Origin of the sequence: Streptomyces sp. NPDC059092, from assembly GCF_042756365.1 — a bacterium.
Classification (GTDB): Bacteria; Actinomycetota; Actinomycetes; order Streptomycetales; family Streptomycetaceae; genus Streptomyces.
The window spans coordinates 1-56771 of record NZ_JBHZEJ010000005.1; the positions used below are offsets into that span (position 1 = coordinate 1).

At 69.5% G+C, this 56771-nt stretch carries 49 protein-coding genes and 4 pseudogenes (1 of these 53 running past the window's edge); 32 read left to right on the forward strand and 21 right to left on the reverse strand.

Features of this window, described 5'->3' with window-relative positions; genetic code table 11:
- Window positions 1-138 precede the first annotated feature (138 nt).
- A complete protein-coding gene (locus ACFXPL_RS04670) occupies window positions 139-342 on the reverse strand; it encodes a helix-turn-helix domain-containing protein (protein ID WP_359461316.1) in 204 nt (67 codons plus the stop codon).
- A gap of 206 nt (window positions 343-548) precedes the next feature.
- Here ACFXPL_RS04670 and ACFXPL_RS04675 point away from each other — a divergent pair, with 206 nt between their 5' ends.
- Entirely contained in the window at window positions 549-806 is a 258-nt protein-coding gene (locus ACFXPL_RS04675; RefSeq protein ID WP_384912450.1) for a hypothetical protein, read from the forward strand.
- Window positions 807-816: 10 nt separating this feature from the next.
- On the opposite strand, the gene ACFXPL_RS04680 is transcribed toward ACFXPL_RS04675, so the two are convergent.
- The 13 genes from ACFXPL_RS04680 to ACFXPL_RS04740 form a co-directional block, all read right to left on the reverse strand.
- Window positions 817-2292, reverse strand: a complete 1476-nt coding sequence (locus tag ACFXPL_RS04680) for an ATP-binding protein (RefSeq protein ID WP_384912453.1) — start codon at window positions 2290-2292, stop codon at window positions 817-819.
- Window position 2293: 1 nt separating this feature from the next.
- Complete coding sequence (locus ACFXPL_RS04685) at window positions 2294-3133, reverse strand: DNA primase (RefSeq protein WP_384912456.1); 840 nt, start codon at window positions 3131-3133, stop codon at window positions 2294-2296.
- A complete protein-coding gene (locus ACFXPL_RS04690) occupies window positions 3130-4413 on the reverse strand; it encodes a DNA cytosine methyltransferase (RefSeq protein ID WP_384912457.1) in 1284 nt (427 codons plus the stop codon). Before ACFXPL_RS04690 ends, ACFXPL_RS04685 begins: the two co-directional genes overlap by 4 nt.
- An 86-nt stretch (window positions 4414-4499) precedes the next feature.
- On the reverse strand, window positions 4500-4670 hold the full coding sequence (locus tag ACFXPL_RS04695) for a hypothetical protein (protein WP_384912459.1): 171 nt from the start codon (window positions 4668-4670) through the stop codon (window positions 4500-4502).
- A 211-nt stretch (window positions 4671-4881) separates the two neighbouring features.
- Entirely contained in the window at window positions 4882-7041 is a 2160-nt protein-coding gene (locus ACFXPL_RS04700) for a cell division protein FtsK (protein ID WP_384912461.1), read from the reverse strand.
- A 53-nt stretch (window positions 7042-7094) separates the two neighbouring features.
- A complete protein-coding gene (locus tag ACFXPL_RS04705; RefSeq protein ID WP_328895247.1) occupies window positions 7095-7415 on the reverse strand; it encodes a hypothetical protein in 321 nt (106 codons plus the stop codon).
- An 80-nt stretch (window positions 7416-7495) separates the two neighbouring features.
- Window positions 7496-7879 carry a DUF6251 family protein gene (locus ACFXPL_RS04710; protein ID WP_384912464.1) on the reverse strand — a complete coding sequence of 128 codons (384 nt, stop codon included), beginning with the start codon at window positions 7877-7879 and terminating at the stop codon, window positions 7496-7498.
- 17 nt (window positions 7880-7896) lie between these two features.
- Window positions 7897-8292 (reverse strand): DUF3307 domain-containing protein, encoded by a 396-nt coding sequence (locus ACFXPL_RS04715; protein ID WP_384912467.1) that lies wholly within the window; start codon window positions 8290-8292, stop codon window positions 7897-7899.
- 19 nt (window positions 8293-8311) lie between these two features.
- Window positions 8312-8641 (reverse strand): RRQRL motif-containing zinc-binding protein, encoded by a 330-nt coding sequence (locus tag ACFXPL_RS04720; protein ID WP_384912469.1) that lies wholly within the window; start codon window positions 8639-8641, stop codon window positions 8312-8314.
- Window positions 8641-9504, reverse strand: coding sequence for a protein spdB (locus tag ACFXPL_RS04725; RefSeq protein WP_384912471.1), 864 nt, complete (start codon window positions 9502-9504; stop codon window positions 8641-8643). The genes ACFXPL_RS04720 and ACFXPL_RS04725 overlap by 1 nt, the downstream gene beginning before the upstream one ends.
- Complete coding sequence (locus ACFXPL_RS04730; protein ID WP_384912474.1) at window positions 9501-9785, reverse strand: DUF6303 family protein; 285 nt, start codon at window positions 9783-9785, stop codon at window positions 9501-9503. The genes ACFXPL_RS04725 and ACFXPL_RS04730 overlap by 4 nt, the downstream gene beginning before the upstream one ends.
- Window positions 9785-9982: a hypothetical protein gene (locus ACFXPL_RS04735; RefSeq protein WP_384912477.1), complete on the reverse strand. Its 198-nt coding sequence runs from the start codon at window positions 9980-9982 to the stop codon at window positions 9785-9787. Before ACFXPL_RS04735 ends, ACFXPL_RS04730 begins: the two co-directional genes overlap by 1 nt.
- On the reverse strand, window positions 9979-10245 hold the full coding sequence (locus ACFXPL_RS04740) for a DUF6284 family protein (protein ID WP_384912480.1): 267 nt from the start codon (window positions 10243-10245) through the stop codon (window positions 9979-9981). The genes ACFXPL_RS04735 and ACFXPL_RS04740 overlap by 4 nt, the downstream gene beginning before the upstream one ends.
- A gap of 514 nt (window positions 10246-10759) precedes the next feature.
- Between ACFXPL_RS04740 and ACFXPL_RS04745 the strand changes: the two genes are divergently transcribed.
- From ACFXPL_RS04745 to ACFXPL_RS04755, 3 genes are all read left to right on the forward strand, one after another.
- Window positions 10760-11533 (forward strand): GntR family transcriptional regulator, encoded by a 774-nt coding sequence (locus tag ACFXPL_RS04745; protein ID WP_384912482.1) that lies wholly within the window; start codon window positions 10760-10762, stop codon window positions 11531-11533.
- The gene (locus tag ACFXPL_RS04750) at window positions 11530-12057 is read left to right on the forward strand and encodes a GNAT family N-acetyltransferase (protein ID WP_384912484.1); all 528 of its coding nucleotides are present in this window, start codon (window positions 11530-11532) and stop codon (window positions 12055-12057) included. Before ACFXPL_RS04745 ends, ACFXPL_RS04750 begins: the two co-directional genes overlap by 4 nt.
- A gap of 159 nt (window positions 12058-12216) precedes the next feature.
- On the forward strand, window positions 12217-14241 hold the full coding sequence (locus ACFXPL_RS04755; RefSeq protein WP_384912487.1) for an ATP-binding protein: 2025 nt from the start codon (window positions 12217-12219) through the stop codon (window positions 14239-14241).
- A 697-nt stretch (window positions 14242-14938) separates the two neighbouring features.
- Here the strand turns inward: ACFXPL_RS04755 and ACFXPL_RS04760 are convergent.
- Together ACFXPL_RS04760 and ACFXPL_RS04765 are read right to left on the reverse strand one after the other, a co-directional pair.
- Window positions 14939-16093: pseudogene (locus ACFXPL_RS04760) on the reverse strand (IS3 family transposase).
- A 293-nt stretch (window positions 16094-16386) separates the two neighbouring features.
- Window positions 16387-16884, reverse strand: coding sequence for a transposase (locus ACFXPL_RS04765; RefSeq protein ID WP_384912490.1), 498 nt, complete (start codon window positions 16882-16884; stop codon window positions 16387-16389).
- Between the two features lie 215 nt (window positions 16885-17099).
- On the opposite strand from ACFXPL_RS04765, the gene ACFXPL_RS04770 reads away from it, so the two are divergent.
- Window positions 17100-17942, forward strand: coding sequence for an alpha/beta hydrolase (locus tag ACFXPL_RS04770; protein ID WP_384912493.1), 843 nt, complete (start codon window positions 17100-17102; stop codon window positions 17940-17942).
- A 460-nt stretch (window positions 17943-18402) separates the two neighbouring features.
- Entirely contained in the window at window positions 18403-19047 is a 645-nt protein-coding gene (locus ACFXPL_RS04775; protein ID WP_384912888.1) for a DUF3159 domain-containing protein, read from the forward strand.
- A 52-nt stretch (window positions 19048-19099) separates the two neighbouring features.
- On the opposite strand, the gene ACFXPL_RS04780 is transcribed toward ACFXPL_RS04775, so the two are convergent.
- The gene (locus ACFXPL_RS04780) at window positions 19100-19774 is read right to left on the reverse strand and encodes a TetR/AcrR family transcriptional regulator (protein WP_384912496.1); all 675 of its coding nucleotides are present in this window, start codon (window positions 19772-19774) and stop codon (window positions 19100-19102) included.
- Window positions 19775-19934: 160 nt separating this feature from the next.
- Between ACFXPL_RS04780 and ACFXPL_RS04785 the strand changes: the two genes are divergently transcribed.
- The 3 genes and pseudogenes from ACFXPL_RS04785 to ACFXPL_RS04795 all read left to right on the forward strand — a co-directional run.
- A complete protein-coding gene (locus tag ACFXPL_RS04785; protein ID WP_384912499.1) occupies window positions 19935-20588 on the forward strand; it encodes a TetR/AcrR family transcriptional regulator in 654 nt (217 codons plus the stop codon).
- Between the two features lie 104 nt (window positions 20589-20692).
- Window positions 20693-22594 (forward strand): alpha/beta fold hydrolase, encoded by a 1902-nt coding sequence (locus ACFXPL_RS04790; RefSeq protein ID WP_384912501.1) that lies wholly within the window; start codon window positions 20693-20695, stop codon window positions 22592-22594.
- Between the two features lie 209 nt (window positions 22595-22803).
- Window positions 22804-22984 (forward strand): annotated as a pseudogene (locus ACFXPL_RS04795) (transposase); the annotation flags it as partial.
- Window positions 22985-23134: 150 nt separating this feature from the next.
- Here ACFXPL_RS04795 and ACFXPL_RS04800 read toward each other — a convergent pair.
- Window positions 23135-23323: pseudogene (locus ACFXPL_RS04800) on the reverse strand (hypothetical protein); the annotation flags it as partial.
- Between the two features lie 470 nt (window positions 23324-23793).
- On the opposite strand from ACFXPL_RS04800, the pseudogene ACFXPL_RS04805 reads away from it, so the two are divergent.
- From ACFXPL_RS04805 to ACFXPL_RS04815, 3 genes and pseudogenes are all read left to right on the forward strand, one after another.
- Window positions 23794-24338, forward strand: a pseudogene (locus tag ACFXPL_RS04805) (transposase); the annotation flags it as partial.
- A 280-nt stretch (window positions 24339-24618) separates the two neighbouring features.
- Complete coding sequence (locus ACFXPL_RS04810; protein ID WP_384912504.1) at window positions 24619-25494, forward strand: class I SAM-dependent methyltransferase; 876 nt, start codon at window positions 24619-24621, stop codon at window positions 25492-25494.
- Between the two features lie 67 nt (window positions 25495-25561).
- The gene (locus ACFXPL_RS04815) at window positions 25562-28114 is read left to right on the forward strand and encodes a LuxR C-terminal-related transcriptional regulator (RefSeq protein ID WP_384912507.1); all 2553 of its coding nucleotides are present in this window, start codon (window positions 25562-25564) and stop codon (window positions 28112-28114) included.
- 65 nt (window positions 28115-28179) lie between these two features.
- Here the strand turns inward: ACFXPL_RS04815 and ACFXPL_RS04820 are convergent, their stop codons facing one another.
- Together ACFXPL_RS04820 and ACFXPL_RS04825 are read right to left on the reverse strand one after the other, a co-directional pair.
- On the reverse strand, window positions 28180-28494 hold the full coding sequence (locus ACFXPL_RS04820; protein WP_384912510.1) for a phosphopantetheine-binding protein: 315 nt from the start codon (window positions 28492-28494) through the stop codon (window positions 28180-28182).
- A gap of 31 nt (window positions 28495-28525) precedes the next feature.
- Entirely contained in the window at window positions 28526-29557 is a 1032-nt protein-coding gene (locus ACFXPL_RS04825; protein WP_384912513.1) for a ketoacyl-ACP synthase III family protein, read from the reverse strand.
- A gap of 618 nt (window positions 29558-30175) precedes the next feature.
- On the opposite strand from ACFXPL_RS04825, the gene ACFXPL_RS04830 reads away from it, so the two are divergent.
- The 9 genes from ACFXPL_RS04830 (at window position 30176) to ACFXPL_RS04870 (ending at window position 40264) form a co-directional block, all read left to right on the forward strand.
- Window positions 30176-30814 (forward strand): response regulator transcription factor, encoded by a 639-nt coding sequence (locus ACFXPL_RS04830; RefSeq protein ID WP_384912516.1) that lies wholly within the window; start codon window positions 30176-30178, stop codon window positions 30812-30814.
- A 425-nt stretch (window positions 30815-31239) separates the two neighbouring features.
- Window positions 31240-31728, forward strand: a complete 489-nt coding sequence (locus ACFXPL_RS04835; protein WP_384912519.1) for a PhzA/PhzB family protein — start codon at window positions 31240-31242, stop codon at window positions 31726-31728.
- Window positions 31729-31761: 33 nt separating this feature from the next.
- On the forward strand, window positions 31762-32937 hold the full coding sequence (locus tag ACFXPL_RS04840; protein ID WP_384912522.1) for a 3-deoxy-7-phosphoheptulonate synthase: 1176 nt from the start codon (window positions 31762-31764) through the stop codon (window positions 32935-32937).
- A 49-nt stretch (window positions 32938-32986) separates the two neighbouring features.
- Window positions 32987-33610, forward strand: coding sequence for an isochorismatase family protein (locus ACFXPL_RS04845; RefSeq protein WP_384912525.1), 624 nt, complete (start codon window positions 32987-32989; stop codon window positions 33608-33610).
- Window positions 33607-35490: a chorismate-binding protein gene (locus ACFXPL_RS04850; protein ID WP_384912528.1), complete on the forward strand. Its 1884-nt coding sequence runs from the start codon at window positions 33607-33609 to the stop codon at window positions 35488-35490. The genes ACFXPL_RS04845 and ACFXPL_RS04850 overlap by 4 nt, the downstream gene beginning before the upstream one ends.
- On the forward strand, window positions 35487-36350 hold the full coding sequence (locus ACFXPL_RS04855) for a PhzF family phenazine biosynthesis protein (RefSeq protein ID WP_384912531.1): 864 nt from the start codon (window positions 35487-35489) through the stop codon (window positions 36348-36350). The genes ACFXPL_RS04850 and ACFXPL_RS04855 overlap by 4 nt, the downstream gene beginning before the upstream one ends.
- A 116-nt stretch (window positions 36351-36466) precedes the next feature.
- Window positions 36467-37114 carry a phenazine biosynthesis FMN-dependent oxidase PhzG gene (gene phzG / locus ACFXPL_RS04860; protein ID WP_384912534.1) on the forward strand — a complete coding sequence of 216 codons (648 nt, stop codon included), beginning with the start codon at window positions 36467-36469 and terminating at the stop codon, window positions 37112-37114.
- A gap of 100 nt (window positions 37115-37214) precedes the next feature.
- Window positions 37215-38825, forward strand: a complete 1611-nt coding sequence (locus tag ACFXPL_RS04865) for an amino acid adenylation domain-containing protein (protein WP_384912537.1) — start codon at window positions 37215-37217, stop codon at window positions 38823-38825.
- 53 nt (window positions 38826-38878) lie between these two features.
- A complete protein-coding gene (locus ACFXPL_RS04870) occupies window positions 38879-40264 on the forward strand; it encodes an FAD-binding oxidoreductase (RefSeq protein WP_384912540.1) in 1386 nt (461 codons plus the stop codon).
- A 75-nt stretch (window positions 40265-40339) separates the two neighbouring features.
- Here the strand turns inward: ACFXPL_RS04870 and ACFXPL_RS04875 are convergent, their stop codons facing one another.
- On the reverse strand, window positions 40340-40663 hold the full coding sequence (locus tag ACFXPL_RS04875; protein WP_384912543.1) for a hypothetical protein: 324 nt from the start codon (window positions 40661-40663) through the stop codon (window positions 40340-40342).
- A 184-nt stretch (window positions 40664-40847) separates the two neighbouring features.
- Here ACFXPL_RS04875 and ACFXPL_RS04880 point away from each other — a divergent pair, with 184 nt between their 5' ends.
- The 11 genes from ACFXPL_RS04880 to ACFXPL_RS04930 all read left to right on the forward strand — a co-directional run.
- Window positions 40848-41975, forward strand: a complete 1128-nt coding sequence (locus ACFXPL_RS04880) for a phenazine antibiotic biosynthesis protein (protein WP_384912547.1) — start codon at window positions 40848-40850, stop codon at window positions 41973-41975.
- Window positions 41975-43375 (forward strand): aldehyde dehydrogenase family protein, encoded by a 1401-nt coding sequence (locus tag ACFXPL_RS04885; RefSeq protein WP_384912550.1) that lies wholly within the window; start codon window positions 41975-41977, stop codon window positions 43373-43375. The genes ACFXPL_RS04880 and ACFXPL_RS04885 overlap by 1 nt, the downstream gene beginning before the upstream one ends.
- Before the next feature lie 241 nt (window positions 43376-43616).
- Entirely contained in the window at window positions 43617-43982 is a 366-nt protein-coding gene (locus tag ACFXPL_RS04890) for a phosphopantetheine-binding protein (protein WP_384912553.1), read from the forward strand.
- On the forward strand, window positions 43979-46741 hold the full coding sequence (locus tag ACFXPL_RS04895) for a type I polyketide synthase (RefSeq protein ID WP_384912556.1): 2763 nt from the start codon (window positions 43979-43981) through the stop codon (window positions 46739-46741). The genes ACFXPL_RS04890 and ACFXPL_RS04895 overlap by 4 nt, the downstream gene beginning before the upstream one ends.
- Window positions 46738-47532 carry a thioesterase II family protein gene (locus tag ACFXPL_RS04900; RefSeq protein ID WP_384912559.1) on the forward strand — a complete coding sequence of 265 codons (795 nt, stop codon included), beginning with the start codon at window positions 46738-46740 and terminating at the stop codon, window positions 47530-47532. The genes ACFXPL_RS04895 and ACFXPL_RS04900 overlap by 4 nt, the downstream gene beginning before the upstream one ends.
- A 9-nt stretch (window positions 47533-47541) precedes the next feature.
- On the forward strand, window positions 47542-48597 hold the full coding sequence (locus ACFXPL_RS04905) for an aldo/keto reductase (RefSeq protein ID WP_384912561.1): 1056 nt from the start codon (window positions 47542-47544) through the stop codon (window positions 48595-48597).
- A 57-nt stretch (window positions 48598-48654) separates the two neighbouring features.
- Window positions 48655-50997 (forward strand): acyltransferase domain-containing protein, encoded by a 2343-nt coding sequence (locus ACFXPL_RS04910; RefSeq protein ID WP_384912563.1) that lies wholly within the window; start codon window positions 48655-48657, stop codon window positions 50995-50997.
- Window positions 50998-51069: 72 nt separating this feature from the next.
- Window positions 51070-52314 carry a crotonyl-CoA carboxylase/reductase gene (gene ccrA / locus ACFXPL_RS04915; RefSeq protein ID WP_384912566.1) on the forward strand — a complete coding sequence of 415 codons (1245 nt, stop codon included), beginning with the start codon at window positions 51070-51072 and terminating at the stop codon, window positions 52312-52314.
- A 49-nt stretch (window positions 52315-52363) separates the two neighbouring features.
- Window positions 52364-54112 carry a fatty acyl-AMP ligase gene (locus tag ACFXPL_RS04920; protein WP_384912569.1) on the forward strand — a complete coding sequence of 583 codons (1749 nt, stop codon included), beginning with the start codon at window positions 52364-52366 and terminating at the stop codon, window positions 54110-54112.
- Window positions 54113-54244: 132 nt separating this feature from the next.
- Window positions 54245-55144, forward strand: a complete 900-nt coding sequence (locus ACFXPL_RS04925) for a LysR family transcriptional regulator (RefSeq protein WP_384912572.1) — start codon at window positions 54245-54247, stop codon at window positions 55142-55144.
- Window positions 55145-55471: 327 nt separating this feature from the next.
- On the forward strand, window positions 55472-56771 hold the 5' portion of the coding sequence (locus ACFXPL_RS04930; protein WP_384912575.1) for a cytochrome ubiquinol oxidase subunit I. It continues 29 nt past the right edge of the window; the window shows 1300 of its 1329 coding nt (coding positions 1-1300); it begins with the start codon at window positions 55472-55474; its stop codon lies off the right edge, out of view.

The following is a 56771-nucleotide window of genomic DNA, read 5'->3' on the forward strand; positions in this document are numbered from 1 at the left end:
TTAACCCCCACCACCCCCCCCCCGCGTTGTCGCGGGGGTTGGTGGGGTAGGTCTTTTTCTACAACACCAAGCCTTGTTTCGCACCCTGGCGGGCGCCCCCGGGGGCGGGTTGCGGGGGCCGCCTCAGGGGTGCTCAGGTCAGTTGGGGAGAGGGGCGAGGTTCTCCACGTACGTTTCGAGATCCGCACGCCGGATGCGGCGGATGCTGCCCAACTTGATGTACTTGAGCGCTCCTTCGGCCATCAGCTCGTAGACAGTCGACCGGCCGACTGCGAGAGCTTCGGCAGCTTCCTCCGGCTTGTACAGGAGTCGGTCGACGGGGGCGGCGATCGCGGTGCTCATCCGGGGTGCCTCCTGGGCAGTTGTCTTTGCCTTCGGGGGTTGAGCTCAAGACCTCGGCCGCGCGTGTCCGAGGTCCGGATTTCTGCGTCATTGCGTCATCAGCGTCATTCGGGCTTCTGACCTGGCGTTTTGTGTGACGCACTGAGTTCGGCTGCGTCATCGGTGCGTCATGGGCTGCGTCATCCGTGACGCAGCCCATGACGCAGATGACGCAGGATGACGCAGAGGCCGTCGTCTGCGTCATGGTCGTATCCGCAGGTCAGGTGCCACTTATCGGCCCGCATGACGAACATGACGCAGGATCTTCCCTCCTAGGAAAAAGAGAGGGGCGTCTGTTGTGGTGCGGTGCGCCTTTCAGCGTGAAGAAGGAGCCGCTGCGCGGCACGACCTTGGGGCGGCGTTCCGCCGAACAGCAAGAGGAGCACGTCACCGAGCTGGTGCTCTTCTTGCTGTTCGGTCGGTGACTGCATGCGGTCAGAACGCCCGCTTCTGCTCGTGCTGGGCCCGGGCGGCCATGCGGGTCATTTCGAGGTAGCGGCCCTCGCTGGTACGACCGGTGTCGACGAGGAGGCCCCGGGCAGCCAGCGTCGGTTGGAGGCGCTTGAGCCGGTCGGAGAGGACTTTGCCGGTGGTCGCCCAGCCCTTGGGGAGGGGACGGAAGTCATCGCCGCTGTAGACGCCGCTGAGCAGGTGCAGCCACTCCGTGGATGTCATCCGCTGCGCCCCGCCCGGCTCGATGGTGTCGGCGTGCTTGAGGACGGTTTGCGCGAGGAGGTCACCCTCGATCACGTCGTCATTCAGGTCGTCCAGACTGGCCCGGTACGCGGTGAGCGCCCCGAGGCCGGTGGCAGCATCGAGCTGGGCGCACAGGTGCGCGAAGTCGGCCATCCGCAGATCGGTGGGAGTCTCCACTTCAACTGCGCGGACCTTCACCGTGAGGTCTAGCAGGGAGCCGAGAACGACCGGCAGCACCTCCGCATAGTCCAGCCAGAGTTCCGCCTCGGTCCGCCGGATGCTGGGCCGCTCCAGCCGCAGGGGCAGGAGTCGTTCGGCGAGGTCGGGCCGGATGACTCCCACGTCGATGCCGGTCAGGAGCAAGGGGCGGCGGTAGCCGACGCGGTGAACGTCCCCGTCGGTGAACAGGGCGCGTTTGACGCTCTCGGCTCCGGTGACGATGCAGCACATGGCGTCGGACAGGTCCGGCGTCATGTGGGACAAGTTGTCCAGGGCGGTGACCCATCCGGCCGCCACCGCCGCGATCAGGTTCTCCTCATCCTTCGGCGCCCGGCGCAGATCGCCGCTCATACCCTCGATGATCCGCACGAGCATCCGCCCGCCCGTGGACTTGCCCGCGCCCTGAGGCCCGGTAAGGAACGGGGCCGGTACAGGCACAGACGGCCCCAGGCAGCCGATGAGCCAAGCGATGGCCAGGCATTCAGTCTCAGCCCCCGCGAAGTTGCACAACCTGAGCAGCAGGTCGATGCCCTTGCCGTCGGTGTCCTTGGCCGGCAGCGGGAGTTCCCCAGTGAGCTGGGTGCGCCGCCAGCAGACCTCGCGGGGGTCGGGGGTGAGGATGTCCCAGCCGGTGGGGTGGATGCGTACGGACTGCCCGTCATCACGGCCCAGGTCCAGCCACGTGGCCCCGTCGTATCCGGGGGCGACGCGGATGTGGACGGGCTGCACGCCCTCGGTGAGTGCCAGGGCTTCGATCAGGTCGAGCGCTTCTTTGAGCGCGGTCCCGTTGAACACGCCGTAGCCGTCCTTGAACAGTCCGACCATGAGTTCCTGGCGGTGGCTACCTGTGGTGCCTTGTGAGCGGATCGGGCGGGCGACGGGGTGGCCGTTCTTCTGCGCGTAGACGGTGCCGTCAGCGGTGCGGAAGTACCGGAAGTGCTCCTGCGCGTAGTCGGTGATGATCTCGCGGGCGGGGTTCTTCTCGTCCTCGGACATGTCAAAGTCCCAACCGGGTGAGGGCATTGGTCCATGCGTCGGTGCAGTGCCGGGCGGTCTCGCCCTTGGCCTGCGCGGCGGTGAACAGCCGCTTGATGTGGGTGTCGGTGAGGCAGCCGCACCGGCCGTGGGCGGACAGCACCGCGAGGAAGGTGCGGTAGACGGTTGTGTGGACCGTGCTGCGGGCCTCGGTGATGCGCTGCTCGGCCAAGGTGATGCCCCGGTCCAAATAGGCGGGCATGCGGTGGGGGCACTGCCCGACCCCGGCCCGTGCGGGCACGGTGATGGCGCGGGGCGCCAGCTGGGCAGCGGAGGTTTCGTTGACTACCAGCGCGCGCACGATGTCCGGGAGTTCGGTCATGGTGCCGGTGCCGGGGCCGAGCCACCGGGCGTAGGACATGGACGACTTGATGTCCACGCCGTCTCGGACGCCGTTCACGGAGCGGCTGGTGCCTAGGTAGATCCAGTGTTCGCCCCGGGTCGTGGGTACGGTCCGCGTGGTGGGGAGTGTCTGGCGGGCCCAGGTGACGGCCTGGTCGTTGTCGAGGTCGACGACGGTCAGGCCGGCCCCGCCGGGGTGGTAGGCCACCGCCTGCGTCTGTTCCCACACGGGCGCCCACGGGCGTCCGGTGAGAACGGCGGGGTCGGTGGTCGCGGCGGCCCATGCGTGGCAGGGACGCGGGCAGTCGCAGGGCCCGGGCACCTTCATGTTCGGCCGGCCGCCGCACGCGTTGCCGCGGCAGGACCGGCAGTTTCCGAACGGCACCTTCCCCGCCCGCAACGGCAGCACCGGTACACGCCGTGCGGCCAGCTCCAGGGCATTCCGCATGTGGGCGTTCATGCGGCCACCCCCAGCGGGGCGGTGGTGTTCCACGCTGTGGGCACGACTCCGAGGAGCCAGGCGTAGGCGTAGGTGGCTTGTTGGGGTACGACTCCGTTGCCGATGATGCGGAGCTGTTCCTTGCGCGGGATGTCGGGGACGTTGGTGACCCAGCCGGCGGGCAGTCCCATGAGCCATTCGGCGAAGGCGGGTGAGAGGCGGCGGTTGCCGCGGGTGCCGGGCTCGGTCGGGCAGGGTGCCGGCCGTCCGGTGATGTGTTCCCAGCGGCGGATGGCGGGCCCGTAGTCGGTGCCGTCGGATGCGACCCACATGGGGTCGAGGCGGACGGCCTGGCCGGGGAGGTAGTAGCGGCCGGCCGTGTCGCGCTGGTTCGGTCCGCCGTGCGGCCCGTCCGACGCCTTCGGGGTCGGCAGCAGATTTACGACCACCTCGTCCAGAGGCCGGGAGTTACGGCCGAGGAGGTTGGACGCGCCGGACTTCCAGTCCCACGCGGCAGGGGTCGGAAACAGGCTGCGCACGGCGTCCGTCAGGGTGCTCCCGTACCCGTTTCCATACGGCGTCCCATCGGCCCTGAAATTCGCGGTCCCCCTCGAGTCGGCCGCTGTGGGCGTGGGAAACAGCCTCACCCCTCCAGGGGCGGTGCCGGGAGCCTGGTCACCGCGGTCCGCAGGTTCAACCCGCCCTTGCGCTTGGGAGAGGTGCCGGGTCCGCCAGTGCCGTCCGAGGTGGTGGGGGTCGGCATCAGCGGGATGGGCAACTGCGAACCAACGGTCCCGCGGGTGCGGGGCGCCGATTTCGGGGTCACCAGCTCGTAGACATGTCCACCGGACGTCATACCCGTGCGCGGCCAGGTCCGCGGCGACGACGTCCAGCCCCCTCGAGCGGAGCGCCGCCACGTTTTCCAGGAAGACGTAGCGCGGTCGAATGACGCCCACAGCCTCAGCGACGTTCTTCCAGACCTTCGACCACTGGCCATTGATCCCATCCCTTCGTCCGGCGTTGCTGATGTTGCGGCACGGGAACCCGGCGCCGACGATGTCGGGCCGGTACAGGTCACGGACCCGCTCCCAGTCGATGCGGGTGATGTCCCCGAGGTTCGGCACCCCGGGGTGGTGGGCGGCGAACACCTTCGCCGCGTAGAAGTCGTTCTCGGCGTAGGCGACCGGCACACCGCCGGTCCCCGCACCGATGGCCGCTTCCAGACCGCCGTAGCCGGCACAGAGACCTAAGACGCGTGGCCGGTGTTCCGGCACTCGCCGGATGTCAGTGCGTTGCATCATGCTGGGTGTCTCCAGTTCTCTTGTGTGAGCTGCTGGACGACGGCGGCCCCGGTCATTGGCGTGAGTGGGGGCCGCCGTCGGCGTAGCTAGTCGCAGGTGCAGTCGGGGTGCTCGCTGCTGCCGTCGGCGCCGCATCCGCAGCAGTGCGGGTAGAAGTAGGGCTCGGTGCCGTCGGTGGGGTCGCACCGTTCGCAGTCGAGGTACTCGGGTTCCTCGTCCGCGTCGTAGTCGTCGTGGTCGGTCTGGGTGTTGGTCACGCGGTGCCTCTCGGGTGGGAAATCGGGGCTGTGGAGGGGTGCGGGAAGGCGGCGGGCACCCCCCTTTACCGGCCTTACCTTGCAGGTCAGGGCCCATTACCTCCCCCTCTACCGGGGTAAAGGGCCCCCTCTACTCCGGGGCCCCTGCCGAACGGCCCGGGACGGGCCGCGGTGAGGGTGTCCGGTGGGGGTGGGGTAGTGGGGGACCCCTCTACCTGCCGGTGCTGAGCAGGATCTCGGCGGGTACGGCGGCCTCGATGTCACGGCGCTGGTATCCGGCGCCGTTGGAGCCGCTGATCTTGACCTGCTTGCTGGTCCGCTTGACCCCGGCGGCTTCGAGTGCGGCGGCGAGCTGTTCGGCGTTGAAGTCGCCGTAGACGTCCTCGTCGAGATTCACGAGACCGTTCAGCAGGTCGGTGGTGAACATGCGCGGGCTGTGGCGCATGACTTCGAGCGCGTCCGAGACGATCGGCGGGACGGTGACGCCGGCCGCGTCGGCGGCGGCGGTCACGTCGCCCGCGGCCTGTCCGGTGAGCTGTCCGGCCTGCTCGCGCAGGATCCGCCCCTTGCGGCACAGACCGGCGAACGATGGCCCGTCCAGGTAGTCGGCCCGCACGGTGACGTAGGACGCGGGTCCGGTGACCAGGACACCGACACCCTTGTGTTCTTCCGAGAGGACGGAGGCGTCGGCCCCTTGGGCGGCCTTGCCCTTGCCGAGGACCATGTCGCTGCTGGCCCGGTCGACGACCTGTGTCGAGTAGCGGATGGTGATGATCTCGCGCAGCTTGGTCGGGACGCTGTCGGCGTCGGGGCGCTGGGAGGCGAAGTTGGACACGAACCCTGCGGCCGGGCCGCGTCGGGCGATGCGGCACAGGTCGTTGATGACCTGCTCCCGGTCCTCCCGCTCCATCGCGGTGAAGTACTCCTGCAGTTCGTCGATGGTCACGAAGATGACCGGCACGTTGTACTTGGCGACGATCTCCGGCGTCAGCTTGCCCTCCGGGCACACGGACGTCGGCAGGTCCCGCAGCAGCGCGAACCGGCGTTCCATCTCCACCAGGAGTTCGGCGAGCATCGCCTTCAAGGCTTCGATCGCGTCGTCCTCAGCGCCCATGACCAGGCAGTGCGCGACGGCCTTCATGGGCATCCAGTCCGCGCCGCCCTTCCCGTCGGCGACGTAGTGCCGCACGAACGGGTCCAGCAGCCCGGCAGAGGTCAGCAGACGCTGCGAGAACGTCTTGCCCCGGCGGGGCAGACCGCCGAAGAACATCGACTGCCACATGACCGGGATGTTCACCCGCACCCCGCGGGCGTCCTGACCGAAGGGGACCGGGTCCCAGATCGAGAAACGCTCGGCCGTCTCGAACGGGGAGGGGTTCAGCGGTCCGAGGTAGGGGTCATCATCGGCGACCCACATCGACACGCGGCCGGCGTTGCCGCCCTTGGCCGCACGGACGCGGGACATGATGACCTGGATCTCATCGACCCCGAGTTCCTGCGCGATGACCTCACGCTTGGCCAGCACGTCCGAGGCGGTCTTACCGCCACCCCGGGGAAGGTCGAAGATCACGGCCCAGCCACGGCCGTCACGGACCGGGCCCATCGAGCAAGAAACCCGCGGGGCGTCCTTCTCGTCGTCCCCCGCACGGCCGCTTTTCAGGAGGCCGGCGGCACGCAACGCGTCGTTGAGCTGCTGCGCGGACATGTCCACCCGCAGCGGCGGCGCACCCTGGTCCAGGAACTGCGTGTCCTTGCCCCTGCCCAGGTAGGCGAGCGGCGTGATGACGGCCCCGGCGATACCGGTCTGAAGGATGGGGTCGGCCAGGATGATGCCGATCGCTGCTGCGGCCACACCCACGGCGGCGGCACCGAACCGCCACCGACGGGACCGGGTCCGCTCCGCATGCGCGATCTGCAACCGCACCGCGAGCTCCACGTCCTCGGGCCGGGCCTTGCTCTGCGCCCGCAGCGCCTTCACCGCGGCGGTGTGGTCCTGCGCGGACAGTGTCGGCCACATCCCGACCGTGGCGCGGAAGAAGCCGCGGGCGGCCAGTAGCACGGTTTTGACCAGGTACTTCGGGGTGCGGACCGCGTGATAGCGCGAGTGCCACCACGTGAGCCGCACCAGGGCGGCGGCGTTGGCCTTGATGGACGCGGCCGACCGGGCCCACGCCGGCAACACCGGCGCGTCCGGGACGGTCAGCCAGTCCGACAGCGGGTTGTCGGCCCGGTCGACCGCCTCGATGCCCGGGACCACCGTGGCGGTGTCGGGCGTCGAGGCGGTCTTGGTCAGCGGGTCGGAGGTGGGGCGGTGGTCGTCCAGGTGGTGGAGGGTTCCCATGTCGGCGCCCTCGGTGGCGAGTTCGGTCATGACGGGGTGTGCTCCTGTCTCACATCGGATGCGCGCGGGGACGTGCAGGGTGGTCAGCGCTCGGCCCGCAGTACGGCGCGTTCGGCGCGGCGTACGGCGTCCTCGGCGGCCTTGCGGGCCTGCCGGGCGGCGGGGCGGTCGGTGCGGGGCGCGGTGCGCTCGGCGGCCTTGGCGTTGGCCAGGGTCTGGCGGGCGTCGGCCTGCACCTGGTGCAGGGCCCGCAGTTCCTGCGCGCCGCGCTCGGCGGCCCGCTGGTCGATCTTCTCGATCCGGGCCTCAAGGCGGGGGTCGACGCAGTCGGCCATGGCCTGGCGGAATCCCTTGCGGAACAGCCGGGCACGCTCACGCTTCTCGGCGGGGGTGTAGCTCTCCATCAGGTGTGTCCTCCCAAGCGACGGGCCGGGCTGTCCGGTCCTGCACCCGCCCGGTACGAGACCGGACGGACACAGGCACGTCAGCCACGGCGACGCCGCGCCCGGGACACCGACTTGGAGGCCGCCTTGCCCTCACTGCCCCCGATCGACTTCACGACGGTGACGACGCCCCACGCGGAGACGGCGGCGAGGAACGCGAGCATGGCGAGATTGGCGGCGATGGCGGTGAGGACACCGACCAGAAGCGGGCCGAAGTAGACGCCGGCCGCAACGGCCCCGGCGCCGACGCCGGAACCGAGCGCGATGCGCTGGACGGTGCGGTCGGGCGGGGCGTGGTGGATGTGCTGGACGATCTGCTGCGGGCCCTGCTGGACGGGCAGCGACTGGGGGTCGGCGTAGGTGTAGGTGCCGTCCGGGAGCTGGATCACGGTGAGCGCCCGGTGGGCGGGCAGGTTCGGGTTCATGCCGGTTCCTTCCGGGGTCAGGCCGCGAGGGCGAGAGCGGCGAGCACGAGGGCGAGGATGTGGGCGGTCTGGTCGACGTGGGCGGCGCCGCCGTGCTGGGCCCACTGGGCCTGACCGGTGCGGTTCATCCACCACTGGACCGGCCACCGACGGTCGATGAACGCGTGGGTGGAGCCGATCCACAGCAGCGCGGCGACCGCGACCGGGGCGGACAGCGTGACGCCGTCCAGGACAGCCGCGCCGATGACCAGGGCCGTGCCGCAGGTGATGACGTGCGTGCCGGCGTGCCGGAGGTTCGCGGCCCACCCGGCGGGGCACTGGTCGGCCTTGTGGGCGGCCTGGTGGTCGGTCTGGAACGGGTAGTCCGCGAGGAGGTGACCGAGGTAGAGCAGAACGAACAGGGAAGCGAACACGGCGGTGAGTCCTTCCAGGTCAGATGCTGTGGGAGTCGTGGCAGGGCACGCACATGCCGAGCGAGCGCGGGATGCAGTAACCGGCATCGCGGCGGCAGTTCGGGCAGGTGCGGCGGGCCCGCATGGCCTTGGCCAGCGCTTCGGTACGGCCCGGGGTCATGGGGCGTACGGGCTTGGCGTGGTCGATGCGGTAGAGGTAGGCGACCAGTGGTTCCCGGCGGCGGCGCGGGCGGTGGAGTACGGCGGCGACGTCCTGTCCGCCGGGCCGCAGCCCCAACGCCCTGAGCTGCCTGCGGGTCGCGTATCCGTCCGGGGCCAGGCGCCACCGGAACTCGGGCAGCGTCGCCATTACGCGACCATGCGTTTCCACGCGCTCCGCAGGCGGACTTCGGAGGCGGAGTGGCCGGCGGCCCGGAAGCGGGTGGCCATCTCGCGGTAGGACAGGGCGGGCGTTTCGCTGTGACGGATCTCGTCGACCAGCGCGTCCAGCGCGTCATCGGTGAGGGCGGGTGCAGCTTCCAGGGCGAGGGCGGGGACGGGCTCGGTGGGTCCCCATACGGGGAGTTCCCATCGGGGTGTGACGCCGGGTGTGACGGGGGTCGTCACGCTGGTCAGGGCCCTGCTGGTGTCCTCGCCGTTGCGGGCTGTCTCCAGCGTCGACCATGCCTGTGAGAGGGTCTGGGCGGTCTTGGCCTGGACGCGTGCGACGCGTGACCCGGCTTCCGTCACGGCTGTCAGCCGGGTCTCCTCGGTCGCGGCCTCGGCCCGCAGCCGGGCCCGGGCCACGGCCGCTTCGTCGCGGGCCTCCTGCTGGATCCCCCGGATCGAGCCCAGCGCGGTCGGGGTGAGCGCGGTCTGTTCCCACAGCCCGTGGACCAGCCACAAGGCCTTGGCCGCGATCGGGAGCCAGGCCACGGCCAGCCACGCGCCGGCGGACTCCTCGGCCAGCAGTGCGTGGGCGACGAGGACGCCGGTCGCGATCAGGCCGAAGGCCCAGCCGACCCCGGTGACCACGCGGCTGTGGTCGCCCTGCGCGGCGAGGCGGCGTTCGTAGGCGAGGGTGGCCAGCCAGCCTCCGTCGATCCCGAGACCGACGACCAGAGCGACGGGCCACGGCATCGCCGTGCCGAGCCACATCATCACCACGGCCAGCGTGAGGACCATGGACACCGCCGTCATCGCAACGGCCGGCAGAACGGTCTTGGCCCTCACGCCGCACCGCCCCACAGCGTGGGCCGGACCCGCACCGAGGCGATCAGCCGGACCGGCGACGTGGGTTCGCCGGGGGTGTCGCTGTCCTCGATCCAGGACCACTCGTCACCCGGCGCGCTCTCGTAGCCGAGCCCGTTCAGCGCGCGCTCGCGCTCCGCGACGGTCGGAACCGCGGCCGTGCGGTTCCAGATGTGCTCGGGCCACGCGGTAGGGGTGTTCAGCAGCGGGACGTACAGGTGCCACGTGCCGCCACTGTTCGACATCTGCGCGGGAAGCGTCATCACGACCGCTCACCGCCCCGCCGTGCACGGCTGTAGCGCACCCAACCATGGACCTGGATCAGCACGCCGCCCGTGGCCAGCCACCGCCACGACGACTCATCCAGCAGGGACGCCAGACCCGCACCGGCCACAGCCAGTGCGATGCCGGCGAACACGACGACCAGAGCGCCCCGATCGGAGGTGAGGTTCACGCTCATGCCGCACCGCCCGTCAGGGTCGACGTGGCGCGGTTGGTGAGGTCCCGCCGCGCCGCCAGGACCCGGTTACGGGCCCGGCGCACGCGCCGTACGTCCAGCTCGTTCGCCGGCCGGTCAATGGTCATGATCTCCGCGTCCAGCAACTCGACTTCCGCCCGGATGAGCGGCATCTCCGCCTCGATCGCGTCCAGCTCAGGCCCCGTCGGCTCGAAGTCGAGCGACGCGGCCGTAACAAGGTTCTGAAGTGCAGCGATGTTCTGCATGGGTCGTTTTCTCCTAGTCGTGGGACGGCCCAACAACAGCGGCCCCGGTGTGTCACCACCGGGGCCGCGCGCCGTCTGCGGGTGAAGCAGGAAGAGGTGTTCCGGCTCCCCTCGGCCCCGCCCGTACGAGACGGGCGGAGGAGGCAACCGGCCGCAGCAGCCGAAGCGTGTGCGGTGTGGTTGACGTGCGTGTCTCCTTCGGGGGCGACTCCCGTTTCACGGAAGAGCCGCTAGCCCGTTGTAGGCAGAGACATGACCTTTCGGTCTCGTGCCATCCGGTTGACAAGGGATCCGGTGCCCTCCCCCCGACCGATGCGGGGCTCCTGTGCCGTGCAGCCCACCGCCATAGGCAGAGGGAATAAGCCGCAAGCAAGCACACTTGAAGGAGCTGCACCGCTTGCTCAACTTGTTGGTACAAGCTGATGCAGTGATGGTGCACCAACAGACTGTGAAGCGTCAAGCGATCGGGGCCCACATGTACCAACAAGTTGAGCGAGTGCGTCATGATGGAGTCATGAGCAAGCAGCCGAAGTACCGGCAAGTCGCGGATGCTCTGCGCCGCGAAATCGACAACGGGACGTATCCGCCCGGGGCGCGTCTCCCCTCGGAGAGCGAGCTGTCGGCGCGCTTCGACGCGTCACGGAACACGGTGCGGTCCGGGCTTGGCCTGCTCGTCACGCAGGGGCTTGTCACGTCCAGCCAGGGCCTCGGGTACGAGGTGGCCAAGCATGAGGTGTTCGAGCTGAACGCCTCTCGGTTCGAGAACCTGAGCTTTCCGCAGAACGGCGACGCATACAGCACGGACGTCACGGCTGCGGGCCGCCGGCCGCACCAGACGTTCAGGGTCGAGATTCTTCCTGCGCCGGCGGAAGTGGCGGAGCGGCTCAAGGTCGACCTTCAGTCACGCACCGTCCTGCGGTTCTGTCATCGGTATGTCGATGATGTGCCGTGGTCGACCCAGGCCACGTACTACCCGGCTTGGCTGGCCGATGAGGCCCCCAGACTTGCGGAGCCGGGCGACATCGAAGAGGGCACTACTCGATACCTGGCCGCTCATGGGACCGAACAGATCGGGTACTTCGACGAGATCTCGACCCGCATGCCGACCCCGGACGAGGCTCGGTTGCTGGAGATTGGTGCGGGGGTGCCGGTGCTGCTCTGGATGCGTACTGGGTACTCGGCAGAGCGGCCCGTTCGCTGCACCATCACGACGTTCCGGGGCGACCTGAACCGGATGAACTACGAGATCGGCGACCAGGCCGCGCGAAGCGAGAACGAACCCCAGTGAAGATCACCACCGCATGCCCGGACGACGTGACCAAGCTGTTGGCCTTCCGCGAGGAGGCAGCGGCTTGGCTCACGCGCCTCGGTAGCGATCAGTGGCAGCGCCCCTATCCGGCTGATCGGTTGCTCGCCACGATCGAGGCGGGTTCCGTCTCGATGCTCATGGACGGCGACGTGACAGCTGCCACCATCACGCTCACGCCGGACGTGGAAGAGGGCCTGTGGACAGAGCAGGAGTTGACCGAGCCATCCAGGTTCGTCACCAAGCTGACCGTCGCGCGCACGCATGCCGGGCAGAACCTCGGTGGTCGGCTTCTCGACTGGGCGGGCGACAAGGCGTACCGCGAGGGCGCGAAGTGGCTTCGCCTGGACGCGTGGACGACGAATGAGGCACTCCAGCGCTACTACCTCCAGCACGGATTCGAGCACGTCCGGACTGTGCGAGACGGCGGCGCCGTGAACGGAGGTCCACGCGTTTCAGGGTGGCTTGCCCAACGTCTAGCAGCGCCGGCCGACCATGGTTTTTGACGACTCGGCCCGCTAGGCGGCGCTGGTCTTCAGGGCCAATGTTCCGACCCCGGGTGGCTAACGCGGTGACGGTGTTCCCAACCGCCGTCATCGCACCGATACTGACGGTAGTCGACGCGGCGAGCACGCCGTTCGATGGCGCGTCAGGGGGAGGGGTCCATGGGGAGCATCACGCTGCGGGTCGAGCAGGACCATGTCGAAGGCGTAGCCAAACTGAACGATCCGGTAGGTGCGGTAGTCGAACTTATCTGGAACGCACTGGACGCGGACGCAACTAATGTCACGGTAGAAATCGAGCGAAACGAACTCGATGGCATAAGCAAGGTGCTTGTCTCAGATGACGGCCATGGAATGGTGTCGGAGGCCTGCCCGTCTTACTTTGACAAGCTAGGTGGCTCGTGGAAGAAGACGTCGCTCGTATCCATGGGTAAGCATCGAGCTATGCACGGCAGGAATGGACAGGGGCGCGTTCGGGCTTTTGCTCTTGGTCAGAATGTTCGTTGGGTCACCGTTGGTGAGGGGATCGATGGAAGGGTCAAGACTGTCGTCCAGGCTGGCCGTTCAGCGATGCGTGACTATCGAATTGATACGGTAGGGCTTACTTCTGAGAAGTGTGGGACAACGGTTGAGGCCTGGGGGGCCGTCCCTCACCTGGACCGATTGCTGAATTCTTCGAAGGTGGTTGCGGCGCTCACGACTGAGTTTGCCCTGTACCTCGAAACGTACCCGGACTCTTCGATCACGTATATCGGTACTCGGGTGGATCCTGGCGAGGTGCAGGTGCACTCCGCTGTGTACCAACTCAGTCAAGTTGGTGACTTCGTTGCTCCTGAGCTGAGAGTCATTGAGTGGCGGAAAGTAGTCACACGCGAACTTGCGTTGTGTGATTCCATGCGGATGCCGCTGGTGAAGCTCCGACCGGAAATTCAGGCGCCGGGCTTTAATTTTACGGCGTACCTGTCTTGGCAGGGATTTGAAGATCGCCCCCTGGACCTTGCCTTGGTGGATTGGGACGAGGATTCGCCAGCCTCGGCAGTGGTGGAGCAAGCTCGGGAGCGCTTGCGTGAGCACTTTCGGAGCAGGGTCGATGCTCGTCGTCGTGAGCAAATTTTGGAGTGGCAGCGTCAGGAGGTGTATCCCTACAAGGGGGAGCCTGCGGAGCCTGCGGACATTACCGAGAGGGAAGCGTTCGACACGGTCGCTACGACTATTGCCAAACATATTCCAAAATCGCACAAGGCTAAAAGGGCGACGCTGGGTCTACTCAAGGAGACGCTAGCTGCCAAACCGGATCACACGCCGGAAATTCTTGACAAGTTCTTTTCCTTGTCGCGTCAGGAGAAGGAGGAGTTGGGGTTCCTCTTGCAACGCACAAGCCTGACGTCTCTGATTCGCACCTCCACAGAGGTGACTGATCGTCTTGATTTTCTTCGGGCCCTGGAAATCCTTCTCTTTGACTCCGAGTCAAGAAAGGTGACAAGGGAACGAGACCAGTTGCATACGATTCTGGAGAACGAAGCCTGGGTATTCGGTGAAGAATACTCGCTCATGGTCAGTGAGCGCGGGTTCTCGGAGGTTCTTCGGAAGCATCTGGCCATCTTGAGGGCGCCTGAACCCGAAGATACTACCGTGCGGCTTCTGGGTGGAGAATCAGGCAGGATCGATCTCATGCTTTCCAAGACGACGGTGTGGGCGCAGAAACCCCACCACTTGGTTGTGGAGCTAAAGCGCCCTAATGTCAAGCTTGGGATGAACGAGTTTGGCCAGCTCGTAAAGTATGCGTCTACCGTTATGGCCGACGAGCGCTTTAGGGCGAATGAGGCGAACTGGGATTTCTGGCTTATTGGAAACTCGATGGATGACACCTTGCGGAGCCTTACTCGGCAGCCCAACCTTCCTCCTGGCCAGGCTGGCACATCCGGTTCCCACGCAAGGTTGTGGGTTCGTGAATGGAGTGAGGTCATTCAGGAGTGTAAGCAGCGACTGCACTTCTACCGGGATAGGCTCGAATATCAATCCACGGACGAACATGCGCTGGAGTATCTCGCCCGCAAGCATGCAGATGCGACGCCGACCGTTCTACTGCCAGATGATGTGAGCGCGACGGTCGGGCCGGTCGCGATCGTGCCGGCCTCCCGACGGAGTCTCCCAGCGACTGACGCACGCTCTTCGGCGCAGGGTTAGAGCCTTCGATCTGAAGAGCTGCGGGGCGGGGTCTCACTTAGGGTCTCAGTTGACCCTCCGTCCGGTGCCGTCCAGTGCCGTCCGGCGAGGTACGCAGAACGCCTTGGCCTCACTCTCTTTCGGGTGGGCGGACGGTGCCGGACGGCTGTGGAAGAAGATCGGACAACTCGTAATGCGTAGGTCTCGGGTTCGAATCCCGAAGGCGGCTCAGAAGAACCCCAGGTCACATAGCCCGTGACCTGGGGTTTTCTCTTTTGGTGACCGCGATATCACGGCAGATCGGTCACTTATGGTCTGTTCGCCCCAATGCGTAGGTCGCAGGTTCGTTTCGCTGTCGCCTGTGAGCTCTGGCAAGGCTCTGACCTGCTGTTCTGGTGCAGTTGAGCTCTTCGGTGACCCCGTGGACACTTGCTCCGGTGGACAGCCGGTGGACAAGCGCGCGTGACGCTGTGTCAGGGAGACCTGCGTCTTACGAGGGAAGGGGAAGGCTTCAGGTGCCTGCGGAGGGGCGGTCGGCCGGAAGGCTTCCTGTGCTGTTCCTGCATAGGGAAGAGGCCTATGAGTATCAGCTGCCTGTCGCTGTTCCTCCAGCCTGCTGGTCGTCGGCGGCCGTCATCTTCCTCACTGTGTGTGGGGAGTGCGGCGACCGTTTGTGGGCTGGGCCAAGTGCTTCAGGGGGAAGGGGTCTGCTGCAGGTTTAGGTGACAGGTCGGGTCACGCGGCCCGGAGGGCCGGTGAGGTCATGACGGGTTTCGAATTCGACGGGGGTCAGCCGACCGAGGGAGGCCTGTCTGCGGCGTCGGTGGTAGGTCCGCTCGATCCAGGTCACGATCGCGATCCGCAGGTCCTGGCGGGTGGCCCAGGTCCGGCGGTCGAGGACGTTCTTCTGCAGCAGGCTAAAGAACGACTCCATGGCCGCGTTGTCTCTTGCCGCCCCGACCCGCCATATCGATCCGGCCGGCCGGTGTCTGCTGAGCGTGTGGACGAATTCGCGGGACCGAAATTGCGATCCACGGTCGCTGTGCAGTACACATTCCGCGCCGGGCCACGGCATGGTCCAGGGCCGCAACCGCCAGGCGGGGTGATTCGATGGAGTAGCCGACGATCCGCTTGCTGAAGACGTCCTTGACCGCGCAGAGGTACAACTTTTCTTCGCCCGTGGGATGTTCGGTGATGTCGGTGAGCCAGGGCCGGTTCGGGCCGTCCGCGGTGAAGACGCGGCGGACGAGGTCGTCGTGCACCGGAGGGTTGGCCTTCTTGGCCCGGCCGTGCTTCTTGCCGAACACGCACCACCTGATGTCCCGGCAGATCCGCCACGCGGTCCGCTCCGCCATAGCCGTCCCCGTGCTGCGGGCTTCGTCAGAGAGGAAGCGGTAGCCGAGCTCCGTGTCCTCGCGGTGGGCGTCGAACAACGCGTTCGCACAAGCGGCCTTCTCGAACTCGGCATCGGCCAGCGGCCGTTCCAGCCAGCGGTAGTAGGGCTGTCCGGCGAGCTTGAGTACCCGGCACGCGACCGTGACGGGGCATCCTTCCTCGGCCAGCACCTTCACGAGCGGGCAGATCCTTTCCCGGCAGGTTCGCCTGCGGCAGATAGGCCGCCGCCCGGCGCAGGACCTCGTTCTCCTCTCCAAGAGCTTGATCCGCCGCCGTGCTTCCCGCAGTTCCGCATTGTCCTGGATGTCGTTCCGGGTTTCACTCCGTCGTCGATGTCCGCCCGGCGCATCCACTTCGACAGCGTCATCACGTGGACACCGAAATCGGTGGCCACCTGCTCCAGCGTCACACCCGGACCGCGGTTCCTTGCGACCCGCACCACATCGTCCCGGAACTCCTCCGGATAAGGCTTCGGCACAACGACATCCTTCCCACCCGCCCTGCAGGGCGAGCCAGTTCAGATGACACCCGATCGTGCGGCAGACCCCAGGGCCGGGCCCGCCCCGAGGAGGGTGGCGTACAGGGGGGTGCCCCTATCTGTTTCGTCAACCCCGGCGGGTGTTGTTCGTAGGGGTTTGCTCTGGTTTTCGGGAACGTCCCGCGAAGTGGGGCGTTCCCGGCGGATCGAGTGCCTGACGGGCCGCCCGCCGGCCGGCATGGCGGGACAGCCGTGCCGGTGAGCGGACGGGAAAGGCAGGGACGGGTGGGGTGTCAGGCGGCGAGGTCGAGGCTCGGTGGTTGGCAGAAGGCGCCGTTGTGGATCATCGCGTGGATGACGTTGACGCGCTGGCGAGCGAGGCGGAGGACGGCCTGGGTGTGGGTATTGCCGTGTGCGCGCTGCCGGTCGTAGTAGATCCGCGAGGACAGGTCGGTCTTGCAGCCGATTGCGGCGAACGCGGCCTGGAACAAAGCGCGTTTGAGGAGCCGGTTGCCGCGGTGGGGTGCGTGCTCACCGCGGATGGAGGTGCCCGAGGACTTCGTGGTCGGGGCGAGTCCGGAGTAAGAGGCGAGGTGTCCAGCGGTGGGGAAGGCGGTGCCGTCGCCGATCGCGACGATGACGGCGGCCGTGGTCCTGACGCCCATGCCGGGCAGCGACGTCAGGAGGTGAAAAAGAGGGAGGGCCTCCAGCAGGGCGGCGATCTCCTGCTCGGCCTGGCGGTGCTGGGTGTGGGCGGCGGGGAGCTGGGCGGCCAGGCCGGGCACGATCACGGCGCTGGCCTCGGTGCCGGGGACGATCAGGGTCTGCTCGGCGAGCGCGTCGAAGATCTCCCCGGTCAGGTGGTGCGGTTGCGTGAGCTGTGCGCCTTGAGCAGGGCCTCGCAGCGGGCCCGCCCGAGTTTCTTGATCTTCGAGGGGGACCGTGCCGCTGAAGGAGGGCCTGGACGTAGGGGTAGGCGAGCCGCGGGCCCAGGACGCGTTGCAGGGTGGGATGGATCTGGGAAAGCAGGCTGCGCAGCCGGTTGGTGGTGCGGTTGACCTCGCCGGCGAGGTCGTTGTCGTACGCCTCGTTCGCGCGCGACTTCGGCCGGGGCTTCGAGGACCGCTTCCCCGACTTCGCCAAGTTCGCAGCCGCCCAGAACGAGAAGTACGGCCTGGGCCGGACGCCCGAGGAGGTCGAAGAGACCTTTCTCGACATCGCCGCGAAGCTCGACAGGAAGCCGAGCGTCGAGGGGTTCACGGGCGCGGCGTTCCGGCAGGCGACCTTCGACCGCTTCTATTACGACAGCAAGCTGCCTGAACTGGCCGGCATATGGAAGGCGCTCAACACCGGCAAGCCGATCCCCAAGCTGAAGCCCGCCGAGGGCGAGAACCCGGCGGGCGGTACATCCGGCGTGCCCTCGGACAACTGTCTGGCGAGTCAGATGCACGTCATCTGCAACGACTCCGCCTGGCCCACGGACGTCTCGTCCTACGGCCGGAACGTCGAGCAGGGCCGCAAGGCGTACCCCAAGTTCGGGGCCGCCGGCGCGGACATCACCCCCTGCGCGTTCTGGCCGTCGCAGCCCAGCGAGAAGCCAGTGAAGCTCACCGACCGCGGCCCGTCCGACATCCTGCTGCTGCAGAACCGCCGCGACCCCGCGACGCCACTGCACAGCGCCCTCAAGACGCGCGCAGCACTCGGGGACCGGGCGCGACTGGTGACGGCCGACCAAGGCGGGCACCTGGCCTACCTGTTCCTGGACAACAAGTGCGCCAATGACATCGTCACCACCTTCCTCACCACCGGCGAACGCCCCGACGAAGACACCGCCTGCCCCTCGAACTGACCTGGTGGCCCATGGCCTGCTCGTACGTCACACCTGCGTACGAGCAGGCCATACCGCGCACCACCGCACCAACCTGGCCCGCCGCTTCGACAGGCTCTGTATGGGCGTCACGGGCCGCGCGGTCCAGGAACGGCGGCGTCCAGGTCCGGCTTGCCGAGAGGCGGCCTGGGAAGACGTAGTAGTGCCCGAGCGGTAGCCGAGGCCCTGGGTGACGGCGGAAGACCCAGCCTCGTCGCTCATCCGTCCAGTGGTCCCGTACTTGGCGGCTGGGAAGGATGCGCACGTTTCTCGGCCCGGCGAAAACCGCAAGCGAGGCGTGCGGTTGGCCACCGACATTGATCTGACTGTCACTTAATGACATAGTGGCGTCAAGTGACAGAATGGGTGGTGCCGATGGGTACCACCCAAAACCGCACGGGTGCCTCGGAAGGCAGCCCGGCAGAAGGACCAGGTGAACACCATGCAGGCACAGACCCCGCAACAGGCCAAGCGGCCGTCGGCACTGGAGCAGGCCGGAGGCGCGCGAGGAGTGGCGTATTCGGCTCTGCCGGCTCTGGCGTTCGTAGTGGCGAACGCGATGGGCGGGCTGGCGGTCGGCATCATGGTGGCGCTCGGGGTTGCCGTGATCATCGGTATCGAGCGTCTGGTGCGCAAGGAGCCGGTGTCGCCGGCGCTGGGCGGGGTGTTCGGTGTGGCGATCGCGGCCGGCGTCGCCTGGTGGACGGGGTCGGCCAAGGACTACTTCCTGCTGGGCATCTGGCTGAGCCTGGCCGGTGCGGTGCTGTTCCTGGGGTCGGTGGTTGTGCGGTGGCCCCTGGCCGGGGTGATCTGGAACTCGATGACGGGCAAGGGGCAGGTGTGGCGTGAGGAGCGTCGCTCGCGGTTCTACTTCGACATCGCGACGGTGACCCTGGCGCTGATCTTCGCGGCCCGGTTCGTGGTCCAGCAGTACCTGTACACCCAGGACGAGGTCGGCTCGCTGGGCGTCGCCAAGATCGTCATGGGCTTCCCGCTGCTGGCGGTGGGCCTGCTCGTGACGGCCTGGGCGGTCCACGCCTCCGACCGCCGCCTGCGCGCCCTCGGGCTGATAGAAGCCAAGCGGTGAGACCCCCGCGGCACGGGCGTTGCCGCCACCCTCTCCCGCGGTGGCAACGCCCTCAGCTCGTGCCGCCGGTGACCGGATCCCCGACAGCGCCACCCGTGGCCCGGCGGACCGCGTGCGCGATCCGCTCGGGAGTGCCCCGGAAATCCTCCGGGCTCGCGCCGTCCAGCAGGCCCGCCCCGACGTGTTCGTTCAGCACCCGCAGCGCCGCACCCGCGGCCGCCGCGTGCAACCGGATCTCCACATCGTCCGGCTCCCTCCCGAGGCGCTTCGCGATGATCTCGGCCATCTGCCGCTCCACCTGGTCACAGGCCATCAGCCAGGCAGTCCGGATGGCCGGCTCGCTGTCTCCGAGGCGGATCATCTTGATGCCGAGCGCGGTGTCCTCCCGCTCCGTCGGACTGGCCTCACGGCCGTGCCGCAGCGCCTCGGCGCGGAAGTGGTCCTCCAGGGAGAGCCCGAGCGGCCAGCTGCGCAGGGTGTTGAGCTCCCAATCGACGCTGCTCATGACGATCGGCTCCGCGCAGCTTTCCTTGCTGCGGAAGTGGCGCCAGATGGTCCGGGTGGAGAGGCCGACGGCCGCGGCGATCTGGTCACCGCTCGTCGCCTCCACCCCTTGGGTCCAGAACAGGCGGGAAGCCTCCCGCGAGACCTCCAGGCGAACCCGGCGCTTGCGCTCGGCGCTCATCCCGCCGCGTCCCCGCCCGCCCGTACGCTCGGCTCCCGCCATACCCGCTTTCCTCCCGGTCCGGACGCGGCCATGCCGTTCCGCCCCTTCAGGGCCGGGTGAATCACCCCCATAAAGGAGGCTCACATCCTCGGCCTCGATATTCACTAAGTGACAGAATGCTATCAAGTGCCATCAAGGGCAGGGTAGGGAGTGAAGCTCTGTGCCGAACAACGCATCAGTACGCCTCCCGGACCCGCGCGAACGGCTGAGGCTGCGCATTTCCCGTGCGGCGACCCGGCTCTTCTTGACCGGCGGAACCGCCGCCACCAGCGGTGACCGGATCGCCGAAGAGACGGGAGTGTCCACCCGGACCATCTGGCGTCACTTCCGCAACAAGGAGAGCTGCGCCGAACCCATCGCACTGCGCGGCCTCGACTGGGAGCTCAGCACTCTGCGCAGCTGGCCGCCCGGGACTCCTCTGGACGCCCACCTCAGCGCCCAAGCGGCTCGTTTCGTCCCCGACCAGCACGACCATTTCCTCCAGGACTTCAGCCTTTCGGCACGGCTGGTCCACCTCACCCGACACGAACCCGCGCTGCGCATCGCCTGGCTGATGGCCTGCGACCACGCCGAACGTGAACTGACCTCAGTGCTCGCCGACCGGACGGGTCTGCCCGCCCACACGACGCACCTCCGAGTGAACGCCGCGGCGGGCGCTGCGGCGCTGCGGGTCCTGCACGAGCTCAGAAGCACGGACGCCGCGCTCCGCGCCGGGCGGGACACACCCTCCGCACACGCCTCCCGTACGGCCGCCGTGCTCGCTCGCGTGATCTGTCCCTGCCCGCCGAACTCAACCGCACGGCCACGTCCCTGACGCGCAGAGTCCGAGACGCCGGTCACCACGGCACCAGATCCGAACAACTCACCGGCTGCGCCACCGACCGCCGTACCGCGGTGACCATTGAAGGAGCTCGTCCCATGCCCGCCGACCGACCCGACGTCTTGCACCTGAACGTCGAGGACCTCCTCGACTCCCCGGACCGCGCAGGCGCCGTCATCTCACCCGACGGCTCGAAGTTCGCCTACCTGGCCCCTTGGCGTGACCGGCTCAATGTCTGGATCCAGGATCTCGACGGCGAGGGGAGAGCGCGCTGCGTCACCGCCGACTCCCGCCGCAGCATCCTGCGCTATCACTGGACCGACGACCCGCGCTGGCTGCTGTACGAGCAGGACGGCGACGGGGACGAGAACTACCACCTCCACCGCGTCGACCTGGAACACCCGGCCGCCGGTGCCGTCGACCTCACCCCCTTCCCCGGAGCCCGGGTCACCGGCTTCGATCTGCCGCCTACCCGGCCCGGCCGCGCCGTCCTGAATCTCAACAACCGGGACCCGGCGGTTTTCGACCTCTACGAACTCCACATCGCCACCGGCGAACTCACGATGCTCGCCCAGAACCCAGGAGGCTCCAGCGCCCTGGTGTACGCACCCGACGGAACGATGTACGGACACGGACTGAGCAAGGACGGGGACATCGAACTGTCCCGATGGGAACCGGAGTCGGGCACCATGCGCCGTGTCACCACCTTCCCCGGCTCTGACCACCCACTGGACCTGCAGCCCTTCCAGCTCACCCCGGACGGCACCGGCGCCTGGGTCGGCTCCTACCGCGACAGCGAGCACACACGGATCGTCCACGTCGACTTGAACACCGGCCAGGAGACCGTGGTCGACAGCCACCCCGGCCTCGACATCGACCCTCGCGCCGCCGTCTTCCCCACCCTCCCCTCCGCGCTGATCCTCGACCGACGCACCAACGACCTCATCGGCGTGCGCTATCTCGGCGAACGCGCCGTCATCAGGCCGCTGACCGCACACTTCGCCGACGTCCTCGACAACCTGCGTAAACTCTCCGACGGCGACGTGGCCGCCCTCTCCTCGGACCGCGAGGGACAGCGCTGGATCGTCTCCTTCACCCACGACCGAGACCCTGGCGTCACCTACTTCTACGACCACACCACCGGCGACAGCCGCATCCTGTTTCGCCCCTACCCCCGCCTCGACCCGGCCGCCCTCGCGCCGATGACCCCCGTCACCATCCCCGCACGAGACGGCCTCGAACTCCCCTCCTACCTCACCCTGCCGCGGCACAGGGAACCAGCCGGACTACCCATGGTGCTCCAGGTGCACGGCGGCCCCTGGCACCGCGACAGCTGGGGCTTCGACCCCACCGCGCAACTCCTCGCCAACCGGGGATACGCAGTCCTCCAGGTGAACTACCGAGGCTCCACCGGCTACGGCAAAAGTTTCCTCAAGGCCGGTATCGGCGAACTCTCCGGCGCGATGCACGACGACCTCGTCGACGCCGTCGGCTGGGCCGTGAAGCAGGGCTACGCGGACCCGGCGCGCGTCGCCGTCTTCGGCGGCTCCTACGGCGGGTACGCAGCCCTCGTCGGAGTCTCCTTCACGCCCGGCCTCTTCGCCGCCGCCGTCGACTTCTGCGGTCCCTCCAACCTGGTGACGACCCTGCGCAACATGCCGGACTTTGCCAAGCCGTACCTCACCAACAACTGGTACCTCTACGCGGGTGACCCTGAGGACCCCGCGCAGGAGGCTGATCTCTGGGCCCGCTCACCGCTCAGCCGGGTGGCTGACATCCGCACCCCGCTGCTGATCGTCCAGGGCGCCAACGATGCCCGCGTACTCAAGTCGGAGTCCGACCAGATCGTCGAGGCTCTCCGGGACCGCGGCATCGACGTCGAGTACCTGGTAAAGGACGACGAAGGGCACAGCTTCGTCAACCCGGAGAACAACATCGCCATGTACCAGGCGGCCGACCACTTCCTGGCCCGTCATCTCCGGAACAGCGAGCACAGGTGACCGGAGCAGAGTCATGGCTACGTCGACGTCAAGATGGCCACGTCGGCAAGCGCCCGTGCACCTGGGTGGCTCTGAGCGCGGACGGGCGCACCGCACTCGAGAAACGCGCTGCGGCCCTGCGGCAATTCGTAAACGCGGCCGATCGCTCTTCGGCGCAGCAACCGGACTCAGAGGCCATCTCATTTGGGTCACTCCGTACTCTGTAAGTCATGGTGGGGATCGTTGAGCGGCTGGTACCGGGCTGGCTGTGGGAGTTGTTCCAGCGGGTGGTGCCGCAGGGCGGTGGTCGGCGTCGGCACGGGAGACCGGGTGGTGCTGGCCGCGATCGTCTTCGTGGCCACGCCAGGTTGTACCTGGCAGCAGCTGCCTTCGGTGTCGTTCGGTCTGTCCTGAGCGACCGCCCACCGGCGGCCGACGACTCCACCGACGCTCCGAACGCAAGGCCGCCCACTTCCTCGCCTTCACCAGCATCGCCTGCGCCCTCATCTACTACCGCAGACTCACCAAATGAGATGACGCCTGGTACTGCGACAGTCCTTGTTATGACGGTTGGGTAGGTTCGGGTGGTGTGTGGCCGCGTCGTTTGTAGTGGCTGACTCGGGCTTGGTGTTGGGAGGCTGAGGGGGACGAGCCCGGATGATCCGTTTCTGCTTCCCCGGAGTCGAGCTCGCGGGCTCGCAGGACGGTGAGGCAGGCGTGGGCGGCCATGGCCAAGGTCATGTGGTGCCAATGGCGCTGGGGCCCGTATGCGTTTCGCGGAGTGGGCCTTGCGGTGGCTCTGAGCGGCCGCGCGTTGTAGGAAAGTGACCGTCGTCCTCGTGCCCCGCCCAACGTGCCCGGTCCTTGTGGATAGCCACGCGGCCTGACGGGGATGCGCGGTCGAGCGGCCTCGCCGGTGGACGGCCGGTGGACAGACGCCTTTGGACGGTGCATCACGGGGTGGCACAGGCCAAGCTGCTGCACATGCTCTGATCAGGAAGAACGTCATGAGACAGCACAACAAGGCACCACTCAACATGATCGCTCACGGTCTCGTAATGCGTAGGTCTCGGGTTCGAATCCCGAAGGCGGCTCTGTAGAAGCCTCAGGACTCACTCGCCGTGACCTGGGGCTTTTGCTTTTTCCGAGGTCGGTCGGTGAACGCGGCGGCTGGGGCCCGAGACTCCGCGCGTGAGCGGAGGTGCCGTCACGCCCGCGATGGCGGCGGTCGGCGTTGGCACGGTGACCGCGAGGTCCTGGCGGCGATCGTGTTCGTGGCGACGTCGGGCCGCATCGGGCAGCAGTTGCCCACAGCGTCGTTCGGGCCGTCCGGCGCAACGGCACACCGCCGGTTCACCGAGCGGACCGGTCTGCCCCTGTCCGTCGGAATCTCTGGCGCCAACGTCCACGACAGCCAGGCCCTGATCCCGCTCGTGGAGGGCATACCTCCGATCCGATCCCGCTGGGCCCACGTCGGCGCAGGCCCGGCAAGTTCCACGCCGACAAGGGCTACGACTGCCACCACCTGAGGCGATGGCCCTCCGGCCGAGGTATCCGGCACCGCATCGCACGCGAGGGCATCGAGACCTCGCAGAGGCTGGGGTGCCACCGGTGGACGATCGAACGCACCATGGCCTGGCTCGTCGGCTGCTGCCGCCGCCTCCACCGCCTCCACCGCCTCCACCGCCGCTACGAGCGCAGAGCCGAACACTGCCTGGCCTTCGCCGGCATCAGGGGAGGGGCGCTCTCGCGCATCCGAGCGACGCCGGAGTCGTCGAGGCGGTGGCGTTCCGGGTACGGCCCGCCGGTTCCGCAAGGGGGAGCCGGCACGGAGGCCGGGGTGTCAGCTGCGGGTCGAGTTCCCGGGAACACAGCCCGGCCGAACTGGTTCCGATCAGCGCGTTGGTGAACACGGGGCGGCGCCATAAAGCTTCTTGATGCCCGAAAGAAAGGTTGTCTATTGGACATGTGGTCGAAAGCGTGTTGGTATTTGTTCTAAATTTCGCGAGTGTTGGCGCGAGGCCCGGTCGAATGGGGAGACCTGTATGGGAAGCGTTGAGAACGCCGAAGAAATGTACAACCTGTTCAACAAGGCGGCGAAGGCCTACGACCAGAGTGGCGTGGAATTCTTCCGGCCGATAGGGCGTCGCCTTGTCGAGTTTTCGGAAATTTCTGCCGGGAAGTCCGTTCTCGACGTCGGTGCCGGTCGTGGAGCCGCGCTCTTCCCCGCCGCTGAGGCCGTCGGCGAGACGGGCGAGGTCATCGGCATCGACATCTCGGAGGAGATGGTCGGGTACGCGCGGGGGGATGCTCGGGAACGTGGCCTGAGGCAGGTCTCGGTTCAGGTCATGAACGGCCAGAAACCAGAGTTCGAGGCGGGCCGGTTCGACGCGGTGATTGGCAGCTGCAGCCTGTTCATCTGGGTCAAGAGCGCCGATGACGTGCGCCCCTACCTCGAACTGCTGAGCGCGGGCGGCCGGTTCGCGACGGCGGCGCCCTCGTTCTTCTCGACCGCCTCCGGCAAGTGGGCGCTCTTCCCGGAGGTCGTCAACGAGCTGCTGATGCCGTACATGCTGCAGTCGCTGAGGCAGAGCGGCGCCTACGACTCCCAATTCGCCGAGGCCGGCTCGAACTGGCTGGCCACCGCGGAGTCCATCGAGAGGACCCTCAATGACGCCGGATTCGTCGACGTCGAAGTGGTGGAGGAAGAACTGCCGGTCATCGTCGAGTCGGGCGAGCAGTGGGTCGAATTCACCTACACCACTGGAATGCGTGGAATGTGGGAGCGTATCGAGGAGAATGAGCGACGCGAGGTTGTTTCGGAGGTTTCTCGACGGCTGGACACTCTTCGGGATGAGAGCGGTGTGATTACCGCTCCGGTCCCGATCGTCTACATGCGCGGGAAGGCTCCGCAGGCCTGATCCGGGCCCTGGAGAAATCCGGTCGGTGTTACGTCGAGGCGCTCGCAGTCCGCATGGGGGAGAGACAGTGGTCGAAGGTGTGTGGCCCGTTGCCGCGAGGGAGGCGGAACTCGCGGAGATCAAGCAATGGGCGGCCGCGGGGGTCGGCGCTCTCCTGGTCGGTGAACAGGGCGCGGGGAAGAGCACGCTGCTGAACGCCGCGCTGGAGCAGGCGCGGCGTGCCGGGGCGCGGGTGGTCCGTGGTGACGGGCCGGGGAACCAACTGCGTGGAGTGGTGCCGCCCCAGTCGCGGGCGCCGCGCCGGCGGGTCACCGTGGCGATCGACGACGTGCAGCTGGCCGACCCGGAGGCCTTGGGCCTGGTGTGCCGGCTGGTGGACAGCGGCCAGGCGCTGCTGCTGGCCACCGCCCCTCCCGGCGCCCCCCTGCCTGGCGGGGTGCGGCGGCTGCTCATCGGCAAGCGGGTACGACGGCTCGGCGTCGGCGCACTCGACAGGTCGGGGAGCGTGCGCATGCTCACCGCGCGGCTCGGCGGGCCGGTGGCCGTCGACACCGCTGAGCGGTTCTGGAAACTTTCCCGCGGCAACGCGCTGATCCTGCGGGAACTGGTGGACCAGGCCCTTGCCGAGGGCACCCTGCGGCAAGGGCGGGGAAGGTGGCAGTGGCCCGGTTTGCCGCGGGTGCCCGGCAGCAGGTTGGTCGATCTGGTGGAGCTGCTGCTCGGGGACCTTGATCCGGGCGAGCGCGAGCTGGTGAACATGCTGGCGCTCGCAGGGCCGCTACGGACCGGGCTGCCGATCGTCGACGAACTGGGCGAGGCGGCGGAGTCACTGAACCGCCGTGGCGTCCTGGTCGCCCAACGCACGGGGTTCCGGATCGACCTGAGACTCTCACACCCCCTGTGCGAGGCGGTGGTCGCGGCGACCCTCCCGGAGCTGACGGCGCGTCGGGTGCGGCAGCGCGTTCTCGACGCGATCGAGGGGGCGGGAGCCCAACGCCCGGGCGACGCGGCACGCGTCGACGGGCCCGGCCTCGGTACGGCGCGGTGCCTGCCGGAGCCCGCCCTGTTGCGGGAGGCGGCTGTGAGCGCGCTGCGCGGCGAGAACTACCCGCTCGCCGAGCGGTTGAGCCGCGCGGCGCTCGCCGCCGGAGCCGATGCCGATGGGGTCGATGCCGATGGGGTCGCTGCCGCCGGAGCTGACGCCGCCGGGGCCGGTACCGCCGGAGCCGTGCTGCTCGGCGAGGCCCTGGCCGGACAGCGCCGCCACGTGGAGGCGGAGGCCCACTTCGCGCAGGTCACGGGTTCCACCGCCGTACTCCGCCCACGCGCTCTCAACATGAGCCTCGGCCTGGGGCGGCTCGCGGAGGCGGAAGCGGTTGCCGAGACGGACCTGGGAGCGCGGGCCCTGGTGCGGTTGTTCAAGGACCGGATCGGTCACGCGCGGCGGTTGGCCGAGACGGCGGCGGGCGCGGAGCCGCTGCTCGCCCTGCTCCGCCACGAGTCGGGCGACGACGAGGGAGCCCTGGCCGTGCTGTCCGCGGCTCGGCCGACCCTGGCCGGCCGAGCCGCGGCGACGCGCCTGGACCACCTGTGTGTCACCGGGTGGATCACCGTGCACAGCAGGGGCCCGGCCGAGGCCAGGGAGGTGCTGGCCGAACTGCGTGAGGAGGCCGCGGACGACGGCGCCCGTGCCCGCGCGTACGCCGATCTCCTGGAGGCGCGCATCCTGCGGGACACGGGCCGTACGGCCGAGGCGGTCGGTCTCCTGCGGCAGTCGGCCGCGTACGGCGGGCCCACCGACTGGCTCAGCACGCGCTCCTGGCGCATCGCCCAACTGGCCGGTGCGGTGGCGGAGTCGGGGGACGGGCTGGAAGCCGTCCACCTGTTGGAAGAGGCCAGGGAAGCGCAGCGGGACGAGTGCGGGTACCCGCTGATGGCGGACGCGGTGGAGTTGGAGGCCGCGCTGGTGGAGGCGTGGCTCGGCGGCCGTGAGGCCGCGTCGCGCCGAGCGTTGCGGGTCGCCGGGCGGGCCCTGTCCGCCGGTCGGCACAGCCAGGCGCTCGCCGCGACTCATCTGGCGGCCCGGGCGGGCGCGGCGCGCGGGGCGGTGGCCGTTTGGGAGACCGCCGGTGGGGGTCCGCCCGCGACCGGCGCGGTCCGGCTGCGGCACGCCCTGGCGCTCTCGGCGCACGACGGTGACGCCCTGGGCGAGGTCTCCCTGCGGTTCGACGCCCTGGGGCTGCTGCCGCTCGCGGCGGAGGCCTCCGCGCAGGCCGCGTGGGCGCACCAGTCATCCGGCGACCGGCGGAGGGCGCGGGCCGCGCAGGCCGCGAGTGCCGAGCTCGTCCACCGCTGTGGAGCCGAGCCGCCCCCGTGGGCTGTGCCGGCCGACGGTCGGGACCGCGGTACCCGTACCGGACTCACCGTCCGGGAACGGGAGATCGTGACCCTCGCCGTCTCACAGCTGTCCAACAAGGAGATCGCCGACCGGCTCGTACTCTCCGTGCGTACCGTGGAGAACCACCTCTATCGCGCCTACGGGAAGCTCGGTGTCACCACGAGGTCGGAGCTCGCTCCCCGACTGGGCATGGGGCCCGCCCAGGTGGGGCGTATCGCTTGACCTGGGCGGGGTGGGGTCGCGCGCTCGGTGCGGACCTTCGGCCGCGGACCGCTGGTGACCGGCGGTCAGCCGGTGTTCTCCGCCAGTTCCCGGATGATCCGCTCGTTCCAGGCGGCGAACGTCGGAGTACCGGTCAGCTCTCCGAAGTCCACGCCCACGCCGGCCCGGCGCCACTTGGTGACCAGCCGCATCATCTCCAGAGACCCGAGGCCCAGACGGATGAGATTGGCGTCGTCCTCGATCTCGGACGGGCTGACGCCGATCAGCTCGGCCAGTGCCGAGCGCAGTTCCTCTCCCGTGACAGGTGGAGCGGGCACGGGTTTCGTCCCGCGAGTGCTGTCGGTGCTGTCGGTGCTGTCGGTACGTTCGGTCGGGGTCATCTCGTGCGTCCTTTCAGCGGCGGCGGGTTGGTCACTCGGCGGGTTCGGCGACGATTTCCACGATCGCGACACCGGCCTCGAACCCCGGACTGCCGGTGAAGAGCATCACCTTGTCCCCGGGGCCGACCTGCCGGGTGCTCCACAGGTGCTCCAGGCCGATGAAGACATCGGCGGCGCTGATGTGGCCGACCTTGCTGGTGTGCTCCCAGATCCCGCTGTCGAGGGGGATGTCGATCGGGTCGAGGAACTGATCGCGCAGCGCGTCGAGGGTGGCGCTCGGGTGGCAGACCCGCTTGATGTCGTCGGCGGAGATGCCCGCGTCCTCCAGCGCCTCGTCGAGGGCCCTGCGCAGCACCTCGCCAGGGTGCTGGATCGGGGGAGTGTTGCCCTTGGCCCACTCCTCCATCCAGAACTTGACACGGGCTTCGTAGTCCAGCTCCCGGCCGACGGTCACCCCGGGCGGGAAGATGGGCTCGCTGCCGCGGTGCAGGGCCTCCATCTCGGGGGCGGAGTACGAGGCGATGGACAGCAGCTTGGCGAAACCGCCGCCGCGCGAGACGACCACCGCCGCGGCGCCGTCTCCGAGGATGGAAAGGCGCGAGGTCGTCCAGCGGTCGACCAGCGGGGCGGAGTAATTGTCCGCCGCGGTGAGAAGGACCGCCGACTTGCGCGGTTCGCAGGCGAGCCGGTGCGCGGAAATGGCGAGGGAGGTGAGCATTCCCTGGCATCCCTGCTTGATTTCCAGCGCGGTGATCGGTGTTTTCAGGGTATTCGAGAGGACATAGTGCGCCGGGGACCAGCCGTCGGGGCCCTGGTGATATGCGGAGCTGTGGATCAGTGCGCCGAAATCCTCGGGTGCGTGCCCGGAACGCTGAATTGCCTCTCTGGCCGCCAATACGGCCATCTCCGGGGCCGAAAGCGAATCGGAGATGGCGACCGACTCAAGTCCTGATGCCTCGCGGAGGTCCGCGCCGTACCAGCCGGACTCCACCGCCTGTTCCGTCGTCACCAGACCGGGCACAAAGGTGCCCAGACCGGACAGGTAGGCGTCCTCAAACCTCATCGTGGGTCCCTTCCGAAGCTCATCACGCGCATCGCGGCGTGGGCTGTGTGGGCTCTGCCGACCCCAGATGACCACGGTGACGTGCCGCGGCGCCTGAGTGGCCACTACTCAGATCGGGGGCGCGGCACCCGCCGCTACGCGAGTGGACGGCCCGGCGGGGAAGTTCCGGACCGCGGGAGGAGGCGATTTTATGCTCGCTTAATCGCCGGGGTTCAATATTGGAGGATGCCGTCAGGTGTCGGCGTGCCGGATGGTGCCAGTGTGTTAGAAATCCAAATTTTCCTTATCCTTTTGATGGGTGACGGTGAAGGTTTGTTATGCTCCCGTTTGTGGCGCGGGGGAAGATATGCGCATTGCGTGGGACCGGCCTGGCTCGTGTGATGTGCGCGGGCCGAGGGCAGGCCTGCACGGAACTTCTGTGCGCACCAGTTCATTTGGTGGGCGACCCCGCTGCGCGGACTCTCGAAGGGGGAAACTGTGGTCGTCCGATCTGACCCGATGGATCGTCATCTGCCGGTGAATTCCGGTACGGGGAGGGCAGGCTGGACCGAGAAGGAACTTCCGGCCCCACGCACACAGCAGGGGCGTCGAGCGCCGGCTGTCTGGCGGGTGCTCGTGGTGGAGAGTGACAACGAGGACGCCGAGTTCCTCGTGAAGGGCTTGCAGCGGCACGGGCACGATGTGGAACGGGTGGACGCCGGAATTCCGGCACTCGACGTGTACGAAGGCGCCGATCTGGTCCTGCTCGACCTCGAACTGACTGACCTGGACGGACTGGAGGTGTGCCGGCGGATCCGCGCCGAAGGGAACACGGCGATCATCGTCGTCACCGCGCGCGGTACGGAACTCGACCGGGTCCTCGGCCTGCAGGCCGGCGCTGACGACTATCTCGTCAAGCCCTACGGCTTCCGGGAGTTGATGGCCCGGATCGAGGCCGTCATGCGGCGCGTCCAGACATCGGCCGTGGCCCCGGCGGTGATCACCCACGGCCCGTTGTACATCGACGCGGCGGCCCGCCAGGTGAGCCTCAACGGTCGCCGGGTCGAGGTCACCCGCAAGGAATTCGATCTTCTCTACCTGCTGGCGGCCCAGCCCGACGCGGTTGTCTCACGCAAGAGGATCATGCAGGCCGTGTGGGGCGACGTCTGGTCCCGACGCACCATCGACACCCATGTCAGCAGCCTGAGGGGCAAGCTCGGCAACAGCGACTGGATCCATACGGTGCGTGGCGTGGGCTTCCAGCTCGGTTGTGCCTGAACGTCTTCGGCCCTTCTCTCCCGCTTGCTCCGGTCAAGGTGGTTTCCCGGGGCCGTCGCAACACTCGTTCGGTCCGAACGCCCGGCTGGGATTTCCCGGCCGGGCGTTTTCGTGTCGGGCGCGGCGCCGGTTCTCGAAAGCACTCGATCACGGTGCCGGACCGACGGGGCCATTGGCCGGGAATTACCCAGGAGTTGACAGTTTTCTGACGAATCTGACAGCGCCTGCGGAACCTGCGACGAGTCTGACCTCAAGTTGAACGGTTGTTTCTTGTACGGGCGTCCCTCGACCGGCAAGCTCTGTGGAGGCAGGCCGGCGTGCCCCGCGGTGTCGCCCCACACCGGCGGGTCGCCCCGAGGCGCCCTTCCCTTTTTCGCATGCAGGAACCGACACAGCCGCCGCCTCACACCGTTTGGAGTTCAGCCATGCCTGAATCAACTCGGAGCAGCGATTTCACAGACGAAGCCGAATCGCGCAGCAGGAACCGGGCCACCGTGGAGACGTACATGGCGGCCCTGGGCGAGGCCCGCCTGGAGCGGCATCTGCTGTTCACGGAAGACGGTGTCGGCGGGCTGTGGACCACCGACACCGGCGCCCCGATCAGCATCAACGGCCGCGACCGGCTCGGTGAGCACGCGGTGTGGTCGCTGAAGACCTTCCCTGACTGGGAGTGGTACAACGTCCAGATCTTCGAAACCCAGGATCCCAACCGCTTCTGGGTCGAGTGCGACGGCCGGGGCAAGATCCTCTTCGCGGACTACCCCGAGGGCTACTACGAGAACCACTTCCTGCACTCGTTCGAACTGGAGAACGGCCTCATCACCTTGCAGCGGGAGTTCATGAACCCGTTCGAGCAGCTGCGTGCCCTGGGCATCCCCGTCCCCGAGATCAAGCGCGCCGGCATACCCACCTGACCGGCCGCTCTCCCCGCCGCATAGGAGGACCTCGTGGACGAAGTCTTGCGCGATATCCGCGTCCGCAAGGCACAGCAGCAGCCCGCTTGGCCCGACCCGTGGCAGGCCGAGCGGGTGGGCGAAACGCTGGCAGCCGGACCCGCGCTGGTGCGGGCCCAGGACGTGGGCGTGCTGCGTGACGCGCTCGCCCGGGTCGTGGCCGGTGAGGCCATGGTGGTCCAGGCCGGCGACTGCGCCGAGGACCCCGGCGAGTGCACTCCCGCGGACGTCTCCCGCAAGGCCGCGCTCCTGGACCTGCTCGCCGGCACGCTGCGCATGAACGCCCACAGACCCGTCATCCGGGCCGGCCGCATCGCGGGCCAGTTCACCAAGCCCCGCTCCAGCGGGACCGAGCTGGTCGGCGACGTCCAACTGCCCACGTTCCGCGGCCACATGGTCAACGGCCCGGAGCCCGACCCCGAGGCGAGGCGCCCGGATCCCCTGCGCATGCTCACCTGCTACATGGCGGCGAGCGAGATCATGAAGCACCTGGGCTGGCAGGGGGACGCCCCGCTCGGCGCACCCCTCGGCCCTCCGGTCTGGAGCAGCCACGAGGCGCTGCTGCTCGACTACGAGATCCCCATGCTGCGCACGGACGAGAACGGCAGACTGTTCCTCGGTTCCACGCACTGGCCCTGGATCGGTGAACGCACCCGCCAACTGGACGGCGCCCACGTGGCGTTGCTCGCCGGGGTGTGCAACCCGGTGGGCTGCAAGGTAGGTCCCTCGATGGATCCCGGTGAGTTGGTGGCGCTGTGCGAGCGACTCGACCCCGATCGCGTGCCCGGTCGGCTGACGCTCATCGCCCGGATGGGCGCCGACCGGATCTCGGAGCGGCTTCCGCGGCTGATCGGGGCGGTGCGTGACGCGGGACACCCGGTCATCTGGCTGACCGATCCCATGCACGGCAACACCTTCACGGCGCCCGACGGCAGCAAGACCCGCCACGTCGGGACGGTCACGCACGAGGTACGGCGCTTCCAGGAGGCCGTCAACGCCGCCGGCGGCGTGTGCGGCGGACTGCACCTGGAGACCACCCCCGACGACGTCACCGAGTGCGTCTCCTGCGACGCGGACCTCGGCCATGTCGGCGACAAGTACACGACGTTCTGCGATCCGCGGCTCAATCCGCGGCAAGCCCTCTCCGTCGTGTCCGCCTGGAGCGTCTGAACCAGACCCGCAGCCCCTACCTCTCCGAGTCAGGCACTGGAAGGAAGAAATGGTCGGCATCCCACCCATCGAGCCCTATGTGTTTCCGGCCGCGGACGACCTGCCCGTCAACACCGCCCGATGGACCCCTGATCCGGACCGTGCCGTGCTGCTCGTGCACGACATGCAGCGCTTTTTCCTGGCACCCTTCCCGGACAGCGTCCGTGAACCGCTGGTGACCAACGCGGCGTCGCTGCGCGACCGGTGCGCCGCCCTCGGCGTTCCGGTGGCTTACTCTGCCCAGCCCGGCAGCATGACCGGACAGGAACGTGGTCTGCTGGCGGATTTCTGGGGCCCCGGCATGCGTGGGGACCTCGCGGACCGCGGGGTGGCCGACGCGCTCGCGCCCCGCGACGACGACTGGCAGCTCACCAAGTGGCGCTACAGCGCCTTCCACAACTCCCCGCTGCTGGAGCTCATGCGCGAGGCCGGCCGTGACCAGCTGATCATCTGTGGGGTCTACGCGCATGTCGGCGTCCTCATGACGGCCGTCGAGGCGTTCACCCACGACATCCAGGTGTTCCTGGTCGCCGACGCCGTCGCCGACTTCAACGAGCGCTACCACCGGATGGCCCTCGACTACGCCGCGGAACGCTGCGCGATGGTGGTCACTGCCAAGGAGGTCCTCGTATGACCGGGGCGACCGGCGATCCGCTCGACCGGATACTGGCAGGCCACGCCGGGGACTTCGCCCTGCTGTACCGGCCGGAGGCGGTCGGGGACTGTGTCCTCGACGTGCTGGTCGGCGACGTATCGACGCCCGCGACGCTCGCCGGCATCCCCCTGCCCGACGCGTCGGCCGAGCCCGCGGGCGCCCACCACGAGGTCCTCGCGGTCGTCCCGTACCGGCAGATCGCCGAACGCGGTTTCGTGGCGTTCGACGACGGCGCGCCCCTGCTCGCGCTGAGCGTGACCGACCAGGCGCGTGTACCGCTGGCCTACGCGCTGAGCCGTATCCCGCAGGTGCCGTCCGAACTGGCCGACGCGGACTTCGACGTGGACGACGAGACCTACCGGGGAATCGTCCGAGAGATCGTCGACGACGTGATCGGCACGGGCGAGGGGGCGAACTTCGTCATCAAGCGGTCCTTCGTCGCCACCATCACCGACTACCGGCCGGACAGCGCCCTGTCGTTCTTCTCCCGGCTCGTGCGGCGTGAGGTCGGCGCCTACTGGACGTTCCTGATCCACGCGGGGGACCGCACCCTCGTCGGCGCCTCCCCCGAGCGGCACATCAGCCTCGACGGCGGCACGGCCGTGATGAACCCGGTCAGCGGCACCTACCGCTACCCGCCGAGCGGCCCCACCCTGCCGGACGTCATGGACTTCCTCGCCGACCGCAAGGAGGCCGACGAGCTGTACATGGTCGTCGACGAGGAACTCAAGATGATGGCCCGGATCTGTGAGTCGGGCGGGCAGGTCAAGGGCCCGTACCTCAAGGAGATGGCCCGCCTCGCGCACACCGAGTACTTCATCGAGGGGCGCACCGGGCACGACGTACGGGACATCCTGCGCGAGACCATGTTCGCGCCCACCGTCACCGGCTCCCCGCTGGAGAGCGCCTGCCGGGTCATCAAGGCATACGAGGACAAGGGGCGCGGCTACTACAGCGGTGTCGCGGCCCTCGTGGGGCGCGACGAGCACGGCGCGCGGACCATGGATTCCGCGATCCTCATCCGCACCGCGGACATCGACGCGTCCGGCCGGGTGGAGATCGGCGTCGGCGCCACACTGGTGCGCCATTCCGACCCTGCCCTCGAAGCCGCCGAGACCCGGGCCAAGACGTCCGCGCTGGTGAGCGCGCTGGAATCCGGCAGTGTCGGGAGCTTTGCCGACCACCCCGAGGTCCGGGCCGCGCTGCGGCGGCGCAACGAGTCCATCGCCGGCTTCTGGCTGAGCGAGGCCGCGGACCGGCCGCGGACACACTCCGTGCTCGCCGGGGGCCGTGTCCTCGTCGTCGATGCCGAGGACACCTTCACGTCCATGATCGCCGGCCAGCTGCGCTCCATGGGCCTGATGGTCACGGTGCGCCGTTTCGACGAGGAGTACGCCTTCGACGAGCACGACCTCGTCGTGATGGGGCCGGGGCCGGGCGACCCGTTCGACACGACCCACCCTCGGATCGGCCAACTCCACGCGGCCGTACGTACCCTGCTGGCCGAGCGCCGCCCGTTCGTCGCGGTCTGCCTCAGCCACCAGGTGCTCAGCCTGGCCCTCGGCTTCGAGGTGTCCCGGCTGCCCGCCCCCAACCAGGGCCTCCAGCGGGAGATCAACTACTTCGGCGCCCGCGAAAGGGTGGGCTTCTACAACGCCTTCTCCGCCGGAAGCGACAACGACAAACGCGATGTCGAGGGCGTCGGCGTGGTGGAGATCAGCCGGGATCCGCTGACGGGGGAGGTGTACGGGCTGCGCGGCCCGCACTTCATGAGCATGCAGTTCCACGCCGAGTCCCTGCTCACCCGGAACGGCCCGCGCATCCTGGCCGGCGCACTTCAGGACGTGATCACCTCATGACGACAGATCAGCGGGAGAACTCCATGCACTCCTATGTGGTGGTCGACGCCTTCGCGACGGAGCCGCTCAAGGGCAACCCGGTGGCCGTGTATGTCGACGCGGACGACCTGACCGGTGCCCAGATGCAGCGCGTCGCCCGGGAGATGAACCTCTCCGAGACGACGTTCGTACTGAGGCCCGAGGAAGGAGGCGACGCGCGGGTCCGGATCTTCACCCCGGTCAACGAACTGCCCTTCGCCGGGCACCCGCTGCTCGGTACCGCCATCGCCCTGGGCAACCGGGGCCCGGCGGACCAGCTCAAGCTGGAGACGGGGATGGGGCTCATCCCCGTCGAACTGGTCCGCACCGACGGGGTGGTCACCGCCGCCTGGATGCGCCAGCCCGTGCCGACCTGGAAGCCCTTCGACCGGCGCGAGGAACTGCTGGCCGCGCTCGGGGTAAGCGACCCCGCCCTGCCGGTGGACATTTACCGCAACGGGCCTCGCCACGTCCTGGTCGGCCTCGGCAGCGTGGCGGAACTGTCCGCGCTCACCCCGGACCACCGTGCGCTGAGCGCGTTCGAGGACCTGGCCGCCAACTGCTTCGCCGGCTCCGGCACGAGCTGGCGCAGCCGCATGTTCTCGCCCGCCTACGGCGTCGTCGAGGACGCGGCCACCGGCTCCGCCGCCGGTCCGATAGCGATCCATCTGGCCCGGCACGGCCTGATCGGGTACGGGCAGCGCATCGTGATCACGCAGGGGGTCGAGATGGGCCGGCCCTCACCCATGCACGCGCTCGTCGAGTGCGCGGGAGAGCTGGTCACCGGCGTCGAGGTCGGCGGCGACGGTGTCATCGCGATCGAAGGAACGCTGCGGCTGTGACGTACCCGCCCGCCACCCGTACCCGCCCGCCACCCGTACCCGCCCGCCACCCGTACCCCCGCCACCCGCACCCGCGCCACCCGCACCCCCGCAGAGCCGCCACCTCGGAGAGACGCATGAGCAGCACCAGCTCGGAAAGCATGACCGGGACCGTCGAGGTCGCCTTCGCCGAGTACCGCGAGCCGCCCGCCGAGCCGGTGGGTCTCCTGCGCGCGTGGCTCGCCGACGCCGTGCGCAACGGGGTCCGCGAGCCCCGGGCGCTGGCCCTGGCCACCGCCGACGGCGCCGGCCGGCCCTCGACCCGGATCGTCGTGGTCAACAAGGTGACCGGCACCGGGCTCGTCTTCATCACCCACGACGGCAGCCGCAAGGGCCGCGAACTGGCGGCCAACCCCTGGGCGTCAGGCGTCCTGTACTGGCGCGAGACCAGCCAGCAGATCATCGTTGAGGGCCCGGTCGTGCGACTGCCCGCCGAGGACGCCGACACGCTGTGGCGGGAGCGTCCCGAGTTCACCCACGCCATGTCGAGCGTCTCCCGGCAGAGCGAGCCGGTGGCCGGACCGGACGCTGTGGAGGCGCTGCGGAGGCGGGCCCGGCGGCTGGGGGAGAGCGGCGCGCCGCTGCCCCGCCCGAGGAGCTTCACCGGCTACGAACTCCGTTTCAACGGGGTGGAGTTCTGGGCCGACGGCTCCGACCGGCTGCACGAACGACTGCGGTACGACCGCGACGGCGAGGGCTGGCGCGTCGGCCGTCTCCAGCCGTAGCGCGCCACTGGACAGCCGGCCGACGAGCCGGGTCGGCGCCGGGGCGACCCCGGCAGCGGACCCTCCCGCCGAACCCATCGAAACGGAACGTGAGAACACCATGCAGGCAGCCGCGCCGCTCTTCCTCCACTCCGGATTCCGGGCCTCGGTCCGGCGAGTTCCGGAGAGACCCGCGCTGTCGCTGCGCGGGCAGACCTGGACGTACCGGGAACTGGACGGCATCGCCCGGCTCTGGGCCTCCGCGCTCACCAGCCTGGAGAAGCCGCCGAAGCGCGTGGGCATCCTCGGCCACCGCAGCATCGTCACCTACGCGGGGTTCCTCGCGGTCCTGTACGCGGGGGCGACCGCGGTGCCGCTGAACAAGAAGTACCCGGTGGCCCGCAACCAGGACATCATGGAGCGCGCCGAGGTGGACGTCGTACTGGCCGACCTGGGCTCCCTCGCCCAGCTCGGGCCGCTTCTCGACGGCCTGGCCGACGCCCCCGCGGCCGTCCTGCCGGAGAGCGACGCGGCGCCCGCGAACCTCCCCGCCGGCGTACGGGTCCTCACCCGCCGCGACGTCGAGGAGTGCGTGCCCCTGACGGAGCCCGTGGCCGGCGACCCGAAGGACCACGCCTATCTGCTCTTCACCTCGGGCTCCACCGGCCGCCCCAAGGGTGTGCCGATCTCGCACGCGAACCTGTCCGCGTTCCTCGCCGCCAACTCCGAGCGGTACGACTTCACGGAGGACGACCGGTTCACCAACACCTTCGACCAGACCTTCGACCCGTCCGTCTTCGACCTGTTCATGGCCTGGGGAAGCGGCGGCTGCCTGTTCCCGATGGAGGCTTTCGACCTGATGACGCCTCTGGACTTCGTGCGCCGCAACGGCATCACCGTCTGGTTCGCGGTGCCCTCGGTGGCGGTGCTCCAGCATCACCGCGGGGTGCTGGAGCCGGGCAGCCTGACGTCGCTGCGCTGGAGCCTGTTCTGCGGGGAGGCACTGCCCGCGGCCACCGCCCAGGCGTGGCTGGAGGCCGCACCAGGGTCCGTGCTGGAGAACCTGTACGGGCCGACCGAGGCGACCATCACCTGCCTGGTGCACCGCTGGGATCCGCGGACCTCGCCGGCCGCCGTCGTCAACGGGATCGTGTCGATCGGCTCCCCCTACCCGGACATGGCCGCCGCCGTACTGGCCGAGGACGGCAGCCCGGTCCCCGACGGGGAGGGCGAACTCTGCCTCTCCGGGCCCCAGGTCTTCGAGGGGTATCTGAACGCGCCCGAGCAGACCGGGAGCGCCTTCCACATCACCGTTTCGGAGGACGGCCACACCCGCCGCTGGTACCGGACCGGCGACCTCGTCCGTCGCACGGCGGGCGGCGAGTACGGCTACATGGGCCGGCTGGACAGCCAGGTCAAGGTCTTGGGCCACCGCATCGAGACGGGCGAGGTGGAGGCGCACCTGCTCCGCCAGAAGGGCATCGGCCAGGCCGTTGTCGTCGCCGTACCCGGAGACGAGGAGGGCGTGACGGTGCTCGCCGGGATCCTCACGGGTGACGACCTCGACGTCTACGACGTGGACGACGAACTGCGCCGGACACTGCCCCCGCACATGATCCCGATGACCTATCACCTGCTGGACACCCTGCCGCTGAACCCCAACGGCAAGGTGGACCGCACGGCGCTGCGCCGGCAGGTCGTCTCCGGGGAACTGGCGGCCCTCATCCCGTGAACAGGCCACCGAGGCGGTCCGGGACCGCGTCCGAACAGAAAGGAACGCCGCGGATGAACGACGCTGCCGCCGTGGTCTCCCTGCGCGACCGTGTGCGTGGCGAGACGCTGCTGCCGGGCGACGGCGGATTCGCCGCCCGGTGCGCGGGCTTCCAGACCGCCTACCGTCACCAGCCCTCCGTACTGGTCCGCGCGACCTGCCACGAGGACGTGGTGGCGGCTGTGGAGCACGCCGCCGCCCGCGGCCTGCCGGTCGCGGTCCAGGCGACCGGGCACGGTCTCTCGGTCGCCACCGACGGGGGCGTGCTCATCGACACCGCCGGGCTGCCGGGCGTCACCGTCGACGCCCGGGCACGCACGGCGCGGATCGGCGCGGGCGTCCGCTTCGCCGCCGTCGTCGAGGCCGCGGCCCGCTACGGTCTGGCCCCGCTGAACGGCTCCGCACCGGGTGTCGGCGCGGTCGGCTACGTCCTGGGAGGCGGGCTGGGCCTGCTCGCGAGGGAGTTCGGCTACGCGGCCGACCGGGTCGCCTCGATCGACGTCGTCACCGCCGACGGCCGGTCGCGGCACGTCACCGCGCAGAGCGAGCCCGAACTGTTCTGGGCCCTGCGCGGGGCCGGTGCGAACTTTGGCGTGGTCACCGGCATGGAGATCGATCTGGTGCCGGTCAGCCGGCTGTACGGCGGAGAACTGGCCTTCCACCTCGACCGCTGCCCGGGCCTGCTCGCCGACTACCTGAGCTGGACGGAGACGCTCCCCGAGGAGCTGACGTCCTCGGTGTCGCTTCTCGACTACCCGGATCTGCCGCTGTTCCCCGCGATGGTGCGGGGCCGGTCCGTGGCGCACGTGCGCATCGCGTACACCGGGGACTCCAGGACGGGCGAACGGTTGGTCGCCCCGCTGCGCGCGCTCGGGCCCCGGCTGTCCGACACGGTCGCGGAGATGCCGTACACCGAATGCGGTGCGATCTACAACGACCCGCCGATGCCGCACGCTTACCAGGGCGACAACGTCCTGCTGCGCGCCTTCGGCCCGCAACAGGCCGAGGAGGTGAAGCGGTTGGCGGGCGGCGGCGTCGGCCTTCCGTGTGTGGTCGACGTGCGCCACCTGGGCGGAGCCCTCGGCAGGCCGGCCGAGGTACCGAACGCGGTGGGCCACCGCGCCGCCCGCTACCTCCTGCGCGTGCTGATGCCCCTGATGGGGGCGGAGCCGGACGAGGTGCTGAGCGTCCGGGACAAGGTGCTCGGAGCACTCGCCGCCGAGTCCGTCGGCGGCCGCTTCCAGAGCCTGGTCTACGGCGGTTGTGCGAACGGCGCCCCGACGGCGCCCGCCAAGGACTTCTGGGAGCCGGCCGACCACCGCAGGCTGTCCGAACTCAAGGCCGTGATCGACCCGGCCAATCTGTTCCGGTTCAACCGAAATATCGAGCCGGCAGGCTAGCCGAAGCGCCGTCGAAACAGTTCGTACCGCATTCCGGGGCGCCCCGGATCCCCGGGGCGCCGCTTCGTCATATCCCTATTCGAATTCCAGGGGGCGCGCCCCTCCGACGATCGCCTCCACGTCGAACCACGCCCGGAAGTCGAGTGGATGACCGATCAGTTCGGCAGGGCTGCGCGGAAGCACCGCCGATTTCGCCGCTCCCTCGGACTCCCACAGCAGAACCGCACCCCAGCGACCGCTCGACGGGTCGGAGATCCAGATCTTCAGGAGCAGGCCGGGAATGTCGGCCCATCGCTTCTCCTCTTCCCGGATGAATTCGCGGAGTGTCGCGGGGTTCTGCTGCGACTCGGTGAGGTCCCACCACGCGATCATCGCCTTCATTGTGTGAGGGGTTTTCATGGCGCCAGTGTATGAGTCAGCCGTGGCCGGACGGCAGGTGATATGCATTCAACGTTCGCGGTCGGCAGGGAAATTGAGTAGCCATTACTCAGGTACGGGCGACCGCGGGTTCATGTTTTGTTTAATTCGCTATTGGCCGTTGGTGAACCAGGTTCCCCGAACCGGGTTCACCATCGGCCATGTCATGCCGGCTGTTGACATTGGAGGACGAGTGGCGCCTACCGAGCTGTCGATTCTGGACCTGCCCCACCATGAGGCCCCGGACCCCGATGAACTCGTCCGGGCTGCGATGGAATGGCACTTCAGTCCGGAGACCGGTTCGCCTTTCTGGCTGAAGAGGGCCGAAACGCTCGGGTTCGACCCGCTCTCCGAGGTCAAGGGCTTCGCCGACCTGGGCCTCTTCCCGAACGTCGCCAACGAACTGCGGGACGTGCCCGCCGCGGACCTCGTGCCGCGCGGCTACGGCCAACGCCCCGACATCGTCGGAGTCTTCGAGAGCGGCGGCACCACCGGCGCGCCCAAGCGGGTGATCTGCCCGGCCGACTGGCTGGAGAAGCTGGTCGGCTGGAGCAACGCCAACCTCGACGTGCACGGCTTCCCGCGCGATGTCGACTGGCTGGGAATCACCCCCTCCGGCCCGCACATCGTCGGTGAGATATTCCGCCGTTCGGCCCTGACACACGGCCGGTACGGATTCCAGGTCGACCTCGACCCGCGCTGGGTCAGGCGCCTGATCTCGGAGGGCAAGGGCGGCCAGGCGGACGCCTACGCCGAGCACGTCATCGACCAGGCCGCGTTCGTCCTGCGCACCCAGGACATCGGTGTGATGACGGTGACCCCGCCGCTGCTGGAGCGTATAGCCCAGCGCGAGGAGCTCGTCGAGCTCATCAACCGGAAGGTCCGGGCCATCCGCTGGGGCGGCACCCGGATGGACCCCGACACGGAGGCCCTCTACCGCACCGAGATCTTTCCCGAGGCCACCCTCTACGGGCACTACGGCAGCACGATGATCCTCGGCATCGCAGGTCAGCGACACGGCACCGCGCCGGGCGAGAGCTGTGTGTTCGACACCTTCTCGCCTTACATCACCTTTCAGGTCGTGGACCCGGTGACCGGTGACGCCGTGGCCTACGGGGAGCGCGGCCAAGTCGTGATGCACCACGTCAGCAAGGCACTGCTGCTGCCCAGCAACCTCGAACGGGACACCGCGATCCGGGTGGCCGCGCCCGAGGGCCGCGTCGGTGACTCGGTCGCGGACATCGCCCCGGTCGCCCGGTTCGACGACGAGGCCGTCATCGAGGGGGTCTACTGATGGGCGCAGGGGAGCAGCCGCAGAAGGAGCCGGGCGCCGAGCTGCCCGAACTGGACGCGCTGGGCCCGGGTGGCCCCTACCGCGCCCGCAGCCGGCAGGAGATCAGGGACGTGACCGGCGGGACCATCGCCCGCATGAGCCTGGTGCCCGCCCTCTTCGTGAAGCGGGCGGTGAAGGCCCTGCACGCCGCGTCCCCGCTTCCCGCCTGCGAGCGGGCGAGCGCCCTGGCCCGTGCCGCGGAGCTGTTCCGCACGGCCACGCTGGGCGGGCTGACGGCGCGGGAGTACGAGGCGGCCGTCACCGGCGTTTCCGGGCTGCCGGCCGCAGTGGTCCGTGCCGCTACCCGCACCTGCGCCGACCGGGTCGTGAACTCCTACCGCAGCGTCCAGCTGGCCCGGCCCGCCGGAGCCGTACCCGACTGGCGCGACCCGCTGGTGCGTACCTCCCAGGCCGTGTGGACCCGGCGCGGCGAGGTGCTCGCCGTCCACGTCCCCGGCAACCACCCCGGCACCCACGGGTTCTGGCCGGAGGCGCTCGCGCTCGGCTACCGGGTCGCGGTCCGTCCCTCCACCCGGGAGCCGTTCACCGCGTACCGTCTGGTCCTCGCCCTGCGCGAGGCCGGGTTCGGCAACGACCAGGTCGTCCTGCTGCCCTGCGGCCACGAGGCGGCCGACGCCATCGTGCGCGGCGCGGACCTGGCCTACGGCGGCGACGAGGTCATCCGCCAGTACGCCGACGACCCCGGGGTGCTCTCCCTCCGGCCCGGCCGCTCGAAGATCCTGCTGACCGCCGACGCCGACTGGCGCGACCACCTCGACATGATCGTCGACTCGGTCGGCCGGCATGCCGGCAGCGGCTGCGTCAACACCACCGCCGTGCTCGTCGAGGGCGACCCCGCCCCGCTCGCCGGCGCGATCGCCGAGCGGCTGGCCGCCCTGCCCAGCCTGCCACCACACGACGACAAGGCCCTGTTGCCGGTGCAGAACACCAAGGCGGCGCGGGCGCTGGAGAAGTTCGTGCTCGACCGGGCCCGGGGCACGCGTGCCTGGCTCGGCGGCACCGGCTTCGTCGACGAGCTCGGTGACGGCAGCGCCGTCCTGCGCCCGGCCGTCCATCAGGTGGACTCCGCGCACGCGCCGCAGCTCTCCGCCGAAGTCCCCTTTCCCTGTGTATGGGTCGGGCCGTGGAGCCGCGAGGACGGCGTCGAGCCGCTGCGCGACACCCTGGTCCTGACGGTCGTCACCGAGGACGACGCCTTCGTTCAGGCGCTGATCGACGAGCCCACGATCAGCAACCTGCACGTGGGGAGTCATGCCACGCACCGGCACCGCCCGGGGCTGCCGCACGACGGCTACCTGGGCGAGTTCCTGATGCGAAGCAAGACCGTCGTCCGCGTCTGAGACGGACCGGACGTCCACGGCGCCCCCACGGGTAACCGGAGCGATTTCCGGCCGGCAGCCGCCGCACCCCTCAGGAGCGAGATGCCCCGCTGCCTGTTCACCACCGCCTGGTCCTCCATCAAGCCAGTTGCCATAAACGACAGTTCTGCCCGGTGGAGAAGGTATCTATTGGACACCTTTCCCGCGTCGGCAGATGATTCTGTGGAACCGCTGAACCGGCGATCCGAAGGGGAGGGGCGGAGTGGATCAGGTATCCCACGGAAATCCATCGGGAAAAGAAATCGCGACTGTCATCGCCGAAATCTGGTGCGAAGTTCTGGAAGTCCCCGAGGTGGCCGACGGTGACAACTTCTTCGACCTCGGAGGGCATTCTCTCCTGCTTCAGGCGGTTCGTGAACGGGTTGTTCGGAGCATCGGTAGGAACGTCGAACTCATCGAGTTCTTCACCCACCCCACCGTGCGCTCCCTCGCGCGTCATCTTGAGAACGACGGGGCCGCTGAAACGGACCACGGGCGCCGCCGTCCCGGCGGGCGGGTGAACCGCCTGGGAAACCGGCGGGCCCAACTCGACGGAAACACATCGCGGATCCGGGGGGAAATCGGGTGAACGACTTCGAATCCCGGGACGACGCCGACGGGTTCATCGCGGTCATCGGGATGGCCGGCCGTTTCCCGGGCGCCGCCGACATCGCCGAGTTCTGGGCCAATCTGGCAGCCGGAAGCGACTCGATCACCCGCGACACCCCTCAGGTCTTTCCCGGTGGCGCGCCCGACGGCGGCGATTTCACCTATGTGCCCTCCCGCGGCCGGCTCGACGGAGCCGAGTGGTTCGACGCCGGCCACTTCGGCTACTCCGCGAAGGAGGCGTTCCTGATCGACCCGCAGCACCGGGTCTTCCTGGAGTGCGCGACCGAGGCCCTGGAGGACGCGGGCCAGGATCCTGACCGCTTCCCCGGCGCCATCGGCGTCTACGGCGGCTCCACCGAGACGCGGTACGCGCAGGCGCTGCGGGAGCGGCGCGAACAGCTCGGAGTCACCGAGGACGACATCGTCCTCGGCACCGCACCCGACTTCCTGGTGTCCCGCACGGCCGAACGCCTCGGACTGCGCGGCCCGGCCGTCGCGGTGCAGTCCGCCTGCGCCACCGCCCTGGTGGCCATCCACATGGCAGGGCGTGGCCTGCTCGCCGGCGACTGCGACATGGCCCTGGCGGGCGGCGTCGCCGTGCACGTGCCGCCGAAGAAGATCACCTGGACCGGCCCGGACGGCACCCTGGCGCCCGACGGCACCTGCCGCGCCTTCGACGCGAAGGGGGCGGGAACCGTCGCGGGCAATGGCGTCGGTGTCGTCGTCCTCAAGCGTCTGTCCGACGCGCTCTCCGACGGCGACCCCGTACGCGCGGTCGTCCGCGGGTCCGCCGTCACCAACGACGGATCGGCCCGGATCGGCTTCACCGCGCCCAGCGTGGCGGGCCAGGCGGCCGCGGTCCGCGAGGCGCAGCTCGTCGCCGGCACCGACGCCCGCACCATCACCTACGTGGAGGCCCACGGCACCGCGACCCCGCTGGGCGACCCGATCGAGATCGCGGCCCTCACCCAGGCCTTCCGGGACGGTACCGACGAGCGGGGCTTCTGCTCCATAGGCTCGGTGAAGACCAACATCGGACACACCGACGCGGCCGCCGGCGCAGCGGGCTTCATCAAGACGGTCCTGGCGCTGGGGCACCGGCAGATCCCGCCGAGCCTTCACTTCACCGAGGCCAACCCGCAGATCGACTTCGAGTCCAGCCCGTTCCGGGTCGCCACCGAACTCCGCGACTGGGATACCGCGGGCCTTCCACGGCGCGCCGGAGTCAGCTCCTTCGCGGTGGGCGGCGTCAACGCGCACCTGGTTCTGGAGGAGGCCCCGGAGCGGACGGCGCCACCGGCCGAACTCCGGGCCCAGCTGCTGGTGCACTCGGCGCGCACCGCCTCCGCACTGCGCACCCGGCTGGACCGGTTCGACGCCCATCTGGCCGGCGACGCGGCTCCCCCGTACGCCGATGCCGCCTGGACTCTTCAGACCGGCCGGCGGGAGTACCCGCACCGCGCGTTCACCGTGGTGGGCGACGGTCCGGTCCGGGAGCCGGTCATGTCGGCCGGACTCCCGCGGGAGCGGCCCGTGGTGTTCCTCTTCCCCGGCCGGATCGGTCCCGCGGAGGCCTGGCGGCTGTACACCACCGAACCCGCCTTCCGGCAGGCCTTCGACGCGACCCTGGAAGGCGCCGGACCCGAACTCGCGGGCGCGGTACGGGAAGTGGCCCGCGGCCTGGCCTGGCCCGGCGACCCGGTGGTGCGCGACACCTATGTCTTCGCCTTCGAGTACGCCCTGGCCTCGCTGTGGCAGCACTGGGGGGTGCGCCCCGGTGCGGTCTTCGGCACCGGTGTCGGCGCGCTGGTCGGAGCCGCCGTCGCCGGAGTCTTCCCGCTCGCGCAGGCGCTGCGGCTGATCGTCGAACCCGCCCGATCCGGCGCGGGTGACGCGGAACTGCGCGAGCTGGTGCGCTCCGTGGGCCCGCGGGCGCACCGGATCCCCGTCGTCCTCACCGACGGCACGTGGTACGGCACCGACGCGTCGATCGGCGCTGACCGGTGGGCGGGTGAGCTGCGCGACCCGGCGAGTGCGGACGCGGCACTGAACGCCCTGCTGGCCGACCCCGAGCGCGTCCTCCTCCAGGTCGGCGCCGGCTCCGGCCTGGTCACGCTCGCCCGGGACCAGCCCGCCCACACCTCCGCGCACCTCCTGCTGGCCGCGCTGGCCGGCCTCGACGAGGGCGGGAACGCGCTGGCCGCCCTCTACCAAGTGCTCGGACGGCTGTGGTTGTCCGGGACCGCGGTCTCCTGGGCGGGGGTCCACGACGGCGAACGCCGGGTCAAGGTGGCGCTGCCCACCTACCCCTTCGAGCGGCTCCCCTATCTGGTGCGGCACCCGGCCGAGGAGGCCCTGACCGCCACCGGCGCGGGCGCCGCGGAAGCCCCGGCCCCGGCCGGCCGGCCGGTCGAAGAACCGGTGACCGGCAGCACCGCCGACGATGTCGTCGGACCGCGGTCCGACGACCGCCAGGCCGACGGCACCCCCCTCGGCCTGGTGCTGCGGCTGTTCGGCGAGGCCCTCGGACTGACCGACGTAGAACCCGACGAGAACTTCTTCGAACTCGGCGGTGACTCCCTCATCGGCGTCAAGCTCCTCGCCCGGATCCGGGAGACCTACCCGGTCGAGATCAAGACGCGCTCACTGTTCGAGTCGGCGACGGCGGCCGATCTGGCCGCACTGGTCGAGCGGCAACTGAACCCTTCCGGCCAGGACAGGAAAGAGGAGTCCGTATGAGCGGCACCGGCACAGAGACCGGCGTCGGCCCCACCGGCCGGGCCGCCACGGCGGAGGAACTGCGCAGCCGCTGGCTCTCCAGCCGCAGGCCGAAGACGGAGACCACGCTCGACCTGTACTGCTTCGCTCACGCGGGCGGCTCGGCCGGGGAGTACATGCGCTGGTCCGGTGCCCTGCCCGGGATCCGGCTCTGGGCGGTCAAGCTGCCCGGGCGCGCGCCCCGGCAGGACGAGCCCCCGTATACCCGGATGAGCGAGCTGATCACCCATCTCGTCGAGCAGGTCGACTTCGGGCAGCGTGACTTCGCGTTCTTCGGTCACAGCCTGGGCGCGATGATCGCCTTCGAGACCGCCCGCACCTTGCGCCGCGCCGGGCTGCGTCAGCCCCGCGCGCTGCTGCTGTCGTCGATGCAACCGCCGCCCATCGTGACGCGGCAGCGCGCCCATCTGCTGCCGGACGACGAACTGCTGGCGGAGATCGAGCGCCGCTGGGGCGCGCTGCCGCTCGTGGTCCATGAGGAGCCGGAGCTCAGGGCGTTCGCCCTGCGTTACCTCCGCGCGGACGCCGAACTCGCCGAAAGCCACGAGTACGTGGTCGAGGAGCCCCTGGCCATCCCGATCACGGCGTTCGTCGGTGACCAGGAGGATCGCGGCCAGCTCGGCTGGGACGCTCACACGCGGGGTTCCTACGCGGCGTACGTCCTGAGCGGCGGCCACTTCTACTTTCGCGACCCGGAGCAGCAAGCCGCACTGCTGCGGCTCATCAACGGCGCACTGAGCACCCGGAGCTAGGGGATACGCATGCGTTACACGACCTTCGGCCGCAACACCGGCCTGCGCGTCTCCGAGTACGCGCTCGGCACAGCCAACTTCGGCACGCTGTGGGGCGGCGGTGCGAACCGCGAGGAGTCCCGCAAGATCTTCGAGCGCTTCGCCGAGGCGGGCGGCACCTTCATCGACTCCGCCGACAACTACCAGGTCGGTGAGTCGGAGAGTCTGCTCGGCGAGTTCCTCGGCAGCGACCGCGACCACTTCGTGATCGGCACCAAGTTCACCTTGGGGGCCGGGCGGGCCCGGATCTCCAGCACCGGCAACAGCCGGAAGAATATCCGCCGTTCGGTCGAGGCCAGCCTCAAGCGGCTCGGCACCGACCACATCGACGTGTACTGGGCTCACCTGCCCGACTCGGTCACCCCCCTCGAAGAGATTCTGGGCGCCCTCGACGACCTCGTGCGGGCCGGCAAGATCCTGTACGCCGGGCTCTCCAACTTCCCGGCCTGGCGGGTCTCCCGCGCCGCCACCCTCGCCGAACTGCGCGGCCTCAACCGGCTGGTGGGCACACAGTTCGAGTACAGCCTCGCCGAGCGCGGCGCCGACCGTGAGCTGTTGCCCATGGCCGAGGCCCTCGGCCTGGGCACCGCCCTGTGGTCACCGCTCGGCGGGGGCCTCCTCACGGGCAAGTACCGCCAGAGCCGCCGCGGCCGCCTCAGCGACTGGGAGGGGCAGGCCATCCGGGTCGAGGACTCCGAGCAGCGTACCGAGATCGTGGACTGTGTCCTGGCCGTCGCCGAGGAGACGGGCGCCTCGCCCGGACAGATCGCGATGGCCTGGCTGCGCGCCCGCGCGGCGCGCTCGGCGACCACCATGGTGCCCGTGATCGGCCCCCGCACCGTCGATCAGCTGGAGGACTACCTCGGCTCGCTCGCCGTCACCCTCGACGACGCCCAGTTCGACCGGCTGGAGCAGGTCGGCGCGGTCCGGCTCGGCCAGCCCCACGAGTTGATCGCCGGCCATCAGGACGTCGCGCTGGGCCGCCAGGCCGGCCGATTCGTCCGCCCGGCCCTTCCGGTGGCCTGAACAGGCCGCATGGCGCATGGGAAGAGAACGTGATCCAGATCAGGAGGGGCGGACCGCATGACTGACCTTGCCACGGCCGGCATCGACGCCGAGGCCCATGTCGCGATCATCGGAATGGCCGCGCGCTTCGGGCCGGACGCCGACCTCGACGCGTTCCGGGAGCGGCTGCGGACCCCCGCGAGGGAGGGGACCGCCGAGCCGCCGGCCGACCCCTACGGGTTCGACCACAGGTTCTTCGGCATCTCGCCGCGCGAGTCGGCGATGCTCGACCCGCAGCAGCGCCTCCTGCTGGAGTGCGCCCAGCACGCTCTGGAGGACGCCGCCCACGACCCGACGCGCGACGACGCGGTCGTCGGCATCTACGCGGGCGGCGCCACCACGACCCACGCGGCGCGACTGTACCGGCAGGCCGACCGGTCGCCGGGTTTCGACGACCGGCTGATCCGGACCGCCACCGGCGCCGACTTCCTCGCCTCGCGGGTCGCCTACAAGCTGGCGCTGACCGGCCCTGCCGTATCGGTGCAGGCCGCCGGAGCGACTGCCCTGGTCGCGGTGCACACCGCCGTCCAGGCGCTGCTCGGTGGCGAGTGCGACCTGGCCCTGGCCGGGTCGGTCACCGTGCGCACCGCCGACGGCGAAGCCGCCCCGACCGGTGGCTGCGGGGTCGTCGTACTGAAGCCGCTGCCGACGGCGCTGGAGGACGGCGACCGGATCTACGCCGTGGTCCGCGGCACCGCCGTCGGCACGACCGGACCGGGCGAGTCCGCCGAGGCGTGCGCCGCCCGCGTCGCTCGCGACGCGCTCGCGGTGAGCGGCATCGCCGCGGACACGGTCGTCCTGGTGGACACCCCTGAGGGGGTGGGCGTCACCGACACGGCGCCCGCCGCGGCTGCCTTCGTCCGGGCCGTCCTCGCCGCGTACGAAGGGCGGCGTCGGCCGGACGGCGCCGACCGCCCGCGCCGCGCCGCGGTCAGCGGGTCCGGCGCCTTCGGTACGTACGCCCACGCTGTTGTCGAGGAGGCGCCCGCCGAGGCACCCGCGCCCCCCGTGGAGGGCTGGCAGCTGCTTCCGTTCGCGGCGAAGTCACCGACTGCGCTGGCCGGGGTGGCGGCGAGGCTCGGCCACCACCTGGAACGGGCCGGAGAGGGCAACGCACTTCCGACGCTCCAGGACGTGGCCTGGACCCTCCAGACCGGCCGTACGCCGTACGCCCACCGGGGTTTCGTCGTCGCCCGCGACGACGCGGAGGCGGTCGCCGCCCTCGCGGGGGTCAAGGCCGGGGCCAGGGACCGGTCGGGCGGCGGGGCGGCCGGCCAGGCTCCGCCCGTGGTGTTCACCTTCCCCGGGCACGGCGGCCAGCACGTCGGCATGGGACGCGACCTGTACCGGCTCGATCCCCGTTTCCGGGCCGATCTGGACAGGTGCGTCGCCCACGTGCGGGCCACCGCGGACGTGGACCTCAAGACGGTGTTCGCTCCTGAGGGAGCGGAGGCCCAGGAGGCGGCGAACCGGTCCGTCGAGGACGGCCGGGTCGCCCAGCTAGCCGTCTTCGTACTGGAGTACGCGCTCGCTCGGGCCTTCATCCGATACGGGGTACGCCCCTCGGCGGTCGTCGGCCACAGCCTCGGCGGTTATGCCGCCGCGTGCGTCGCCGGGGTGTTCTCCTTCCCCGACGCGATCCGGATGGTTCTCAAGCGCACCGAACTGCTGCTGAGCCTGGCCCCCGGTGCCATGGCGGCCGTCCGCCTGTCCGAGGCCGAACTGCTGCCCCTGCTCCCCGAGGGTGTGGGCATCGCCGTGATCAGCGGGCCCGACCAGGTGACCATCTCCGGGCCGCGCGAGCCGGTGGCCCGGTTCGTCGAGGAGCACTCGGCCAAGGGGCTGGACACCCGCCTGCTGAAGATCCCGGGGGCCGGCCACTCCTCACTGGTCGACTCGGTGCTCGACGAGTACGAGACGTTCCTCGCCGGCGTCACGTTCCATGAGCCGGTGATCCGGGTCGTCTCGGACACCACCGGAACCTGGGCCGACCCGGAGGAGATCCGCACACCCCTGTACTGGTGCCGGCACATGCGCCACACCGTGCGCTACCACGACGTGCTCCGGACGCTTCAGACCGTGCGGGGGTGCGCGCTGGTCGAGGTCGGTCCCGGCACCACGCTGACCTCGCTGGCCCGCCGCCACGGGGACCTGCGCCACAACCACCCGATCCTGCAGGCGCTGCCGCATCCGAAGGACCCGACGCCCGACGCGCGGATCCTGCTGTCGACGATCGGCGCTCTCTGGGTGGCCGGCGTCGAGATCGCGTGGTCGGCCCTGCACCCGCTGCGCGCCCCCCGCAGGGCCTCCCTTCCGGGCTACCCCTACGAACGCACTTCGTTCCCGGTACCCGCGGCCTGACTCAGCCGCCTCCCGCTGACCCGCACCTGTCCGTCCCAACACCGGTTCACGATGATCAGGAGAACAGTGACGATGGGGAAGAGCCTGTACGAACTGGGCGAGATGCCGCCACTCGGGTCCGTTCCTGAGAAAATGTACGCGTCCGTGATCCGCCAGGACCGCTTCGGCGAGCCGCAGAAGGCGTTCGCCACCGAGGTGGTGGACACCCCCGAGCCCGGCCGCGGCCAGGTACTCGTCTGGGTGATGGCGGCCGGTATCAACTACAACAACGTCTGGGCCGGGCTCGGTTACCCCCTGGACGTCATCGATGCCCGGCGCAGGCGCGGCGAGCCCGAGGACTTCCACATCGGCGGCTCAGAGGGTTCGGGCGTGGTCTTCGCCGTCGGCGAGGGCGTGACCGGGGTCTCTGCCGGCGACCAGGTCGTCCTCTCCGGAGCCCAGTTCGACGAGACCGCCCCGGACATCCGTCTCGGCGGTGACCCCACGTTCTCCCCCACGATGCGGGCCTGGGGATACGAGTCCAACTACGGCTCCTTCGCGCAGTTCGCCCTCGTCGACGACTACCAGTGCCACCCGAAGCCCAAGAACCTCACCTGGGAGGGCGCGGCGGCCTTCATCCTCACCGGTGCCACCGCGTACCGGCAGCTGTTCGGCTGGGCACCCAACGCGGTGTCGCCCGGCGACCCGGTGCTGATCTGGGGTGGTGCGGGCGGCCTGGGCTCGATGGCCATTCAACTGGTCCGCAACGCGGGCGGCCTGCCCGTCGCGGTGGTCTCCAGCGAGGAGCGTGCCGCGTACTGCCGGGACCTGGGCGCCGTCGGCACCGTCAACCGCCGCGACTTCTCCCACTGGGGCCGGATGCCCGACCTGAACGACCCGGCCGCGTTCGGCGCCTGGATGGCGCAGGTGCGTGCCTTCGGCCGCGCCTACTGGGAGGCCCTGGGCGAACGGCGGGCGCCGGCGATCGTCCTGGAGCACAGCGGCCAGGACACCATCCCCACCTCCATGTACCTGTGCGACAACGGCGGCATGGTCACCATCTGCGGTGGCACCTCCGGCTACGCGGCCGATGTCGACCTGCGGTTCCTGTGGATGCGGCAGAAGCGGCTGCAGGGTTCACACGGCTTCAACCCGGCCCAGTGCCGGGCGGTGATCCGGCTGGCGGCCTCCGGGCACCTCGACCCCTGCCTGTCCGGTGTGTTCGGCCTGGACGGGATCGGCGAGGCCCACCAGCTGATGCACGAGAACCGCCAGCCCCCCGGCAACGTGGCGGCGCTGGTCAACGCGCGCCGGGCGGGACTCACCGACCTCGCCTGAGCGGCCCTCCGAGGGATGTCCGCCTGCCACCCTTGACGAACGGACGGTCATGACCGCAGATTCCATGACGGAGCGCACCGCGCTGACGTTGCCCGCCCTGCTCGCACAACGCGCCGAAGGAATGCCCGACACCGTCGCCTATGTCTATCTGCGCAACGGCGAGGAGATCGGCGAACAGATCACCTACGGGCAGTTGCACACCGACGTGACCGCGCGGGCCGGCGCCCTTGCGGAACTGGCGGGCGGCCGTCGCAGCGCCGTACTGATGTACCCCAACGGCCTGGAGTTCATCAGGGCCTGGCTGGGCTGCACCGCGGCCGGCGTCAAGGGAGCACCCGTCCAGGTGCCCACGCGCCGGTACGCCGTCCAGCGGCTGCGGGCCGTCGCCGACGACGCGTCCACGACGCTGGTACTCACCACCCGCGAGGTGCGCGACCAGGTACTCGCCGACTTCCACGGCCTGCCCGAACTGGCCGGTCTGGAATTCGTCGCCACCGACGAACTGCCGGCGCCTGCCGGCCGGACCGAACTGCCCGCGCCGGGGCTCTCGGACGTCGCGCTGCTCCAGTACACCTCCGGCTCCACCGGAGTCCCCAAGGGCGTCATGGTCACGCACGCCAACTTCTGGTTCAACGCGTGGGAGACCGAGGACCTGTGGCCGATGGGCGACGACGGTGCCGTCGTCTCCTGGCTGCCGTTCTTCCACGACATGGGACTCGTGCTGGGCATCGTGCTGCCGCTGTGGGCGGGCCGTCCGGCGTACCTGATGGGGCCCGAGGCGTTCATCCGCCGCCCCGGCCGGTGGCTGGAAGCACTGTCCCGGTTCGGCGGCACGCATTCCTCCGCCCCGAACTTCGCCTACGACCTGTGCGTGCGCAGCGACAGCGTGCGCGGCCCGATCGACCTGTCGCGCTGGCGGATGGCCGTCAACGGCGCCGAGCCGGTCCGGGCGCGCACGGTGCAGGACTTCGTCGGCAAGTTCGCCGCCAGCGGCCTCGGCATCCGTGCCATGTGCCCGAGTTACGGCCTGGCGGAGCACACTCTGAAGGTCAGCGGCAGCCCGCTGGACGCCGCGCCGGAGCCGCTCGTGCTGGACACACAGGCCCTGGGCCTGGGCACGGTGGTCCCGGTCTCCGGGGACGCCGCGGCGTCCGTCGTCACCAGTACGGTGATGAGCGTGGGCCGTACGGTGGGGGACACCCGGGTCCGGATCGTCGACCCGCGCACGCTCAGGGCGGCGGGGCCCGACGAGGTCGGGGAGATATGGGTGACCGGACCGTGCGTGACGGCCGGTTACATCGGCCGCGAGGAGGAGAGCGAACGGACCTTCCGGGCCCGCGTGGTGGGCGCGGAGGACGACGTCACGTTCCTGCGTACCGGCGACCTGGGCTTCGTGCGGGGGGACCTGTTCATCACGGGCCGTCTCAAGGACGTGATCATCGTCAAGGGGCGCAACCACTACCCACAGGACCTGGAGCATACGGTCGAGAGCAGCCACGCGCTGCTGCGCCCGGCGTCCGCCGCCGTGTTCGCGGTGGACGACGGTGCGCGGGAGTCCGTCGTCGTGGTGGTCGAGGGCGACAGCCGGGTGGGCAGGTACGCGAGTGCCGGCGAGGTGACGGCGGCCGTGCGTGAGGAGCTGCGCCACCACCACCGGATCGACGTGTCGGACGTGGTGCTGATCCGCCGGGGGACCTTGCCGAAGACGACGAGCGGCAAGGTGCGCCGTCGCCCGTGCCGGGAACAGTACGAAGCCGGCACCCTCAAGGTGCTCGCCGTATCGGCGGAACGGACTTGACCTGGATCTGACATTCGCATCACCGGGATCTGACATCGGGTGCACACGGATTTGAATATGCGGGCACATTCCAATCTCTGGTTGTCCTCGCCGTGAAGCACTCACAGAGGGGGTGACCGGTACGATGAATACATGGAATTACGTCAGTTGGAGTACCTCGTGGCCGTTGCCGAAGAGGCCAGCTTCACAAAGGCCGCCGCGCGGGTGTTTGTGACCCAGCCCTGTGTGAGCGCGCAGGTCAGACGGCTCGAAAGGGAGTTGGGGCAGGATCTGCTCGACCGCGGCGGCCGGACGGTCCAACTGACGGAGGCGGGCGCCGCGGCGCTGCCGTACGCGCGGGCCGTGCTGGCCGCGTTCGACGGTGTGCGGGGCGCGGTGGAGAACGTCTCCGGTGTCGTGCGGGGACCGGTCGCGATGGGTTCGGTCGCGTCTTCCCTCTCCCTGCGGCTTCCCGAACTCATGGCGGACTTCAGCCAGAAGTACCCGGCGGTGGAGATCTCCCTCAGCGAGGGGAACACGGACAAGCTCGTCGACGGTGTACGGACCGGCCTGATCGACGTCGCGATCATCGGCATCTCCTCCGAGCCGCCGGCCGGCGTCGACACCCTGGTCATCGCCGACGAGTCCCTGATCGGGGCCGTGGGACACGATCACCCGCTCGCGCGGACCGACAGCATCACTGTCGAGGAGGTGGCGTGCCACACGCTGATGTGCCTGCCCAGCGGCAGTGCCATGCGCGCCGCGTCCGACGCGGCCTGGGCGGCGGCGGACACCCGGCCCCGGGTGGCCTTCGAGGCGGGCGACCCCCGGGTACTGGCCCAACTCGCCGCACGGGGCATGGGCATGGCGATCCTGCCGGAGCGGTTCGTGCTCTCCCAGCCGGAACAGCTTCATCCCGTCCGGATCGCCGGCCCGCATCTGCGGGGTGGTCTCGCGCTGGCCTGGCGGTCCAGCGGGCGCGTCAGCCCGGCTGCCCGAGCCCTTCTGGCACGGGCGCGCGCGCTGCTCGGCCAGGGCGTGTTCCGGAAGTAGCACCGTCCGCCCGCAGGGCGGGGCCCGCGGCGTCCGGTGCGGCGCACTCGTTCCGCTCGTTCCGCTCGTTCCGCTCGCTCCGTCTCGGCACGGCGCATCCTCCTCCGGACGCCGAGCGCGGTCGCCGGGCGGAGGACCGGCACCCTCGACGGCCCGCCCGTACGTGGACGACTCCGGCAACGCGGCGAGCGTGCGTGCCGGACGTCGCGGGCCGGGCGGGACCTTCGGAACACGCCCCAGGAGCCTGCCGGGGTCCTGACCGCCAGGACGGGCCCGGTCGCCGCAACTCGCGCACCCTCCTGTCCCCTCTCACCGGAGTACGCCCCCGTGAACGCAGTTGACCTAGCTCGACTCCAGTTCGCCGTCACGGCAACACTGCACTTCCTGTTCGTCGCCCTGACCCTCGGACTGGTCACGGTCGTCGCCCTGACTCAGACTCGGGCCCTGTCGGCCAAGGACCCCGCCCTGCGCGCCACCAGAATGCGCCGGGTGCGCTTCTGGGGCGGTCTCTACGTCATCAACTACGCGCTGGGCATTATCAGCGGACTCACCCAGGAGTTCCAGTTCGGTCTGAACTGGTCAGGCCTTTCCCACGTCATGGGGAATATCGTCGGTGCGCCGATCGCCGTGGAGAGCGTCGCCGCTTTCTTTCTGGAATCGACTTTCCTGGGGCTCTGGGCGTTCGGATTCAACCGTGTGTCCGCCCGCGCCCATGCCGCGCTGATCTGGGGTGTCGCTCTCACGGCATACGCGTCCACCTTCTGGATCATGGTGGTCAACGGCTTCATGCAGAAGCCGGTCGGCTACGAGATGCGGGACGGCACCGCCTTCGCCACCGACTGGGGCGCCATCCTCACCAACGGGGCGACCTGGTACGCGATGCTGCACATCGCGGGCGCCGTGGTCCTCCTCGCCGGACTGTTCATGGCCGCCGTCAGCGCCTACCACCTGCGCCGCGACGGGGACATCGACTTCTTCCGCCCCACACTGGTCCAGGGCTCGGTTCTCGCGGGCTGCGGCGCGCTCGTCGCCGCCGTGGCGGGCGCCGTGCAACTGACGAACCTCAAGGGCCACCAGCCGGAGAAGTACGCCACGCTGATGGGGGAGACCGGTGCGCAACTCGACAGGGTCCGCGCCACCGCGGAGGCATCGTACGGATCCGGCGACTGGATGCCGCCCTCCTGGGTGGGCGTGGCGTCCGTGCTCATGCTCGTCATCGGCATCGTGCTGGTTCCCCTGGCCTGGATCCCGGCCACGGCGGCCCGCGGCAACCCCCCGGACGGGTCGTTCGCGCGCCGGGGCTTCCGGATGCGGCTGCCCGGCGTCCTGCTGCCCCTCGGCTTCCTCGCGATCATCTGCGGCTGGCTCAGCCGGGAGGTCGGCAGGCAGCCGTGGATGGTCACCGGCGAACTCACCGTCCGCGAGGCCGTCGCCGACGTCTCCCCCGGGGGAATGCTCGCCTCGTTCCTCGTCTTCACGGTGGTGCTCACCACCCTCGCCGTCGTCGACTGGGTGCTGATCTCCCGCTACGCGCGCCTCGGACCGGACGCGGGGCTGCTCGGCGACACGGGTCTCTTCCCGGACGCCACCGAGCGCGGGACGCTCCAGGAGGACGACCAGTCGTCCC

What these genes read in the sequence shown, in the direction of transcription:
- ACFXPL_RS04885 (WP_384912550.1), top strand. Translation starts at nt 41,975, where the DNA reads ATGGGCGCAGGGGAGCAGCCGCAGAAGGAGCCGGGCGCCGAGCTGCCC.
- ACFXPL_RS04675 (WP_384912450.1), top strand. Translation starts at nt 549, where the DNA reads ATGACGCAGGATGACGCAGAGGCCGTCGTCTGCGTCATGGTCGTATCC.
- ACFXPL_RS04680 (WP_384912453.1), bottom strand. Translation starts at nt 2,292, where the DNA reads ATGTCCGAGGACGAGAAGAACCCCGCCCGCGAGATCATCACCGACTAC.
- ACFXPL_RS04775 (WP_384912888.1), top strand. Translation starts at nt 18,403, where the DNA reads ATGCAGGCACAGACCCCGCAACAGGCCAAGCGGCCGTCGGCACTGGAG.
- ACFXPL_RS04705 (WP_328895247.1), bottom strand. Translation starts at nt 7,415, where the DNA reads ATGGAGAGCTACACCCCCGCCGAGAAGCGTGAGCGTGCCCGGCTGTTC.
- ACFXPL_RS04780 (WP_384912496.1), bottom strand. Translation starts at nt 19,774, where the DNA reads ATGGCGGGAGCCGAGCGTACGGGCGGGCGGGGACGCGGCGGGATGAGC.
- ACFXPL_RS04850 (WP_384912528.1), top strand. Translation starts at nt 33,607, where the DNA reads ATGACCGGGGCGACCGGCGATCCGCTCGACCGGATACTGGCAGGCCAC.
- ACFXPL_RS04720 (WP_384912469.1), bottom strand. Translation starts at nt 8,641, where the DNA reads ATGGCGACGCTGCCCGAGTTCCGGTGGCGCCTGGCCCCGGACGGATAC.
- ACFXPL_RS04755 (WP_384912487.1), top strand. Translation starts at nt 12,217, where the DNA reads ATGGGGAGCATCACGCTGCGGGTCGAGCAGGACCATGTCGAAGGCGTA.
- ACFXPL_RS04670 (WP_359461316.1), bottom strand. Translation starts at nt 342, where the DNA reads ATGAGCACCGCGATCGCCGCCCCCGTCGACCGACTCCTGTACAAGCCG.
- ACFXPL_RS04900 (WP_384912559.1), top strand. Translation starts at nt 46,738, where the DNA reads ATGAGCGGCACCGGCACAGAGACCGGCGTCGGCCCCACCGGCCGGGCC.
- ccrA (WP_384912566.1), top strand. Translation starts at nt 51,070, where the DNA reads ATGGGGAAGAGCCTGTACGAACTGGGCGAGATGCCGCCACTCGGGTCC.
- ACFXPL_RS04735 (WP_384912477.1), bottom strand. Translation starts at nt 9,982, where the DNA reads ATGAGCGTGAACCTCACCTCCGATCGGGGCGCTCTGGTCGTCGTGTTC.
- ACFXPL_RS04730 (WP_384912474.1), bottom strand. Translation starts at nt 9,785, where the DNA reads ATGACGCTTCCCGCGCAGATGTCGAACAGTGGCGGCACGTGGCACCTG.
- ACFXPL_RS04920 (WP_384912569.1), top strand. Translation starts at nt 52,364, where the DNA reads ATGACCGCAGATTCCATGACGGAGCGCACCGCGCTGACGTTGCCCGCC.
- ACFXPL_RS04870 (WP_384912540.1), top strand. Translation starts at nt 38,879, where the DNA reads ATGAACGACGCTGCCGCCGTGGTCTCCCTGCGCGACCGTGTGCGTGGC.
- ACFXPL_RS04690 (WP_384912457.1), bottom strand. Translation starts at nt 4,413, where the DNA reads ATGATGCAACGCACTGACATCCGGCGAGTGCCGGAACACCGGCCACGC.
- ACFXPL_RS04825 (WP_384912513.1), bottom strand. Translation starts at nt 29,557, where the DNA reads ATGAGGTTTGAGGACGCCTACCTGTCCGGTCTGGGCACCTTTGTGCCC.
- ACFXPL_RS04925 (WP_384912572.1), top strand. Translation starts at nt 54,245, where the DNA reads ATGGAATTACGTCAGTTGGAGTACCTCGTGGCCGTTGCCGAAGAGGCC.
- ACFXPL_RS04835 (WP_384912519.1), top strand. Translation starts at nt 31,240, where the DNA reads ATGCCTGAATCAACTCGGAGCAGCGATTTCACAGACGAAGCCGAATCG.
- ACFXPL_RS04880 (WP_384912547.1), top strand. Translation starts at nt 40,848, where the DNA reads ATGCCGGCTGTTGACATTGGAGGACGAGTGGCGCCTACCGAGCTGTCG.
- ACFXPL_RS04740 (WP_384912480.1), bottom strand. Translation starts at nt 10,245, where the DNA reads ATGCAGAACATCGCTGCACTTCAGAACCTTGTTACGGCCGCGTCGCTC.
- ACFXPL_RS04855 (WP_384912531.1), top strand. Translation starts at nt 35,487, where the DNA reads ATGACGACAGATCAGCGGGAGAACTCCATGCACTCCTATGTGGTGGTC.
- ACFXPL_RS04875 (WP_384912543.1), bottom strand. Translation starts at nt 40,663, where the DNA reads ATGAAAACCCCTCACACAATGAAGGCGATGATCGCGTGGTGGGACCTC.
- ACFXPL_RS04745 (WP_384912482.1), top strand. Translation starts at nt 10,760, where the DNA reads ATGAGCAAGCAGCCGAAGTACCGGCAAGTCGCGGATGCTCTGCGCCGC.
- ACFXPL_RS04700 (WP_384912461.1), bottom strand. Translation starts at nt 7,041, where the DNA reads ATGACCGAACTCGCCACCGAGGGCGCCGACATGGGAACCCTCCACCAC.
- ACFXPL_RS04820 (WP_384912510.1), bottom strand. Translation starts at nt 28,494, where the DNA reads ATGACCCCGACCGAACGTACCGACAGCACCGACAGCACCGACAGCACT.
- ACFXPL_RS04710 (WP_384912464.1), bottom strand. Translation starts at nt 7,879, where the DNA reads ATGAACCCGAACCTGCCCGCCCACCGGGCGCTCACCGTGATCCAGCTC.
- phzG (WP_384912534.1), top strand. Translation starts at nt 36,467, where the DNA reads ATGAGCAGCACCAGCTCGGAAAGCATGACCGGGACCGTCGAGGTCGCC.
- ACFXPL_RS04845 (WP_384912525.1), top strand. Translation starts at nt 32,987, where the DNA reads ATGGTCGGCATCCCACCCATCGAGCCCTATGTGTTTCCGGCCGCGGAC.
- ACFXPL_RS04905 (WP_384912561.1), top strand. Translation starts at nt 47,542, where the DNA reads ATGCGTTACACGACCTTCGGCCGCAACACCGGCCTGCGCGTCTCCGAG.
- ACFXPL_RS04685 (WP_384912456.1), bottom strand. Translation starts at nt 3,133, where the DNA reads ATGAACGCCCACATGCGGAATGCCCTGGAGCTGGCCGCACGGCGTGTA.
- ACFXPL_RS04910 (WP_384912563.1), top strand. Translation starts at nt 48,655, where the DNA reads ATGACTGACCTTGCCACGGCCGGCATCGACGCCGAGGCCCATGTCGCG.
- ACFXPL_RS04810 (WP_384912504.1), top strand. Translation starts at nt 24,619, where the DNA reads ATGGGAAGCGTTGAGAACGCCGAAGAAATGTACAACCTGTTCAACAAG.
- ACFXPL_RS04790 (WP_384912501.1), top strand. Translation starts at nt 20,693, where the DNA reads ATGCCCGCCGACCGACCCGACGTCTTGCACCTGAACGTCGAGGACCTC.
- ACFXPL_RS04865 (WP_384912537.1), top strand. Translation starts at nt 37,215, where the DNA reads ATGCAGGCAGCCGCGCCGCTCTTCCTCCACTCCGGATTCCGGGCCTCG.